The sequence below is a fragment of the Paenibacillus sp. tmac-D7 genome (assembly GCF_006519665.1).
GTDB classification, from domain to species: Bacteria; Bacillota; Bacilli; order Paenibacillales; family NBRC-103111; genus Paenibacillus_G; species Paenibacillus_G validus.
Map to the genome: position 1 here is coordinate 57,672 of NZ_VIDW01000010.1, position 56,664 is coordinate 114,335.

Annotated in this window: 59 protein-coding genes and 1 riboswitch (2 of these 60 running past the window's edge); of the genes, 12 read left to right on the forward strand and 47 right to left on the reverse strand. The window is 53.0% G+C overall.

What is annotated here, in order from left to right:
- From FKP33_RS09485 to FKP33_RS09525, 9 genes are all read right to left on the reverse strand, one after another.
- Positions 1-264: the 5' end (the start) of a molybdopterin-binding protein gene (locus FKP33_RS09485; RefSeq protein ID WP_372812861.1), read on the reverse strand. Its footprint begins 735 nt before the window's first position; 264 of the gene's 999 nt are visible here — the first part of the coding sequence; the start codon lies at positions 262-264; the stop codon falls past the left edge of the window.
- 25 nt (positions 265-289) lie between these two features.
- The gene (locus FKP33_RS09490) at positions 290-904 is read right to left on the reverse strand and encodes a nucleotidyltransferase family protein (RefSeq protein ID WP_164751742.1); all 615 of its coding nucleotides are present in this window, start codon (positions 902-904) and stop codon (positions 290-292) included.
- Positions 897-1,946 (reverse strand): XdhC family protein, encoded by a 1,050-nt coding sequence (locus FKP33_RS09495; RefSeq protein WP_141334711.1) that lies wholly within the window; start codon positions 1,944-1,946, stop codon positions 897-899. The genes FKP33_RS09490 and FKP33_RS09495 overlap by 8 nt, the downstream gene beginning before the upstream one ends.
- 69 nt (positions 1,947-2,015) lie before the next feature.
- Entirely contained in the window at positions 2,016-3,035 is a 1,020-nt protein-coding gene (gene moaA, locus FKP33_RS09500; RefSeq protein WP_258313420.1) for a GTP 3',8-cyclase MoaA, read from the reverse strand.
- 80 nt (positions 3,036-3,115) lie between these two features.
- The gene (locus FKP33_RS09505; protein WP_141334714.1) at positions 3,116-3,616 is read right to left on the reverse strand and encodes a (2Fe-2S)-binding protein; all 501 of its coding nucleotides are present in this window, start codon (positions 3,614-3,616) and stop codon (positions 3,116-3,118) included.
- Positions 3,617-4,555 carry an FAD binding domain-containing protein gene (locus tag FKP33_RS09510; RefSeq protein ID WP_127605950.1) on the reverse strand — a complete coding sequence of 313 codons (939 nt, stop codon included), beginning with the start codon at positions 4,553-4,555 and terminating at the stop codon, positions 3,617-3,619.
- A 68-nt stretch (positions 4,556-4,623) separates the two neighbouring features.
- Positions 4,624-5,427 (reverse strand): N-acyl homoserine lactonase family protein, encoded by an 804-nt coding sequence (locus FKP33_RS09515; protein WP_141334715.1) that lies wholly within the window; start codon positions 5,425-5,427, stop codon positions 4,624-4,626.
- Entirely contained in the window at positions 5,414-7,816 is a 2,403-nt protein-coding gene (locus FKP33_RS09520) for a xanthine dehydrogenase family protein molybdopterin-binding subunit (protein WP_127605948.1), read from the reverse strand. The genes FKP33_RS09515 and FKP33_RS09520 overlap by 14 nt, the downstream gene beginning before the upstream one ends.
- Before the next feature lie 206 nt (positions 7,817-8,022).
- Positions 8,023-8,814, reverse strand: a complete 792-nt coding sequence (locus FKP33_RS09525; protein WP_141334717.1) for an IclR family transcriptional regulator — start codon at positions 8,812-8,814, stop codon at positions 8,023-8,025.
- 514 nt (positions 8,815-9,328) lie between these two features.
- On the opposite strand from FKP33_RS09525, the gene FKP33_RS09530 reads away from it, so the two are divergent.
- Positions 9,329-10,060: a DL-endopeptidase inhibitor IseA family protein gene (locus tag FKP33_RS09530; protein ID WP_141334719.1), complete on the forward strand. Its 732-nt coding sequence runs from the start codon at positions 9,329-9,331 to the stop codon at positions 10,058-10,060.
- Between the two features lie 154 nt (positions 10,061-10,214).
- Here the strand turns inward: FKP33_RS09530 and FKP33_RS09535 are convergent, their stop codons facing one another.
- The 7 genes from FKP33_RS09535 to FKP33_RS09565 all read right to left on the reverse strand — a co-directional run bounded on the left by FKP33_RS09535 (position 10,215) and on the right by FKP33_RS09565 (position 17,346).
- Positions 10,215-11,072, reverse strand: a complete 858-nt coding sequence (locus tag FKP33_RS09535) for an ATP-binding cassette domain-containing protein (protein WP_141334721.1) — start codon at positions 11,070-11,072, stop codon at positions 10,215-10,217.
- 24 nt (positions 11,073-11,096) lie between these two features.
- Complete coding sequence (locus FKP33_RS09540) at positions 11,097-11,927, reverse strand: hypothetical protein (RefSeq protein ID WP_141334723.1); 831 nt, start codon at positions 11,925-11,927, stop codon at positions 11,097-11,099.
- Complete coding sequence (locus tag FKP33_RS09545) at positions 11,914-12,528, reverse strand: RNA polymerase sigma factor (protein WP_258313421.1); 615 nt, start codon at positions 12,526-12,528, stop codon at positions 11,914-11,916. The genes FKP33_RS09540 and FKP33_RS09545 overlap by 14 nt, the downstream gene beginning before the upstream one ends.
- Positions 12,515-13,213: a hypothetical protein gene (locus FKP33_RS09550; protein ID WP_127605938.1), complete on the reverse strand. Its 699-nt coding sequence runs from the start codon at positions 13,211-13,213 to the stop codon at positions 12,515-12,517. Before FKP33_RS09550 ends, FKP33_RS09545 begins: the two co-directional genes overlap by 14 nt.
- The gene (locus FKP33_RS09555; RefSeq protein WP_141334725.1) at positions 13,206-15,374 is read right to left on the reverse strand and encodes a hypothetical protein; all 2,169 of its coding nucleotides are present in this window, start codon (positions 15,372-15,374) and stop codon (positions 13,206-13,208) included. Before FKP33_RS09555 ends, FKP33_RS09550 begins: the two co-directional genes overlap by 8 nt.
- Positions 15,367-16,236, reverse strand: coding sequence for an ABC transporter ATP-binding protein (locus tag FKP33_RS09560; RefSeq protein ID WP_141334727.1), 870 nt, complete (start codon positions 16,234-16,236; stop codon positions 15,367-15,369). Before FKP33_RS09560 ends, FKP33_RS09555 begins: the two co-directional genes overlap by 8 nt.
- Positions 16,237-16,413: 177 nt before the next feature.
- On the reverse strand, positions 16,414-17,346 hold the full coding sequence (locus FKP33_RS09565; protein ID WP_258313422.1) for an LLM class flavin-dependent oxidoreductase: 933 nt from the start codon (positions 17,344-17,346) through the stop codon (positions 16,414-16,416).
- A 242-nt stretch (positions 17,347-17,588) separates the two neighbouring features.
- On the opposite strand from FKP33_RS09565, the gene FKP33_RS09570 reads away from it, so the two are divergent.
- Positions 17,589-17,846, forward strand: coding sequence for a hypothetical protein (locus FKP33_RS09570; RefSeq protein ID WP_127605932.1), 258 nt, complete (start codon positions 17,589-17,591; stop codon positions 17,844-17,846).
- Between the two features lie 283 nt (positions 17,847-18,129).
- On the opposite strand, the gene FKP33_RS09575 is transcribed toward FKP33_RS09570, so the two are convergent.
- The 8 genes from FKP33_RS09575 to FKP33_RS09610 all read right to left on the reverse strand — a co-directional run bounded on the left by FKP33_RS09575 (position 18,130) and on the right by FKP33_RS09610 (position 27,064).
- Positions 18,130-19,278, reverse strand: a complete 1,149-nt coding sequence (locus FKP33_RS09575) for an NAD(P)/FAD-dependent oxidoreductase (protein ID WP_141334731.1) — start codon at positions 19,276-19,278, stop codon at positions 18,130-18,132.
- Between the two features lie 2 nt (positions 19,279-19,280).
- Complete coding sequence (locus tag FKP33_RS09580) at positions 19,281-20,015, reverse strand: methyltransferase domain-containing protein (protein ID WP_127605928.1); 735 nt, start codon at positions 20,013-20,015, stop codon at positions 19,281-19,283.
- Entirely contained in the window at positions 20,008-21,159 is a 1,152-nt protein-coding gene (locus FKP33_RS09585; protein WP_141334733.1) for a type III polyketide synthase, read from the reverse strand. Before FKP33_RS09585 ends, FKP33_RS09580 begins: the two co-directional genes overlap by 8 nt.
- Positions 21,160-21,318: 159 nt before the next feature.
- Complete coding sequence (locus FKP33_RS09590) at positions 21,319-21,528, reverse strand: CLC_0170 family protein (protein WP_054798949.1); 210 nt, start codon at positions 21,526-21,528, stop codon at positions 21,319-21,321.
- A gap of 41 nt (positions 21,529-21,569) precedes the next feature.
- Positions 21,570-22,799, reverse strand: a complete 1,230-nt coding sequence (locus tag FKP33_RS09595; protein WP_141334735.1) for a Ger(x)C family spore germination protein — start codon at positions 22,797-22,799, stop codon at positions 21,570-21,572.
- Positions 22,768-23,889, reverse strand: a complete 1,122-nt coding sequence (locus FKP33_RS09600; RefSeq protein ID WP_127605922.1) for a GerAB/ArcD/ProY family transporter — start codon at positions 23,887-23,889, stop codon at positions 22,768-22,770. The genes FKP33_RS09595 and FKP33_RS09600 overlap by 32 nt, the downstream gene beginning before the upstream one ends.
- Complete coding sequence (locus FKP33_RS09605; protein ID WP_141334737.1) at positions 23,837-25,441, reverse strand: spore germination protein; 1,605 nt, start codon at positions 25,439-25,441, stop codon at positions 23,837-23,839. The genes FKP33_RS09600 and FKP33_RS09605 overlap by 53 nt, the downstream gene beginning before the upstream one ends.
- Before the next feature lie 261 nt (positions 25,442-25,702).
- Positions 25,703-27,064 carry a hypothetical protein gene (locus tag FKP33_RS09610; RefSeq protein WP_141334739.1) on the reverse strand — a complete coding sequence of 454 codons (1,362 nt, stop codon included), beginning with the start codon at positions 27,062-27,064 and terminating at the stop codon, positions 25,703-25,705.
- Positions 27,065-27,345: 281 nt separating this feature from the next.
- On the opposite strand from FKP33_RS09610, the gene dctP reads away from it, so the two are divergent.
- From dctP to FKP33_RS09625, 4 genes are read left to right on the forward strand one after another with little or no spacing between them, the layout of a single operon-like run.
- Entirely contained in the window at positions 27,346-28,371 is a 1,026-nt protein-coding gene (gene dctP / locus FKP33_RS09615; RefSeq protein WP_141334741.1) for a TRAP transporter substrate-binding protein DctP, read from the forward strand.
- Between the two features lie 53 nt (positions 28,372-28,424).
- On the forward strand, positions 28,425-28,913 hold the full coding sequence (locus FKP33_RS09620) for a TRAP transporter small permease (RefSeq protein WP_141334743.1): 489 nt from the start codon (positions 28,425-28,427) through the stop codon (positions 28,911-28,913).
- A 2-nt stretch (positions 28,914-28,915) separates the two neighbouring features.
- Positions 28,916-29,155: a TRAP transporter permease gene (locus FKP33_RS27655; protein ID WP_258313423.1), complete on the forward strand. Its 240-nt coding sequence runs from the start codon at positions 28,916-28,918 to the stop codon at positions 29,153-29,155.
- 37 nt (positions 29,156-29,192) lie between these two features.
- Positions 29,193-30,188 (forward strand): TRAP transporter large permease, encoded by a 996-nt coding sequence (locus FKP33_RS09625; RefSeq protein WP_258313425.1) that lies wholly within the window; start codon positions 29,193-29,195, stop codon positions 30,186-30,188.
- A 113-nt stretch (positions 30,189-30,301) separates the two neighbouring features.
- Here the strand turns inward: FKP33_RS09625 and FKP33_RS09630 are convergent, their stop codons facing one another.
- From FKP33_RS09630 to infC, 3 genes are all read right to left on the reverse strand, one after another.
- Positions 30,302-31,210, reverse strand: a complete 909-nt coding sequence (locus tag FKP33_RS09630; RefSeq protein ID WP_054798946.1) for a DMT family transporter — start codon at positions 31,208-31,210, stop codon at positions 30,302-30,304.
- A 151-nt stretch (positions 31,211-31,361) separates the two neighbouring features.
- Positions 31,362-31,994 (reverse strand): GntR family transcriptional regulator, encoded by a 633-nt coding sequence (locus FKP33_RS09635; RefSeq protein WP_258313426.1) that lies wholly within the window; start codon positions 31,992-31,994, stop codon positions 31,362-31,364.
- A gap of 184 nt (positions 31,995-32,178) precedes the next feature.
- Complete coding sequence (gene infC / locus FKP33_RS09640) at positions 32,179-32,655, reverse strand: translation initiation factor IF-3 (RefSeq protein WP_127605908.1); 477 nt, start codon at positions 32,653-32,655, stop codon at positions 32,179-32,181.
- Positions 32,656-32,717: 62 nt separating this feature from the next.
- Here infC and FKP33_RS09645 point away from each other — a divergent pair, with 62 nt between their 5' ends.
- Positions 32,718-33,026: a hypothetical protein gene (locus FKP33_RS09645; protein WP_141334748.1), complete on the forward strand. Its 309-nt coding sequence runs from the start codon at positions 32,718-32,720 to the stop codon at positions 33,024-33,026.
- A 71-nt stretch (positions 33,027-33,097) separates the two neighbouring features.
- Here the strand turns inward: FKP33_RS09645 and FKP33_RS09650 are convergent, their stop codons facing one another.
- From FKP33_RS09650 to FKP33_RS09665, 4 genes are read right to left on the reverse strand one after another with little or no spacing between them, the layout of a single operon-like run.
- The gene (locus tag FKP33_RS09650) at positions 33,098-33,931 is read right to left on the reverse strand and encodes an energy-coupling factor ABC transporter ATP-binding protein (RefSeq protein WP_141334750.1); all 834 of its coding nucleotides are present in this window, start codon (positions 33,929-33,931) and stop codon (positions 33,098-33,100) included.
- 4 nt (positions 33,932-33,935) lie between these two features.
- Complete coding sequence (cbiQ, locus tag FKP33_RS09655; protein ID WP_141334752.1) at positions 33,936-34,733, reverse strand: cobalt ECF transporter T component CbiQ; 798 nt, start codon at positions 34,731-34,733, stop codon at positions 33,936-33,938.
- Complete coding sequence (locus FKP33_RS09660; protein WP_141334754.1) at positions 34,730-35,014, reverse strand: energy-coupling factor ABC transporter substrate-binding protein; 285 nt, start codon at positions 35,012-35,014, stop codon at positions 34,730-34,732. The genes cbiQ and FKP33_RS09660 overlap by 4 nt, the downstream gene beginning before the upstream one ends.
- A complete protein-coding gene (locus FKP33_RS09665) occupies positions 35,011-35,778 on the reverse strand; it encodes an energy-coupling factor ABC transporter permease (protein WP_054795449.1) in 768 nt (255 codons plus the stop codon). The genes FKP33_RS09660 and FKP33_RS09665 overlap by 4 nt, the downstream gene beginning before the upstream one ends.
- 167 nt (positions 35,779-35,945) lie before the next feature.
- Positions 35,946-36,142, reverse strand: a riboswitch (cobalamin riboswitch).
- 192 nt (positions 36,143-36,334) lie between these two features.
- Here FKP33_RS09665 and xerS point away from each other — a divergent pair.
- A complete protein-coding gene (gene xerS, locus FKP33_RS09670) occupies positions 36,335-37,435 on the forward strand; it encodes a tyrosine recombinase XerS (protein ID WP_141334756.1) in 1,101 nt (366 codons plus the stop codon).
- A 30-nt stretch (positions 37,436-37,465) separates the two neighbouring features.
- Here xerS and FKP33_RS09675 read toward each other — a convergent pair whose 3' ends face one another.
- The gene (locus FKP33_RS09675; RefSeq protein ID WP_141334758.1) at positions 37,466-38,764 is read right to left on the reverse strand and encodes a PASTA domain-containing protein; all 1,299 of its coding nucleotides are present in this window, start codon (positions 38,762-38,764) and stop codon (positions 37,466-37,468) included.
- A 401-nt stretch (positions 38,765-39,165) separates the two neighbouring features.
- Positions 39,166-39,858 carry an SOS response-associated peptidase gene (locus tag FKP33_RS09680; protein ID WP_181410101.1) on the reverse strand — a complete coding sequence of 231 codons (693 nt, stop codon included), beginning with the start codon at positions 39,856-39,858 and terminating at the stop codon, positions 39,166-39,168.
- Positions 39,859-40,035: 177 nt separating this feature from the next.
- Between FKP33_RS09680 and FKP33_RS09685 the strand changes: the two genes are divergently transcribed.
- A complete protein-coding gene (locus FKP33_RS09685) occupies positions 40,036-40,908 on the forward strand; it encodes an aldose epimerase family protein (RefSeq protein WP_127605883.1) in 873 nt (290 codons plus the stop codon).
- 169 nt (positions 40,909-41,077) lie between these two features.
- Here the strand turns inward: FKP33_RS09685 and FKP33_RS09690 are convergent, their stop codons facing one another.
- A complete protein-coding gene (locus FKP33_RS09690) occupies positions 41,078-41,716 on the reverse strand; it encodes an NUDIX hydrolase (RefSeq protein ID WP_141334762.1) in 639 nt (212 codons plus the stop codon).
- 193 nt (positions 41,717-41,909) lie between these two features.
- Here FKP33_RS09690 and FKP33_RS09695 point away from each other — a divergent pair, with 193 nt between their 5' ends.
- Complete coding sequence (locus FKP33_RS09695) at positions 41,910-42,167, forward strand: YpbS family protein (RefSeq protein ID WP_054795524.1); 258 nt, start codon at positions 41,910-41,912, stop codon at positions 42,165-42,167.
- Positions 42,168-42,268: 101 nt separating this feature from the next.
- Here FKP33_RS09695 and FKP33_RS09700 read toward each other — a convergent pair whose 3' ends face one another.
- From FKP33_RS09700 to FKP33_RS09710, 3 genes are all read right to left on the reverse strand, one after another.
- Entirely contained in the window at positions 42,269-42,817 is a 549-nt protein-coding gene (locus FKP33_RS09700) for a hypothetical protein (RefSeq protein WP_174817561.1), read from the reverse strand.
- Between the two features lie 18 nt (positions 42,818-42,835).
- The gene (locus FKP33_RS09705; protein WP_127605879.1) at positions 42,836-43,600 is read right to left on the reverse strand and encodes an SDR family NAD(P)-dependent oxidoreductase; all 765 of its coding nucleotides are present in this window, start codon (positions 43,598-43,600) and stop codon (positions 42,836-42,838) included.
- Between the two features lie 85 nt (positions 43,601-43,685).
- Complete coding sequence (locus tag FKP33_RS09710; RefSeq protein ID WP_127605877.1) at positions 43,686-44,210, reverse strand: ADP-heptose synthase; 525 nt, start codon at positions 44,208-44,210, stop codon at positions 43,686-43,688.
- Between the two features lie 184 nt (positions 44,211-44,394).
- Between FKP33_RS09710 and FKP33_RS09715 the strand changes: the two genes are divergently transcribed.
- Positions 44,395-45,336 carry a DMT family transporter gene (locus tag FKP33_RS09715; RefSeq protein ID WP_141334764.1) on the forward strand — a complete coding sequence of 314 codons (942 nt, stop codon included), beginning with the start codon at positions 44,395-44,397 and terminating at the stop codon, positions 45,334-45,336.
- Here the strand turns inward: FKP33_RS09715 and FKP33_RS09720 are convergent.
- The 10 genes from FKP33_RS09720 to FKP33_RS09765 all read right to left on the reverse strand — a co-directional run bounded on the left by FKP33_RS09720 (position 45,333) and on the right by FKP33_RS09765 (position 56,320).
- Positions 45,333-46,181 carry a DegV family protein gene (locus FKP33_RS09720; protein WP_141334766.1) on the reverse strand — a complete coding sequence of 283 codons (849 nt, stop codon included), beginning with the start codon at positions 46,179-46,181 and terminating at the stop codon, positions 45,333-45,335. The two genes, FKP33_RS09715 and FKP33_RS09720, sit on opposite strands and share 4 nt — an antisense overlap.
- 166 nt (positions 46,182-46,347) lie before the next feature.
- On the reverse strand, positions 46,348-47,715 hold the full coding sequence (locus FKP33_RS09725) for a sensor histidine kinase (RefSeq protein ID WP_127605873.1): 1,368 nt from the start codon (positions 47,713-47,715) through the stop codon (positions 46,348-46,350).
- Positions 47,712-48,401: a response regulator transcription factor gene (locus tag FKP33_RS09730; protein WP_141334768.1), complete on the reverse strand. Its 690-nt coding sequence runs from the start codon at positions 48,399-48,401 to the stop codon at positions 47,712-47,714. Before FKP33_RS09730 ends, FKP33_RS09725 begins: the two co-directional genes overlap by 4 nt.
- 137 nt (positions 48,402-48,538) lie before the next feature.
- Positions 48,539-49,057, reverse strand: coding sequence for a hypothetical protein (locus tag FKP33_RS09735; RefSeq protein WP_141334770.1), 519 nt, complete (start codon positions 49,055-49,057; stop codon positions 48,539-48,541).
- 41 nt (positions 49,058-49,098) lie between these two features.
- Complete coding sequence (locus FKP33_RS09740) at positions 49,099-49,386, reverse strand: hypothetical protein (RefSeq protein WP_141334771.1); 288 nt, start codon at positions 49,384-49,386, stop codon at positions 49,099-49,101.
- An 82-nt stretch (positions 49,387-49,468) separates the two neighbouring features.
- Positions 49,469-51,772, reverse strand: a complete 2,304-nt coding sequence (locus FKP33_RS09745; RefSeq protein ID WP_141334773.1) for a thiamine pyrophosphate-dependent enzyme — start codon at positions 51,770-51,772, stop codon at positions 49,469-49,471.
- Positions 51,773-51,801: 29 nt separating this feature from the next.
- Entirely contained in the window at positions 51,802-52,806 is a 1,005-nt protein-coding gene (locus FKP33_RS09750) for a 2-oxoacid:acceptor oxidoreductase family protein (protein ID WP_127605865.1), read from the reverse strand.
- A 764-nt stretch (positions 52,807-53,570) separates the two neighbouring features.
- Entirely contained in the window at positions 53,571-53,870 is a 300-nt protein-coding gene (locus tag FKP33_RS09755; protein ID WP_230875937.1) for a hypothetical protein, read from the reverse strand.
- Between the two features lie 55 nt (positions 53,871-53,925).
- Positions 53,926-55,134, reverse strand: coding sequence for an MFS transporter (locus FKP33_RS09760; RefSeq protein WP_141334775.1), 1,209 nt, complete (start codon positions 55,132-55,134; stop codon positions 53,926-53,928).
- 16 nt (positions 55,135-55,150) lie between these two features.
- A complete protein-coding gene (locus tag FKP33_RS09765) occupies positions 55,151-56,320 on the reverse strand; it encodes an iron-containing alcohol dehydrogenase (protein WP_141334777.1) in 1,170 nt (389 codons plus the stop codon).
- A gap of 181 nt (positions 56,321-56,501) precedes the next feature.
- On the opposite strand from FKP33_RS09765, the gene uraA reads away from it, so the two are divergent.
- A protein-coding gene (gene uraA / locus FKP33_RS09770; protein WP_141334779.1) for a uracil permease crosses the window boundary here: on the forward strand, positions 56,502-56,664 show its beginning. The gene runs 1,130 nt beyond the window's last position; the window shows 163 of its 1,293 coding nt (coding positions 1-163); the start codon lies at positions 56,502-56,504; its stop codon lies off the right edge, out of view.

A 56,664-nucleotide genomic window follows, 5' to 3' on the forward strand; every position in this document is an offset into this window, starting at 1 on the left:
ATAGACGTTTTCCCCCGCTATCGCATCTGCCATCTGCTGGGCTGCCTCATCCTCATGCGCGTACTCTTCAGGTATATCTAATGTATAAATGTGGCCTTTTCCAATATTCAATAAATGGGGAATGTCGGTCTCCCTGATGACGTGACCTTTCTTAAATAAACGCCCCTTGAATTTTCCTGGTATAATTTGGGTGAGATCATGAGCAAGCACCATTCCAATTGCATCTTCAACTTTAATTTCTCTTACAAAAGCATTCGTGCTCAATTGGAAAAACCTCCTTGAACGGTGCTCAGGTTAAATCCGGGTTCATACTGTATATTTGATTCAGATCTTCCTGAGTATCGATATCAAATCCCCAGACGGATTGTTCAAAGTGAACCGTTTTTAACGATTTTGAATGGGACTTTATGATGGATCTCCCCCCTTCATCGCCTTGCAAATGTTGAAATTGCGGATATAGCTCGGCATCAAATACAATCGGGTGTCCGTCTATGCCCTTGTATTGAGGCCTAACTATACGAACCCCTTCGCTTCGATGTCGCTTGTAAGTTTCAAGCAGCTCTTTCACCACGATATCCGGGACCAGGGGTTGATCCGCCAAAAAAATCATCGACGCCTGAGTCCGATCGGATACAACTTCAATTCCCATTCGCAACGAAGTCGACATGCCTTGGGAATAGAGTTCGTTCGAATAGATTTCTACATTTTTTAAATCATGAATGGATTGTTGAAATGAGCTCGTATGTTCGCCGCTAATGAGTACAATGGGCTCCAATCCAGCGCGAATCGCTTTTTCTACCGTATAACGAAATAAAGGTTTGCCGCTTAAAGACAGCAGCAGCTTCGGTTGACCCATTCGTCTGGACATTCCGGCGGCAAGAATAACGGCACCCAGGTTAAGCATGGATTTTTGCCCTTCCATGCAGCGGTGCGGCATTGCGATTGTTTCGGAGACTCATGAGCTGTGACACAATACTAACGGCCACTTCATCAATGGTTTCGGCGCCCAAGTCCAAACCGATCGGGGAATAGATCGGAGCCTCTGACATAGGCAACCCTATATTGACAAGCATTTGCTCCGTTCGCGATAAAGGCCCCAGAACGCCAACGAACTTCGGGCGACTATGTAAAGCAAGCCGTAAGGATGCTTCGTCTCGGTTTAAATGATGATTCATAATGACCCACCAGCCATCCGGAAACATGGACGGATCGGCAGCATCAGGTTCCATAACGACATGCTGCGCGGAGGGAAAGCGATTGATATTGTTAAAGCTTTCTCGCGGGTCCAATACGGTTACGGCAAATCCGGCTTTACTTGCCAGATCGACTACAGGTACGGCATCGTGTCCGGCGCCGGTTACGATCAGACGTTCGCTAGGACGAACCGTATCAATAACAAAACGGCGTCCTTCCACATGCATCACCTCAGCCCGAGTTCTGCTTCCTGCATGCAGGATAGCTTGCTTGCGTACCGCAGTCGGGAGCGAGGCTGTATCCCCAAATTCCGTGTCTTCACCCACAAAGGCAGCCCGTGTTTCCCCGGTACACTCCAGGATGTACGTAATTCGTGCCTCTTGATGGATCCAATAATCAATCTGCGACCAGAACGAATCAGCAGGATCGACCGGGACGATCAAGATTTCTTGAGCCCCTTTGCAGCCAATGCCTAAACCCCACAGTTCATTTTCCGTCAAGTCATACTTGACCGTTAGCGGAACTTGTTCCTGAATCGCTTTCTCGGCCCAACCGAACAGATCCCCTTCCAGGCATCCACCGCTTAAAGTCCCACACATGGTGCCATCCATGGACATCATCATTTTCGCTCCAGGCCTACGATATGCGGAACCGATAACCGTAATGATCATAAGCATCGCCGCCTGATCACCGCGTTCCCATGTCTGCTTGATCTGCTTAAACACCTTTTTGAACTCTTCGATTTGTGACAATACGGTGCCCTCCCCGCTGCTTCCCGCCTGGATTCAATGTTTACTTGAAATCCGGAATCGTCCGGTAACCTAACCGCCTATGTGAAACATTTCAACTTTTTTCTTGTTCAACTCCAGCGTGTTGCTCAGGCGCACTTCTGAATACCGGTCTACTCTATGTTTCCATACCGTCATAATATGCTCTTTGATCCCGTCATCATCTACCCCTTCCCTCAGCAGCGTACGAAGATCCGTACCGTGAGCACCGAACAAGCACGTATACAAAGACCCTTCGGCGGAAAGTCTTGCCCTTGTACATGTCGAGCAAAATGTCTGCGTAACCGATGAAATAAAACCAATCTCCTGGTTCGATCCGAGGTATCGATACCTGCTCGCCACTTCGCCAACGTAATTCGGCTCCAGAGGTTCAAGCGGCATTTCACGGTGAATCAGCTCTACTATTTTTTTACTCGGCACGACGTGATTCAATCTCCAGCCGTTACTGTTTCCCACATCCATAAACTCGATAAATCGTACAATATGTCCTTTTTCACGGAAATAACGGGCCATAGGCAAAATATCCTGCTCGTTGATACCATTTTGTACAACCATGTTAATTTTGATTTGAAGGCCCGCGCGCGCAGCTTCGTCAATCCCTTGCAGTACAGGCCCTACTCGAAAGCCTTTGCCGTTCATTTGGCCAAACCGTTCGTCATCGAGACTATCGAGACTTACGGTAATTCTTTTTAATCCAGCTTCTTTGAGCTCCCCTGCGTATTTGGCCAGAAGCGAACCGTTAGTCGTCAGAGAGATGTCCCGAATCGATTGAACTTGGTTCATGTGCTGGATTAATTGAGGCAAATTCGGTCTAAGTAACGGTTCACCGCCGGTAATCCGAATTTTCTCTACTCCTAGATCAGCAAATAGATGGACCAATCGGATGATTTCCTGAAAACTAAGAAGTTGATTCCGGTCAAGGAACTTATAATCGGTTCCAAAAAGCTCTTCAGGCATACAGTAGCGGCAACGGAAATTGCACTTGTCGGTAACGGAAATTCTCAAGTCACGCAGCGGCCGGCTTAAACGATCCCATACCTTGGTGTATGCCATATGTAGAATCACCCTTGTCTCCATTCATAGTTTTGAAAAGAGAGGCCTCCAAGGAGGCCCCGACCTTTCCGGTATACAGTTTAGGTTGCCGGTTCGACCGTTTTCATTTTTTGCGCAGCTTCGATGACGGAATCGACGATGTTCTGGTACCCGGTGCAGCGGCATATATTTCCGGATATCGCTTCACGAATCTCGTGTTCTGAAGGGTTAGGATTCTCGGCAAGATAGGCGGAGACGGTGATTACAAATCCGGGCGTACAGAACCCGCACTGTAACCCGTGCTTCTCCCGGAAGGCCTCCTGAATAGGATGAAGCTGTTCGGGCGAGCCCAACCCTTCAATCGTAGTCACCGATCGACCGTTTGCCTGTACGGCCAAAGTCAAGCAAGACCGGACGGCCTCGCCATCCAGCAATATCGTGCAAGCGCCGCAAACCCCTTGTTCGCATCCTACATGGGTGCCTGTCAGCCCCAATTCCTGACGAATAAAATCGGACAGCAAAGTGCGGACATTGACTTCCCGCTCGTATTTGACTCCATTGACCGTCACATCGATTTTTTGTGTAGTAACCGCCTCAACCATTTACTTCGCTCCCTTCAATTGTTCGTAAGCGATCTTTAATGCTCTGACGCTTAAAATGGCCGCCGCTTCTTTCCGGTATTCGGCACTGGCGAGTTCCGATACTCTCCGACCTTGAATACCGGAAAGCTGCTTGATAAACGCCGCCTTTTTATCCGCTTCCAGATCCGGATTGACTTCAGCTTCGATGTCTTTCTGGAGTTGTTCAACCCGTTCAAGATTGAACGTTAAGCCGCGTAATTTCTCCACAGCCCGGACACGGTAAGGCACGCCTTCGCCGCTCACATTCCCCAGAGCTACCCGCACATCGGTAACGGTTTCCTTCTCGTCCAGTTCAAGCGTGGCGGCTGCGGACACGATCGGGATATGGCCGTGACGCCGGGTCACTTCCAGGAAGGAATAGCCGGTATGGCTCGAAAGAAGCGGGAAGCGGATTTCGGTCAACACTTCATCCGGCTTGACAATGGTGGTGAAATGGCTTTGAAAAAAGCCGGATGCCGGGACGATGCGTTCGCCTTGCGGTCCTGCGATGACCATCTGAGCGTCGAGCAAACGGGCAACGACTCCGTATTCGGCACCCGGGGCGTTTTGCACAAGGCTCCCGCCGATCGTCCCGCGACTGCGAATCTGAAAATGGGCGATATGCTCAACGGCTTTCCGTAAAATAGGGCAATGTGATGCCACAAGCTCGGAACGTTCAATCGTGCGATGGCGAGTCAGCGCTCCGATGGCCAAACTATCGGAGGTTAGCCGAACATAGTCCAAATCGGTAATTCCATTAATATCTACAATATATGAGGGTTTGGCTTGACGCATATTCATTTCTTGAAGAAGACTCTGACCTCCGGCAATAATGCAGGAATCTGCTCCGTATTTTTGCAAGGCATGAATGGCGTCGCTTACACTGTTCGCTACTACGTATTCGAATGGAGCGGGTTTCATCTTGGTTCACCTGTCCTTCCCGGATAAGAATTCTAGAAATTGGCTAAAGCCGGCTTCGCCGTTTCTTCTTATTGCTTGTCTCCAACAGGGACTCCTTCCGCGTACTTCAAAAACTCTTCGTAGTCATGGGAAGGAAGAATAAAATCAGCATCCCTCTTGATCTTCTTCATCGCCCGGTATGTGGCTTCCAAATCGTAATACAGGCCCGGCGGAATCGCCTTGTTGACGTTTTGCTCCACTTTTCGGGCGATATCCCCCAAAATAACGGCGTTACCCGCAGAAGTTTGGACGTAGACGGCTTGACTTCCAGGGGTGTGCGTATTGGCGAATAATACGCATTTGACGCCCGGAGCAATTTCTTCATCCCCCTCGATCAAGCGGACTCTGGACCATAACGGATCAATTAATTCTGCAATGTCTTTACGATCGTAGAAGAGGGCGCCGCCGCCGAATTCGAGCTCGGGAGAAACCAGGGGCGCTGCCGCCGCCTGCAATTCCGTCCGCTGAATAATGAATTTGGCGCGGGGCAGCAGCCCGCATCCCCCCGCGTGATCGTAGTGGAGGTGTGTGAGAATGACCGTTTGGATATCCTCCAAACCGAAGCCGTACTTGGATAGCTGCGCCTGCAGCGTCCATTCAGGCTTGGATCGATGCGGCCCCAGTCCTTGTAATTGCACACAACGTTCCGCGTCCCGAAACCCGGTATCGACCAGAATGGGTTCTCCTCCGTGCAGCGGTACTAACAGCCATGCCGCAATCGGAACGCTTATAAGCGATTTTTCGCGGGACAGCGACCAGAACGCGTCCAGAACTTGAGGCACATCGGCTTCTCCGACAAGCAAAGGGTATATTTTCCAATCAGGAGTTGACATAAGCGTATCTCTCACTTTGTTTAATCCATTGCACAATTTTCTCAGGCGAAAGCGGCAAATCTTTCACTCTTACCCCGAATGGTTCCAGCGCGTCCTCCACCGCATTGGCGACGGCGGCAGGCGACGGGATGGCCCCGCCTTCCCCCATCCCCTTCGTGCCTAGCGGAGTAAATGGAGAAGGACATTGAATATGATGGGATTTGATATCCGGCACTTCCATGGCTGTCGGACACAAATAGGTTTGGAAATCAAGATTGAGTAATGAACCGTTTGCATCATATTCCAAATCCTCCATTAAGGCGCCCCCGATTCCGTGAGCGATCCCGCCGGCAATTTGTCCGTCGATGATCATGGGGTTGATAATGGTTCCGCAGTCGTGGGAAACTACAAATTTTTCGATTTGAATTTGCCCCGTCTGAATATCCACTTCAACGACCGCAATGAACACTCCGGTCGGATGGGTCGTATACAGATTGACCCGGCCGTACTCGTCCGGTTCCCATTTGACCACTGGACTCGTCCATGTGTACGTGCATTCCAAATTCACGTCCAAACCTTCGGGAATCGTCCCGTATGGCCCCGGCCACAGATGAATTTTATTTCCAAGCTCTTTGAGGCTGATGGATTCCTCCGGCGAGCTGCTTCCTCTTTTTCTAATAGAACCGTTGTACATTTCAAGCTCGGCCGGATCGATACCGAGCAGATGGCCGGCAATTTTGATTAATTTATCCCGGAGCAGCTTGGCTGCTTCATGTACGGCCGATACGGTGAACGTTGCTCCGCGGGATGAGAACGGTCCCAATCCGTAAGGAGTGACATCGGTATCTCCGTACAAGAACGTAATATCATAAATGCCTACATTCATGATGTCCGCTACGACTTGCGGCAGTGTGGTTTCAACACCCTGTCCAATATTTTGATGACTCGTCAGGATTTGAAAACCTCCCTCCGGCATCATACGGACCGTAGCCGCCTGGAAACCGTTGAAGATCCCGTTAAAAACCGCTGCTCCAGAAGGCTCGAGCATGGCTGAAATTCCGATTCCTATATATCTGCCCTGCTTGCGCAGTTCCTGTTGCCGTTCTTTCAATTGGTCGTAACCGACCTTCTCCAAAGCCAGACTCATTAATTGATGGAAATCGCCGCTGTCATAAATCGGGCCGGCAATATTCTGGTACGGGTATTCATCCTTCGTAATAAAATTGCGGTTGCGTAATTCGATCGGAGAAATCTTTAGACGCTGGGCCACAATATCCATCATGCGCTCCATAGGGTAGCTCGCGATATCCTTGCCGTAGCCGCGATGGGCGCCATAAGGTCCTTTGTTGGACACGACTCCAACAACTTGGCAATCATAAACAGGAATTTTATAGGCTCCCGGAAAATACGACCCGGCTACCAGCAGGGCTGGCGTACCCGGTCCATGGCAAGTTCCGTCAATCCCAATGTTGGCATACAGTTTGGCTTGAAGACCCGTGATCTTATAATCCTTGTCCAGACCAATCTTCAGCGTGCAAGAATAATCGCGCGATTGCATGCCGGACAACAAATTTTCCACCCGGTCTTCGGTCCATTTCACCGGCTTGCCCAGCATTCGCGCCATGATGCAAACGATGATTTCGGCATCGGCCTGTAATTTGGTCCCATATCCCGCCCCCACATCAGGCGCAATCACTCGAATATTGTGCTCAGGCATATTTAGCGTTTGGGCGATCAAGGTACGTACCTGATGCGGAGCTTGTGTCGAACAGGTGACGGTCATTCTCTGGGAACCGGGGTTGTAATCCGCAATACATGCGCGTGATTCGATCGGGGTCCCGGTATAACGGCTGTGAGTGATGGTCTCTTCAAAGACGTATGCCGAATTCTTGAAGGCTTCCTCAATGTCGCCGATGGTGCTTCTCCAATCCTGTTGGAGATTATGGCCCCATTCTTCATAGAGAAGCGCAGTAGGCTTCAAGGCGTCTTCGATCGTCACGACCGCGGGAAGAGGATCGTATTCCACTTGAATTAACTCCACCGCATCTTCCGCAATATACCGGTCAACCGCCGCCACTACAGCGACTGCCTCGCCAACAAAGCGGACCTTCTTGTAGGCAATCGGATACACTTCCGGCACTTTATTGGCGATATCGATCGTCGTCGCCAATTTCCCCGTGTACTTCAGCGATTCTTCACCCGTCAGAACCGCTACGACACCGGGCAATTTTAGGGCTTGGCTGGTATCGATGCTTCGAATATGAGCATGAGCATGGGGACTTCTCAAGATCGCCAAGTGAAGCATGCCTTTCACTTCAATGTCATCCGTGAAACGGCCATAACCGGTTAACAATCTCGGGTCCTCTTTACGTTTATAACTGACTCCCAATCCAGTTTTCGTTTCTGTCATGACAATATCGCCTCCTCAGAACTTATATTTAAATTCCTGATCCTGATGACCTGCCGGCCATGCTCAGATGGGTAGAACAAGGTACAATCTACCTCTCCATGTAAACGGTTGCATTTTGCATTGAAAGACAGTTCCGTTAGTCTTTCAAGATGATTTCCAGAGAATCCATCAGGCAGTCTAACGGATGAAGCTACGATACGCTGCATTTACAATATGGAACTGATACTTGGAACAAATCCCAGCCTCTGGGAAATTCTTAATCCCGCTTCCATTAACTCGCGGGTTAATTCGTTCTTATTTTCTATCATGCGGGAAGCAGGACCACCCAGACTAATCGTCCCCACCGACCGTCCGGTGTAGTTATAGATGGGTACCGCATAACAGGTTAAGCCCACTTCGATTTCTTCACGGTCCATGGCATAACCTGCTATGCGTATGTTTCTTAATTCCTCATGAAATTGTTCAAGATCCACAATTGTATTTGGTGTATATTGGGTCATCCCTTTTTCTTGAATAATCCGATCCACTTCTTCTCTTGAATAAGTGGACAGGATGGCTTTGCCTACGGCCGTGCAATGAACAGGCCTCCTCATGCCTAGCTCAGCCCTTATACTAATAGATCTTGAACCCTCAATTTTATAAAGGTAGACGGTTTCACCGCTGTTATAGGTCGCAAGAAAAGAAGTTTCCCCGGTAATCTCTGATAATTCACGCAAATGTCGGGAGGCGACTTCTACGATTTGCATTTTATGCAGTCCTAATACTCCGATCTCCAGCGTCTTCAAACCAATCGAATATTTTTCAGTATCCGGATCGAATTGAACGTAATTCCGGATTTTTAAAGTTTCCAAGAGTCTGTAGATCGTAGTCTTAGGTAAATCGACCTCCTTCACTAATTCCGCAAGAGCTACTCCTTCCCCCTTCTCGGATACCAATTCCAAGAGGATTAAGGCGCGCTCCACGGTAGAGTTGACCTGTTGATGCTCAGTCCCTTCCAAAATGACAATTCTCTCCCTTCATGATTAAAGGCTCTAAGGTATGTAAGCAGGTTATTAGCGTGTCTACAAATGGAACGTCGTTCCATTTGTAGAATATAACACGCGAACAAAAAAGTCAATACATGCTACCCCTGCCATATACCACCTTCCTAACACATCGGCGAGTGCCGCTACTCGCCCAACCTTCCGCCAGGTGCGATCACGTCTGATTGATTGATGATAAAACGCTTACATAAATGCTTGTTTTTAATCATCAGCCCCTCTTTACATGGTATACGTCGAAATCAAGCGTCGAAATCAAGCCATGACAACTTCATTATTGGAACGACGTTCCAATGGAACGCTGTTCCAACAAAAGAATATAACATGGAATCAGGTATGTCAACACATTTCATTTGTGAATATAGTAGACTTTCGCCTCCTTTAGAAATAATTTCCGCATGTTGTAACTAATCTGGCTCGTGCAGCGTCATAAGGAAGGATAAATGAATATATTAGAGGCGGTGCTTGACAAATGAAAATGAATTGGAAGTCTTTTGTAAGCGGGATGGTTTTAGGTTCCGTCCTATTTTCCGGTATTTCGTATGCCGCTCCCAAAGTGGTAAAGCTGGTCGTTAACGGCAATGACATTCATTCCGAGGTCGCTCCACAGATTATTGACGGCAGTACCATGATCCCGGCAAGAGCCTTGGCGGAAGCCTTGGGAGCCCGCGTATTTTGGGACGAAGACAATCAAACTGTAGTTGTTGAAAATGAGGAATATCGCCGGCTGCAGCGGAAACAAGCCGACATCAGCGAGCGGGATGCCGCAGGCTTAGCGGCAGATGCGCAGCATCACTTCTGGCAAATGATGATCGGCGGAGGCGGCGATCATAAAGATAGTTCCTTTGACGTCAAAGGGAATGATTACCGGTGGATGGGCACTGAATTGGATACAAAGACTAAGTATATCGAATACCTCGAGCTTCTGTATACGCCTGAACAAGCCCAGGCCTACTGGAAACAGCAAACGGAGAACGGGTCCATTGTGGAAATCGAAGGCAAACTGGCTCAGCCTAACGCTGACGGCGGAAGCCGGATGGAATGGGAGAACGCCCAGGCAACATTCATTCAAGAAGGCAACGGAGTAAAGACCTTCCGGTTTTCTGTGCCGATCGAAGATTCGTCCGAGGTTAAAGAAATAAAATTACGCTTTGTTGAAGGAAAGGGCTGGCGCATTGATGAGCCGGTGGACACGATCCGGTAAACCAACGGACCATCCATCCGCTTCTGCCGGGGTCACCCGGTCCAGCCCCTTTCCGATTGAAAATAGGAATGATGGGAACAGACATAGTTTACATATTATATATTATGTAAACTATGTCTTATTTCAAACTTCAAGGTACCGGAAAACCTGTCAATCAGTGACTGACGAAGGGCTGCGACAACCGCCGAATAAAATACGCATCCTCAAGGCTCGGTCTTTCCTGCTTAAATCCGGGCGGCGGGAGCTCCCCGATCATCCGAATATGCGCCTTTCCTTCCCGGATGGAGCAGCGGACAAGATTTCGTTCCTCAATCCCGGCCAGCTGCTCCGCAGCTATAATGCCGGAGTAGACGTTCAGCGGCAAGCCTGCGGTCCACTCCTTCTGCGTTCCGTGAAAACAAACGCGTCCTGAATCGAGCCAAAGAATCCGATCCGCCCTTTGATCCCACTCCCCCAGCTCATGCGTCACGACGACAACAAGCCGATCCGCCGCATATTGGGTTAGTAATGCCATTAAATATTTACGCTCTAAACTATCCAGGTGGCTTGAAGGCTCATCGAGCAGCAGCGCGAGGGGACGGCCAAGACAAGCCTGCGCTACAGCAACGGACTGCTTCTGCCCCTGGGACAGTCTCCCGATAGGCTTACGGGAGATGTCTTCGATGTGAAGCTTCTTTAACCATTCCCCCGTCTCGCTCGTATCTCCCAAGCCCTTCAAGCCGGCCATATATTGCAGAAAGCCCCGCGGCGTCATGTCCTCGTACAGCTCCATCTCGGATGGAGCAAAACCGATATTCCGCCTGATGAGGGGAAGATGCTCTTTCACGGTCATCCCCCCATACCTGATTTCACCCGAATCCGGTTCAATGCCGGTGGAGAGAAGCTCCAGGAAGGTCGTTTTTCCCGAGCCGTTGCGGCCGACCACGACCGTCATGCCGCTCTCCAGCGTAAGGTCATCGATCGCAAGGTCAAAGTCCGGGTAGCGTATGCGAACGTTTGTCATATGAATCATCCGTTATTCCTCCTCTCCGTCAGGTTATATCTCATACCGGTACAATTTAGCGCTAATCCGGTAGCTGTACATGAGCAGCAGGCAGCCTGCGGCCAATCCGAGCAGCTCCAGGATGGAGGTAAGCGTTGTGGGAACGAATTCGTTAAAGCGGAGCCATTGTTCCCCCGCCAGAAGCATCGTCCAAGCGCCTACGCCAGCGGCAAAGCCGTGCTTTATCCCCCGCCGAAAGGCAACGTAAGCCAGAAGCCCACCGATCAACAGCAGTTCGCTTAACCAGCGGAGCATGAACGACAGTAAAGACAAGGGAGCATCCGTGCTCAAGACCAGGTACACCGAACCGATCAAGCCGAGCAGTGTCGTCATTCCGATCATAAGCAGAAGCCGGATTAGCATCAATAGGGCCGGTGGAAAAGGCGTGACACTCTCCACCATACGCATCTTCGGATTCCACGTCCGGTAGCCATACAGCAGCGAAGCGAAGAAAAATAACGGCAGGGTCTTTCCGTACAAATTGGAGTCCAGACCCGGCGTACGGTTCCATAGACTGCTGCTCAATGTAAGCAGGACGAAAGCGATAAGGCTGATGATCCAAAACGCTTTACCGAATGTTTGCACTTGCAGCAGGCATTGACGCCAAAACGTCGGCTTGTGCCACACCGCCGGGTTTTCCCATTGCGAGGCATCCTGTTTCTTCCTTAACAGCTCAAACTCAGGCTGCAGCTTGGCCAAGAGCCTCGCCGTATCCTCCATCCGCGGAGCTCGCGCCACATAACCGGCCAGCGGTTCCCTCAGCTCCCGTTCCAATGTATCTAATTCCAGATCGTCGATCGGATGCGTTTTTTTAGGTCGCGCCATTTCCGGTCCCCTCGCTTTCCGTAATAAATGCTGGGCTGTTGACCAGCTTTTTTCTCAGCTTTCGAAGCGCATAGTACAATTGTGATTTAACGATACCGAGCGGCTGATCCACGACCTCGGCGATCTCTTGAAGCTTGAGATCTTGAAAAAAACGCAGCAATACAATATCTTTCTGGATATCCGTAAGCTGATCCAACGACTGAAGCAGTTCCTTGCGGGTTTCCTGACGCTCGTAAATTTCAACAATCGACGGACGGACGTCCACAGGGTCCGGAAGATCCGGCTGCAGCTCTTTTGTTGAGCGATAACTCGGGCTGCGCCAATAGTCCACACACAAATTTTTGGCGACCCTGTACATCCAGGATCGGACCCGTTCGGGCACGCTTCCTTGCCGAAGCTGCCGCAGCAGACGGATGAACGTCTCTTGGACCAGATCCTCCGCCTTATCCGTATTTCGCAGAGTCCGTTCCAGATAAGACAACAACGGCCCATGGTATCGGTGAACGAATGCTTCGAAGGCAGCTTGGTCGCCGTCTGCCATCCTTCGAACGAGCTGCTCGTCTGTAACCAAGCCGTGCCCCTCCTCTCTATTCCAGCTCATCGTGCACGATCCACCGCTCTCTCCGGTTAGCGAGTATGATCGTGAAGCCAACGATCGCAATGGCCGCGGCGGCATGCATCCACCGATTGGCAGTAAAGGTTGCCTCCGGGGGAATATGATGCGTAAACAAAGCGCCGTGCCCCAGAAGCCTGCCTTCCGAAAGAACCTCGGCCAGCCATAGGGCGAACCCTGCCGCGGCGCCGCTGTACAACTTTTTGAACGCCAGTATGAACAGCAAAGACAGCGCCGTCATGGACATATAAGCAGGCCAGGCTTGAAGCAGCAGTTGCAACCATCCGGCCTCCCCGCGCGTGCTTCCGCCGCCTGCATAGGAGAAGATTTCAGTACGAATTTGCCCATACCTGCAAACATACGACCCGACCATCCCTCCATGCAAGGCAAGCAGTGTCGCCGAAATGAGCAGCAGCTTGCGCCATATCATACGAGGGAAGGAAACGGGGAACGTAGCGTAAATTTCGAGCGTACCCCCGAGCTCCCGTTGAAAATAAAGGGTGCAAACCATCGGGACGAGCGGCAAAAACGCCATCTCGTTGTAGGTTGTCATATTTTTGGGAATCTCGGGATCGCCTAACCAAATCGAAATATGGAGGAGCAGCAGGTACAGGGCGGGAACCGCCGCCATCGGGGAGTACAAGCCTTTAAGATCAGAGATCATTTTACTCATGCTTAGCGCCCCCGCTCCAGGCTTGCTCCCAATCGCTCGCTTGTATGATCGGATAGCGGTAGGCCCATTCCCCTTCAATCGAAAGTCCTTTGCTGTAGTAATTGTCCAGCACCCGCTTCACATGATCGAGCCGTCCCTCGCGAATAGCTTTCTGCACCGCACGATCGACCGGATCGCCGGCTGCCTCTCTCCCGGCTCCGACCGGAAATCTCGGATACAGCAGCCCGGCGCCAAGCGGCGTTTCCTCTTGTCTCTTCGGATGTTCCGCCTGGTATACTTGATAAAATGCTCGGCGAATCGATCCGACCAGCGAGCTGCCAGGGCCTTCCCCGGGAAAGCCTATCCCTGCATTGCGGTCGCCGAACAACGAAACATGAACCATCTGAGCCAATTGAAAGGCGTCTAAATTCGTATGCAGCGATTCACTGAATACAAACCGGTTTCCCGCAGCCTTATGAATGGAGCGTTCTTGCTGCGCAGCGACCATATGAAGCGGCATATACAGCATCGCTTCCGGCTTCGGAAGCGGCTTGCTCAGCCAGGAATCGTAATAAGCCATAATATCCGAGTAGGCTTTCAGAAATTTCTCCGCCTCGTGTTTATTAGCGGGAGAAGTTAGGATCGCCATCGTCTCGCCGGGTATTCGGATCTCCGTTAAATGACCCGCAAACAGCGTCACCCCGTTCGTTTTGTCTTGTTTGAACGATTGCGTGAAGTCTCCCTGTTCCGGCTGCTTGCGGATCGTACCGAACAACTCCCCGGTAAATCCTGTCAGTTTCACGTCAAAGTCGGCCAGCAGCTCGTGCCCAGCTTCATAACGGTCGCGAAACGTTCCCGGCGTATCCTGTACGTAGAGCACCTGCTTGCCCGGTATCGGGTACCACGCAAGATGTGAAGGCAAATAAACAAGATCCCCCCGCACAAATCCATTCACCACCTCGCGGTAGCTGGATGCCGGGTACCAGTTAAAGAGCTTGCCCTCATATTCGAATAAAAGGGTTTGACGAGCGGGTCCGTCTTCGAGCGCGGCCCGGTCGAATGATACGAGATCCCCTGTTTGCTTCGCAGGAACCGGTTTGCCGTTGACCGAAAGCTTCTTCAATACAAAGTCCCGGTTCAGTGTAAACGTCATGGACGTTCCGTCCGTTTGTGGCGGAGCGTCGAGCTGAACCGCCGCCGTTACGTCAAGACGATCGTCAGGGTGCCGATGAACCGTCAACTCGTAGCTGCTCACGGAAAAACTGGATTCTCCGTACGAAGTGCGGTCCGCATAATCGGGAGGCGCATCCTGCAGCTTCTTCTCATAAGCGGAGAAGCGTTCCTGCCACATGGCTTCATAAGGAACGAAAGCCAAGACGGAAGCGAGCAGCGCGAGCAGCATCGCGGTGACGGATGAACGGTAAGCGCCGCTCGGCCGCTTTTTATGAATGAGCATGACAACCGTCGCCAGCATCCATAATGTAAAACAGAGCACAAATCTCCGGGACAGCCACAATTCCTCACTGAGCAGGTACGGGCCCCAGACGTCGTTCTCCCATAAGGAATTCGTAAAGAATTGGCTGAGATGAAACGTTTTTAAGTCATACAGCCGGAGCCGGGAAATCAGAAACACATCCAGGAAAAACGTGCCGAATATCCAGGCGCAAAAGCCGATCATATAGCAAACCCGATTCGGTATAAGAACGGCCAGCAGCATGGCCAGCGCCAGCGTCACCATGTAGGAAACCGTATACTGCACCGCGAAGAAGCTTAAGTGGCTTCGAAGCTCCGAAACCGGCAGCTCGGCCAAGATCCCGAACCCCGCATATACCGCGGCCATGGCGAAGGTGAACAAGCTTAAATAAAGCAGCCCCGCCGTATATTTAGCGGCAATGAATGCAGAACTCGATACCGGCAGCCCGGCGCTCCATTCGTAGGAAGGCCTGACCATATCCTTCCGGATCAGCAGCATGCCGATCAACATGGCTATGCCCAAACTAAGCGTGTGCTGCAGCTTGTGAAAATCATAGGCATAGAGATATATATTTTGGGAGACGTCCGGCTCAATCGCGGTCAGCGTATAGGCGAACCAAAGCCCGAACAGCGGAGGCAGCGGCCACAACAACCGGTTCGTGAACAGCAGCCGGCATTCCAGTTGAAGCTGGCGGCTCCATTTACGCATGGCGCACACCTCCGAGCAGCGCCAGGTATCCGTCTTCAAGCGTGGGCTTGACCGCCGCGGCATAAAGGCCCGGACATGACGCAGATACCACCCGGCATACGATCCCATGCTCCGTACGGCTTGTCGAGACGATCTGCGACGGAGAGAAGGCGGCGAATTCCTGCTCAGATACTTCCAACTCCCAGACCGAGCCTTCGGCATAGGCCCCCAATTCGTGAACGGAGCCGGTTAACGCGACCTCCCCGCGATTCAATACGGCAAGCTTCCGGCAGCTCGTTTCGATATCGGCCACAATATGCGTAGATAAGAGGACGGTGCGGTCTATGCTGAATTGGGTGAGCAGGTTGCGAAAGCGGACGCGTTCCTCCGGGTCGAGCCCTGCAGTCGGTTCATCCACAATAAGCACTCTGGGGCTGCCGAGCAGCGCCTGAGCAATGCCAAGACGCTGCTTCATACCGCCGGAGAACGTTTTGACCTTGGACATCCCCTTGTTGGCCAAGTTTACCTTCTCCAGCAAATGCTCAATTTCTTCTTTCCGTTTGCGCTTGTCGTCCAGCCCCTTCATGACGCCGACGTAATCGAGAAATTCGAAGGCTGTCAACTGCGGATACACTTGAAAGTACTGCGGCAAATAGCCGAGCATGCCGCGGACCCGATGCGGTTCTGTCAACGGAACTCCATGCAGAAGCACGTCCCCTTCCGTCGGATGAAGCAGCGTTGCCAGGATGCGCATGAGCGTCGTCTTGCCTGCGCCGTTCGGCCCGAGAAGCCCGAACATGCCGTTTTCGATAGACAGGTTAATGTGCTGAAGGGCCCATTCGCCATTCTTGTATTGTTTGGAAAGATTGCGAATCGTAATCATCGGTAATCAACCTCATAGCTTTCATTTTTTTGATGACGGCCGGTTCATCATTTTATATAACGAGATGACTGGGCAAAAGGATGAAAGCTATTTTAATTTCGCGGGCGCAAGCCAAACAAACGTAGTCGGACCGTACCGCAGCAGTCCGACTACGTTTGTTGGTGCTGACGCACTTGTTTATGCGTTCCAGAAGGCTTCGGCCAGCAGCTCATAAGAGCGAAGCCGCTTCCGGTAATCCGGAATCATCGTGACGATGATGATTTCATCCACACCGTACAACAGCGATAACTGCTCCAGCCGGGCCTTCACCTCGTTCGGCGTCCCGACCAGCAGCTTACGGTCTGCGAGCGGAGACGGCTCCAGCGTGTCGCCCTCGTTGGGGAACAAGGCGTCGCCCGCCCCCGCGAGCTGCTTCGCCTCGTCCTCCGTGTCGGCACAAACGACACCTAAGGCAACGATGGCGCGGGGTTCGGGACATAGGCGGGAAGGAACGAAAGCTTCCCGGTAAGCGGGCAAAACATCCTCCCCGGCCAAATCGCTCATGAATTGGCCGAACACGTAGCCCGTTCCAAATTCGGCGGCGTATGCCGCGCTCTTACGGTTCGTTCCCAGCATCCAGGGCTCGGGCGTTACGGGCGGAGTCGGCCGGGCGGTGACCGGCTCTCCTTCCCATTCGTAGTTCCCTTGCAGCAGCTCGGTGATTCCGCGCAGCGATTCCGGCAGCTTCCGGACATTCTCAAGAAAGTTGCCGCTCAGCGCCATGCTCACGTGAGCCGAACCGCCTGGCGCCCGGCCTAGGCCAAGATCCACGCGCCCCGGGTATAGGCTGGCGAGCATGTGAAACGACTCGACGACTTTCAACGGTTTATAATGCGGCAGCAGCAGCGCCCCTGAACCGAGACGAATGCGTTCCGTCCGCGCTCCGATATGCGCCAGCAGCACTTCCGGGGATGTGCACGCAAGCCCCGGCATGTCATGATGCTCGGCGACCCAGTAACGGGTATAGCCGAGCCGTTCTGCGGCTTGAGCAAGCTCAAGCGCTTGTCCCAGGGCATACGAGGCATCCGCCCCGCCGAACACGGGCACCAGATCCAATACGCTAAGCTTCAAAGGTTGTAGGTTCAAAGGCTGTATGATGGATGACCCCTCCTGTTTATTTAAACCGTAGTCTTAACCGGTATTCGTACAAACGATTAGCTGTATTGTAACTGTTCTAACACGATTTGATCAAATAGGCAAGTTTAGAGACCGAGACAAAATCCGCACATACTGGACAAACGAACAAGCGCGCGGAGTAGGTCCCACATATACAGGTAATGTATTGAAAACTTATCCGACGAGGTGAATGTACTATGCATTGCCCGAAATGTCCGGCTAGTCAGATTTTTGACCCGCCTAGAGTGATTTTCCAAGATTTTTTCCACCCGCAGGTTGTGGAAATCGTCCACCCCATCGAGATCGTCAACCGGCATCATTGCGTCCCCGTTCCTCACCATGTATTTACGTTTACGGTTAAAGATGAATTTTGCCCAAGCCCGGGTATTGGCCCAGGTCCACTGGGCGTAGCCGCAGCTCAAGTCAAAACCCGCAAGAAAAAAGCCCCGAAATGATCATGGAGCTGCCGAAGGTCAAGCTTTAATCAACATGACTAAGCAGGAACTTTGTGCGCTTAGCCGCAGCACAAATGTTCCTGCTTTAAAGAGAAAGAAGCCTGTGTACCCCGATTGACGCCCTATGCCCTTCCCTTTCCGATGCCTGAGTCCACAACGAAGCCAGAAGTACCCTTCGAGGGGTCTTCGCATTACATAGCGTGACACAGTTGTTCTCAAATTGTGCTGATGGCTCGGTTTACGTCCGACTGGACGGCGGATTTCCCGATAACTGATGCGATGCCTAGGTATCGGTTTCTCTTAATCGGGTCGCTCGGACCAACCCGGACGCGAGCTCAGGCAGAAGCTGCGCCAAGCCAGGCAGCAGCCGGGGCAGAACGGGTGCGTCGAACAGCCATTGAAGCCGACGTCCCCACCGTAGGGGACGCTTGAATTCCCGATGAATGGACTGCGTGTATTCCCGCTCCCAACGGGAAAGTGAAATTTCCCCGCGCAGATAGCGGTCGGCAAGCGGCGTACACAATCGGGCCGAACGCAACGCCATCGACATGCCGTCTCCACAGAGCGGCGGGAGCATGACTGCCGCGTCGCCTACATGGGGAATCAAATCCCAGGCAACCGGCTTGCGGTTTAGATTCACCGGGGCAACCGCCGCCTGCGTACCGGGGACTGGAACGGCTTGCTTCAGCTTTAAGTAAAGCTTCGGGTTGGCGCGGGCCGCGGCGTCAATCATTCCCACAATCGTTGGGTCGACGCTGCGAGAAGCTTGCCGTTTCAGCAGGGCCGCAACGTTGACGAGTCCGCCTTCAATGGGCGATATGCCCAGGTAACCTCCGGGGAAAAAATAGAGCTCGACCACCTGCTCCATGTCGATCCCCCGATAATGGGATTTCACGCCAATATATGAATGCTTGGTTGAACCGGCCGAGCGGTAACCCGGAAGTCCCGCCTGCCGATTGGCACCCCATGCAGCGATAACCGCGCGAGCCTGGTAGGTGATACTTCCCTCCGCCTGTATCGTCTCCAACGAATATCCCCTGTCATGGGGATACACGGATTTAACCGCTGCGGCGGTCTGCACCTGTACGCCTGCGCCTAGCGCAGCGTGATGGAGAGCCGGGTCCAGCGAATGGCGGCTCACCCCGAGAGCCGTGCCGGGCAGAGGAATGTCTATGGCATCCCCCTGGTTGAAGATTAAGCGTGTCCGGTTAATCAAGCTGGGGTCAAGCGCTTCAACGTGGCTGCGCAACCCAAACGCGTTCAACATCTGTCGGGATTCAGGGGAAAGAAACTCGCCGCAAACCTTATGCCGGGGAAACCGCTGCCGGTCGATTAATACCGTATCCCACCCTCTGTCCGCTAAAGCTTTGGCCAAACTGCTGCCGGCGATCCCCGCGCCAACAACCGCTACATCCCGGATGCGATCCTTCATCCCTATTCAACTCCGTCGATGGAATGAGCTCTTCTTGTTCCGATGACGACTACATACCGAAATAACGGCCTCCAGGCATAGAACATGTCCGATACGCCCAGCGCATGCTTAAGTTCCTTCCAATCCGCCGCACGAAACCCTTTGGCTACGGACAACGGTCCGTCTTTTCGAATATACCGGTTATTGGAAATCAATCGCGCCGTAAGCCATACCGCGGCCCACGGGAGCCAGTGCCGATGAATGTCATTGATCACAACGCCCAGCCGGGATGCCTTACACATGCTTGCTACAACCTTGGGCAGCTCGCTTGCCGCAAAATGATGGACAAACTGCGTCCCCGTCGTCACATCCGCACTTGCCTCCGGCAGCTCAAACAAATCACGTCTGATGACCCGTACCCGCGGTTCGTCATGAAAGAAGAGCCTTGCCTCTTCGCAAGCCTCTTCGGTGATATCCACCAACGTGACGCTGAGATCGATCCGGTTCGCATCCGCCCATCTCAGCAGATGCTTATTGACATCCCCCGACCCTGCCCCGATATCCAGGATGGATAAGCGGTCCGGTTGGCCCGCTTCCATCCATAATCGCCGCACGCCGTACAGCGTAGGCGCGGCGGCGGCGAAGATCCGGTTCAGCACGCGAAGATGCTGCAAGGCTTCGCGAAGCTCGGGCCCCCCCATAGACAAGTCATCCATCAATTCGGGCTCTTCGGTCCGCTGACGAAGCGCTTTACACATAGGCACCGCCTGCAAGCTGTTTCTGGATACTGGCGGACGGGACATAAGCGAACTTGATCATCTCCGCGGTCAGGCCGGGACCGAAGGCGAGGGCTATCCCGTTCGCTGGTCCGGAGCCGAGGACTTGCAGCTCCCGTCTCATCTCGTTAAGCACGAACAAGATGGTCGCCGAAGACACATTCCCATACTCGCGAAGTACGGTTCGGCTTGAGCGGGTTTGCTCATGGGTAAGCCCCAACTTGTCTTGCAGCGTATCGACAATCCCCCGGCCGCCGGGATGAATTGCCCATAAATCCGGCTTGATCTCTCCGTTCAAAAAACGCTCTACTTCTGCCGGTATCATACGGCCTATCAGCTTGGGAATGTTGCTGGAAAGATAAAGATCAAAGCCATAATCGCCTACTTCCCACACCATTTCTTCGGAGGAGTCCGGCAGCAGGACGGAATGAGGTTCATGTAACCGAAAGATCGATCTATGGTGAGGTCCGGCGGTACCGACAATACAAGCCGATGCTCCGTCGCCAAAGAACGAAGCGGCGTATAGGTGCTCCCGCTCGCTGGAAGGCTGAATATGCAGCGTGCATAACTCCACACACACAATTAATACGTTGGCGGACGGCTGGCCGGCCACAATTTGCCTGGATAGGCAAACGGCCTTCAAGCCCGCCGCACAGCCTAAAAAATGAAGCGCAATCCGGTTCACGGTGGGAGCGAGTCCCAGCTGGCGGACTAATGCGGTATCCATTCCCGGCAGGAATTGCCCGGTGCAGCTGACCGTGATCAGATGGGTAATATCCGAAGCGTCCATGTCTCCCTCCGAGAGGGCCAGTCTCGCAGCTTGGAGTCCCAATGGAACGGACTGTCGCTTATAGGTTTCCATACGCGCTTCGGTCGTCGGCACATCTTTGTTGGATGTTCGCGGCAAATAACGGCAATCGGAGGCGGACTCCAGCAGGTTAGGTTCACAAGTGTAACGGGTTTCCACTCCGCATTGCTTGAATATTCGCTTTGCCCAGCGCGCAGAGTCGGGCCTATCCTTCAATGCTTCAGCTAATCTTTGAGCAGCTTCGGCTTGTTCGATGCGATAATCCGGCACAGCAGTACCTATTCCCAAGATCGCAATGATTGGATCTGCGTATTCCATTTCCGGCCTCCATCCCCTCGTGCCATGTTCAATAACATCGTGATAATGACGGATAAGCTGCATGCTTTCCTATGTGTATTCATGCCATTTGCACATTATGACGGTTCTGGTTCCATCTTACGAAAAAAGGCAGCCCCTGTAGTCGGAGCTGCTGATCCATCATTTTACTCGCTCATATATCCAATGCCCTGCCAGAATGGCCACGCCTAGAATAAGGTTGAACCATCCGAGTATTTGCGCGACTTTATGTTCCTTCCACATCTTCGCTTGCGCATATCCTTTCACATCAAATTGCAGAATAAACCAACCCGACAGCAGGAGCAAAAAAATCGTAAAATTTTCATAGCCGATCGCAAGGCCCGTAGCCATTGTACCTCCCCCTTATTTTGATGTACGAAAGTCCCTCGCAGCTAGGTAGCCTTCATCCCGATTCGGCGAACATGGATGTTGACCTTGACCTCGACTTGAAGTTCTTTGTATACGTTTTGCCAGGCTTGCTTCGTCTTCACATGCTGGTTCCAATAGGCCGGTTTTTTGGCCCTCACGTATTCGCCGAATCCGAAGATATCGGAGCCTTTCTTCTGGGTATCCGCGATGAATCGCTGATAGCCAGTCAGCAGCTGCGATTCTAGCTGCTGTTCAATTTCATGGATGACGTCATTGCTGAGCTGAACCGATTCGTTCGATTTACTCAGCAGGTTGCCTTCCAGGGAAATCGTGACGTTCATGACGGGCTTCCCGTTTAAGATCCGTACTTTCTTCGTTGATTTCCGGCTTCTGACTTGATACATGAAGTAGTCCCTGGTGCCCGGCACTCTCACGAACGATTGCCCGCCGGCCAGACTGAGGCCCGTGATTCCCATGTATAGCGGAACCTCGATAGGTTTGGAGATGCCTACTAATTTTTCCCCTCTGAAATAGGCCATGCCGCTAATCTGTATATTTTGTTCCTTCTTCAGTTCCACATACGGCAAAAATCCCTCTCTCCCCTTGGAAGAAGAAGCATTCCAGAAAACACCTAGAAAATCGTTAGGGAACCGTCCCATCTTGACCGCTTGATCCATCGTCGTCATGAGATAAAGGGAAGGCACACGTTCAAGCTGCGGCGAGGCAAACATAATATCCGAAGCTTCTTGCTTGCAAATGAACATCCAATTCAATCTGCGCACTTCCGGATTACGCCGAAAGTAATCGTTCAAGTTCTGCATGCCGAGTCTGGCCACGGCTTCGGATACGACGATGATGCGAAGATGGCCGAAAAATAACGGCGGCGAGACCCGCTGCTGTAAAGCGTTGACGGCATCATCGATGGTAAACCCGACGGCATCCACGACCCAAACCGTCCTTTTTCCTCCGCCCCCGCCCCCGCTTTCTCCAGGTCCAAGCGGTATTCGACCGGGGACGGCGATCTGGACGGTAACCTTCACCATACCGGTATCCGAAGCATGAATCTGTCCTTTCAGGTGAGATATTTCCTCGTCCGCCTTTTTCTCCTCCGGATCGGCAGTATCAATGCCAATGCCAAGCACGACGGCCCGCTCCTCAATCTCCTGACGATCCCAGCAGCCCGTGAGCATCGGAATCGTCAGCAGGAAGACGAGCAGCAGGCTAGCCGTTTTGCTCAGTCGGCATACGGTCATGCATCTCCCCCCTCTTCCTTCGGATTACCGCGACCAGCAGCAGGAACATCGGATAGACGATCGTGATCAACAATCCGAATTGTCCGACCCTTACAATAATCTCGTACATATGCAAGATGTTCTGTGGTATCATGGCCAGCACAAACAGGAAGGGCAATATAAATAAGGAGAGCATCTTCTGGTCGCGCAGCCGGAACAGCCTGCTAATCGCGCGGATGGTTAAATAGTAGCTGGAGAACAGCGTTGTAAAAACCGCGGTTACCCAAACTGCAAGAAAGGCCGCGTCCAAGCGTTCAAGAATATTTCCGGGCAGCGCTGTGGTTTTGGCCAGCTCCAGCGTCGGCCATAACAACAGCTTCGTTTCTTCCGGACCGAACACCCCGACCGCTGCGGTTACGATACTGAAATACAGCCCCCCCGCAATGATCATGCCCCAGACGCTCGCCTGCATCGCTTTCTCCGGACGGCGCATGACTGGAATAACGATCGTATGAATGAAGGAGCCTTGAAACAACCCCGCAATCGTCAACATGCCCGACAGCATGCCGTGGGGCTCGTTGCCCCAAAGAGGCTGTAGATTGGTAAGCTGCGCGTTCTTGAGCGATAACGCCACGATCAGGATACAAGGGAACACGATCAGCGGCAAATAAAAATGATGAATATAGGTAAAGGTCGTCTGGTTGTTTCGTGACGACAGCGTCGCGAGCAGCAGCATGACAATAACCGTAACCTCAAGCGGTGTTTTCCTTAATACGGAAGTGATCACCACCTCCCCGAATTCGCGTGCGGCCAGAGACGTAAGCAGCGAGAAAAAACCGATGATCAGGATGCTGCCAAGCCATGCCGGCCATCTGCCCAAGACGACTTCACTGTATTGAATAATCGATTGATTCGGAAAGCGCATACCGAGCTTCGTCACGGTCCACAAGCCTGTGAAGGCTAGCAAAATACCGAGCAGCGTGACGAGCGGCGCTCCGGTGTCGGCGGCACGAGCCGCAAATAGTGGAAGCGGCAGTACGCCAACACCGATGATGGTGCTAATCAATACCGCGGTCGCTTGAATGACGGTCACTTGGCGTGGATACTCCATCTGCTTCCCCCCATTTCTCGTTCCCGACTTTTAGCGGATCCAGCGTATTGTGATAAGATTGATCCAGCTTTTCTTTGACATCATCCCCGAGCCGATTCTGATTGGGCGGATGCAGGAGCGCAGGACGTTTTTTCATTGACCACAGCGGAGCCCTCATCGCCGTGTCCTTCATCCCTTCAAAATTGCCAGGCACGATCGGGCTCAAGTAAGGCACGCCGAACGAGCGGAGGGAAAGCATATGATTGGCAATGAGTATTAATCCGACCATAACGCCGTATAGACCGAACATCCCGGCCAAAACCACAAGCGGAAACCGCAGCAGGCGAAGCGCCAAAGCCGCATTGTAAGCGGGCGTCGCGAAGGAGCCGATAGTCGTGAGCGCAATCGTAACGACCGTGATGGGGCTGACAAAACCGGCCGCGACAGCCGCTTGTCCGATGACAAGAACGCCGACAATCGACAAGGCCCCCCCGATTTGCTGAGGCAGTCGTAAAGTCGCCTCCCTCAACACCTCCATCGACGCCTCCATAACGAGCACCTCGACCACCGAAGGGAAAGGCACGCCCGCACGCCCGCCTGACACGGCAACGGCGAACTCCGTTGGGATCAGCTCCGGGTTGTAGGAAATAATCGCGACATACAAAGAAGGTGTAATCAAAGAGAAAGCAAGCGCGAGCAACCGGGCCAATCGAATGAAGCTGACCATGACAAACCGCTCCGAGTAGTCCTCGGTCGTCTGGTAAAACTGGCTGAATACCGTCGGTGCTATTAAGGCAAAAGGCGAGCCGTCCACCATGATGATGACGCGGCCCTCCAGCATATTGGCCACCGCTTTATCGGGCCGCTCCGTATTTTGCACCTGAGGAAACGGGGAATAATGATTATCCTCGATGAATTGCTCCAAATAGCCCACATCCAGCACGCCGTCAATGTCAATGACGGCCAGCCGGTTCTGAACTTCCTGGATGAGAGCGTCGTTCGCGATTCCTTTAAGGTAGCAAATCGCCACCCGTGACTTCGTAATCCGGCCGATTTTTGTCATTTTTATACGAAAGTCCGGCGTCGGCAAGCGGTAACGCAGAAGCGCGATGTTCGTTTCAAGCTGCTCAATGAACCCTTCGCGCGGTCCGCGGATGACCTGCTCCGTCTCGGGTTGATTGACCGTCCGCTTCGTCACGCTAGCCGTATCCAGCAAGATGGCCTCATCGAATCCCTGTACGGCTACAACGGTCTGTCCGCGCAGCACACCGTCAACAATGACGGACACCTTGCTCTCCAAGGTTCCTTTGCTGTGGTGGAGCGAATCGTAAAGCAGCACATGCTTCAAGCGTTCCGGTTGAATTTCCTTACCCTCCAGATGCGATGGCACATACATGAGAGACTTCATAATCTCGCTGTTGATTGCCGCTTGATCCGCCATATTGGAGAAATACATCAGGATGGCCGGGTGATCGCCGAAAATATGAAAACGCCGCATGATGAGATCCTCGTTCTCTCCAAGCAGCGATTCCAGCAAGCGAATCGTATCCTCCAGTTCCGTCTGAATCTTCATTTGGAGCTCCGGCTTATCAGAAACTGCGGACGGGGAACTTGTACCGCGGCTTCCCCTATTGTTTTTTGTCGGTTTTCTATGTTTAAATCTTTGCCAGAAGAACAATGCCCTGCCTCCTCCAGATAAAGATAAGCCTGAACCGATCGACTTTCCATAGTATGACCTGGCTTGAATGGAAATATGTAGAACTTGGAAAAACACAAACAGCCCGCATAGTATGCAGGCTGCCGGAGAACGGATACGGCCCTCGCCGTGATCATTTTAAGGAGTGCTTGGAAGAGCCAGCTTCGTCACTTCTCCCGTAACGGCATTGCAAATCCAATCGCAATCCAGCGTGTAGACCAAGATCGCGCGTTTTGTTTCGTTTGCCGGAACGCCCTCCTCCAATCTGTAATGCAGGTTCAATTCGACTTTTCCTTTCAGTTTACTCCATGCTTCTTCCATTGCAATTCGGGGTTCTTTATATGCAAGGACGTTAGATTTGGCGGCCATCTTCCAAAATTCCAGGCCGTCCATGACATGGTTCAGCTCCCAACTATCGCGATCTATAAACAAACGGACGGCTCCCCCAATGACAGGTATTCCGTTGTACAGGCGTTGGATCTCAACCTGAAGCCGATTTCCCTGCATGCTCCTTGCCACTTCATGTCCTTCCTTGCGAATAAAGGCGTACTGACACGTTTCTTCGCTCATGTGCTGCTGCAAATAGGAGACGGCGATGTCTTTGGCTTTGATCACCTCTTCATCCGACAGTACGGGAAAAAAAGGATGCGGCGCACAAGGATCTACCTCGGTCACATGATCGCTTACCCTTAAAGCCTCATACTGATCCGCGGAAAATATCGGTTTACGCACAAACTTGACCGGTTGACGGCGCTGCGGCTTTGTTGGCTGCAAATCTATCATTTCGGTCAACTCCCCTCGATCCGCGCTGACCAGACGTCCCGAGACGGCCTCGAACGTATCCTCTTTCCACATATAGTAAGGATGTTCCGATGAAAGCATCCTCATATAGTACAGCATCAATTGCTTCGAATCAAACTGCAGCTTGAAGGCATCCGGCGCTATCGGTATTACGCGATCGTCGAAGATGCAAGCATCCCATCTGCAAAATAAATGAACGAGACCGAACGCTTGATCCAGCTTGATGTTGAACGTCCCAAAATTACGCACAGGAATGCCCGCGTACTGCCTGCCGTAATCCAACTCATACAGATCGCCGTCGATGACCTGCTTCCTCTTTAACTCCAGCTCCGATTCCGAAATGGGCAAGCCTAACTTGCCGATCCATTGAAGAACGTACGGAAAGACGACGGCATATAAGGCATTGTCCATTTCTGCCTTCTGGTCTTTGCCGTTCTTCCTGAACTCATGGCGGTAAAATGCGATCATATGGCCTGAGACGGCATCCAATTCGGCTCGTATCGTCTGCTTGTTCACCAAGCCGTCGTCGTCCAGCGCAGGCTCGCCTTGTTTATTCCACTCCAGCTCAACCTGATAATAGGGCGTCTGGTTAGGCTCCGAATTGCGGTAAATACCGCTATGGATCACGTCATGTGTGACTGGAATATGGAACCAGGCGTTGACTTTAGCTATTGCGTCTTGAACCGTTAGAAGCTTCATGCAGCCACCCTTTCCCCATTCCTGAATCGAACTTGTTCTATTGTACTAGCATTTATTTCCTTGAATCAAGCCAGCGTCGAAAAATATAGTTTACTTAATATTAGTTATGTTGTCTTTTTTGAGTGCATGGCATTTATCATAATCATAAATGTAAGCGAATACATTTTGGGGTATAGGTGCTTTGTCCAGTCTCAGATTTTTTAACCCCTAAGATTCTAGAGTATTACGAAGACGGGCACGGCAGTTCTCAATCCAAAGTCATTTCTAAGGGGGAAGTCCACATGAACATGTGGTTTCGGTCAATGAGCGTTTTGGGCATACTCGGTTTAATCCTCTCCGGCTGCAGCGGCAAAAGTTCCCAAATACCGCAAACCGGCGGGACGAAGCAAGAAGCCAAAGTATTGAACCTTGCAACATCAGTGAATTCACAGCATTCCTTGTATGAAGGCTTGGTCAAGTTCAAGGAAATGGTGGAACAGGAAAGCAATCATAGTCTTCAGGTCAAAATTTTTCACAGCGGTCAAATGGGCGGCGACCGTGAGCTCGCTGAAGCGCTTCAGATCGGAACGGTTCAGGCCGCCATCATCTCTCCATCGGCATTAGGCAATTTTGTCCCGGCCTTTACGGCGTACGATTTGCCGTTTTTATTTGCCGACGAACAACAAGTCGACCGCTTTCTCCATGGCCCGGTCGGCATGGAAATTCTGAACAGCGGCGAGGCCAGGGGCTATGCCGGTTTAAGTTATATGGAGCTCGGATTCCGCAATTTGACAAACAACAAGCACGAAATTAAATCGGTTAAAGATTTGCTGGATATTAAGGTCCGGGTAGCGGAGAATCCGTTGACCGTCGACACGTGGAAAGCATTGGGGGCGAAACCGACACCGATGGCCTTCACAGAGCTCTTTACCGCTCTTCAGCAAGGAACGGTCGATGCCCAGGAGAACCCGTATGGACAGATTGCGGCCACCAAATTTTATGAGGTGCAAAAATATTTAACGAAGACCAATCACACCTATAGTCCCGCACCGCTGATGGCCAGCAAGAAGTTTATGGATTCGCTCAGTAAAGCGGACCAACAAATAATCCGTAAAGCGGCCGAGACCGCAGCCGAACAACAGGTCAAGATCAATCGTGAAAGGGAAACCGCTGCCTTGCAGCTGTTGAAGGACAATGGAATGAAGATCACCGAGCTGTCGCCGCAAGAGTTGGATGGGTTCCGTAAAGCGGTCCAGTCCATTAATGAAAAGTATGCAGACAAAATCGGTAAAGATTTGCTGCCGAAAATTATGGATGCAGTGAAATGAAGCTTCGATCCGCCAAGCCATTCAGATAAATTCAAGTTTCGAGGGGTGTCCATATGAAATGGCTAAGTAAGCTTGACCGTTATTTTGAGGAGATTTGGGCCGCCTCCCTCCTATCCGTCATTTCAGTCCTGTTGTTTCTACAAGTCATATTCCGATACTTCCTTAATCTTCCGCTCGATTGGACCGAAGAGCTAGCCAGATATTTGTTCGTCGCGTTAGTCTATCTTTCGGCCAGTTTAGGGGTCAAGTACAACCGGCATTTTCGAGTCGAACTGCTGACGACACTGCTTCCCCAATCGGCGAATCGTATAGTCGATCTGTTGCGGAATGTGATCTGGCTCCTGTTTGCCATCGTTATGATAAAAATCGGCTGCGAAGTTGCCATAGAGAACATGATTGTCGATCAGCATTCGCCTTCCCTTCAGATCAAGATGGGGTATGTTTATTTCCTCGTGCCATTCGGTTATGCACTCCTATCGCTTCGGATTATGCAAAGGATTTATCGAACGGCTGCCCGTAAAGAACAAACCGGAGGAGAATAGTTATGGAGGCTGTCTGGGTACTGGCTATTTCGCTGTTCATTACATTGCTCCTGGGGATTCCAATTGCCTTCGCCCTGGGGATTTCCGTTCTTCTTTCCTTATGGGCGGGAGGCGTGCCGTTAACCTTTTTGGGACAATTGTCTTTTACGTCTCTGGATTCCTTTCCTATCTTGGCCATTCCCTTGTTTATATTATCAGGCGCCTTGATGGAAACGGGAGGAATATCGCGAAAGGCTCATTGATTTTGTACAAAGCTTTACGGGTCACCTTAGAAGCGGGCTGGGCGTTGCTACCGTGCTGGCGTGCTCCATATTTGCCGCGATCTCCGGATCCAGCCCGGCTACTGTAGCCGCGATCGGAGCGATTATGATACCCGCCATGACTAGCGCCGGATATAAGAAAGAGACAGCCGCCTCCATTTCTGCAACCGGCGGAGGGTTAGGCATCATCATCCCCCCCTCCATTCCGATGATCTTATATGCCATTTCTACAGACACATCCGTTAAGGATATGTTCCTGGCGGGCTTCGGACCTGCCCTCGTCATTATTGTGTTTTTAATCGCGCTTGTCGGCTGGATTTCCAAGAAAGAAGGTGTACGTACCCTTAATCAAGGATTTTCGTTCCGGAACGTGCTCCGTACAGGTTGGTCGGCGAAGTGGAGTTTATTGGGGCCCGTCCTCATATTGGGGGGGATTTACACCGGAATTTTTACCCCGACAGAATCTGCCGCCATCGCAGTGGTATACAGCTTTATCGTGGGCATGTGGATCTACCGGGAACTGACGTGGAAGAAGCTTCCGCAAGTCCTGATCCATAGTTCAATTACGGCGGGTACCGTGTTGATTATTATATGTACGGCCACGGCCTTTGCACAGCTCATCACGCTTTATCAAATTTCGAATGTTTTTGGCGAGTGGATCATTGGCTTATCGAATAACCCCACCGTTTTATTGCTCATCATTGCCCTGTTTTTATTGATCGTCGGCACATTTATGGAAACCGTCACCATCATTATTATTCTCGCTCCTATTTTATTGCCGGTTTTGCAGCCTCTTGGCGTCGATCCTGTTCATTTTGGCATGATCATGGTCATAGGCGCGGAGATCGGCATGCTGACGCCTCCGGTTGGCGTCAACTTATTCGTCGCTTCCAGTATATCCGGCTTGCCGATAGCCAAACTGGATAGAGCCATTATTCCATTCGTTCTATGCATGATCGCCGCTTACTTGGTTATTGTGCTATTGCCGCAAATTTCCTTGCTATTCGTTAAGTAAAACGGCCAATCCCCCTGCTGGCCTTGATAGCTCGTCCGGAATATGAAAATGAACCGTGGAATTAACGCTCCCACGGTTCATTTTTATTCGAGCAGGCTTTCTAACGGACCCTTTTACAGCTCACGCATGTTGCCGCTGATCTCACTGCTCGCAGCGGCTTGACGATTGACTAGATAAATACCCAAACCGATCAAAACGGAACCGATAAATAAAGATAATGTAACCTTTTCATTCAGCAGAATCGTGCCTAGCAAAATGGAAATCAAAGGAACCGCAAAGGTATAGGAGGAAACGCTGCTGGCCTGGCCCTCGTGAATGAGGACAAACCATAACACCCACGCGAACGCAACCCCGATGATGGCGGTAAATAGAAGGCTGAACCAGAAAGGAAGCGTCCACGCGATGGCGAACCAGGACTCCGCCCACAGGCCTACCAACAGCAGAACCAGTCCGCCAACAATAAATTGGCCCGCTACAAGCCAAAGGATGGAAACCTTCTCTTGCACCGATTTGACATAAACCGTGCCCACCGCCCACACGAATGCGGCTGTGATACCGAGAACAATTCCGGTTAGAGAGGAAGCTTCGCTTACTTCTTTAAAGACGCTGATCATGACAACACCTATAAAGCCTAGCAGCAAGCCTGTAATTTTCTTCGGCGACAGCGCTTCGCCCAGCCATATCCTTGCAATAATTCCGACCAGAATAGGCTGCATATAAATAAGCACCGCGGCTAGACCGGAAGGCAGATAGTCGATGGAGAACGTCATTAGGCCTGTAAATAAAACGACATTAAACATAGCCGATATCCCGATAATGTGCCAAGTCCGGGAGAACGAGATGGCTCCGCCCCAGAGGGCCGCAACCACAGCCATCAGGAGACCGCCGAGAAACATGCGCAATCCGGAAAATAAGATGGGCGGGCAATACTCCAACCCGATTTTAATGATGGGAATGCCGGATCCCCAAATGACAATCAACAAAACAAACATGACCATCGTATAGCGGCGGAACATGAGCATTATACGACACTTCTTTCGTTTCGATATCCGGTTCCTTACGATATTTATCATACATCCCCAGCACAAGATTGTCACCTGCTGTAAGAATCGAGAATAATTGTATCCCTTCCGGGACAAGGCTGATGCCTCTGCGGGCGGCCTCGCACTTCCTTCATCGGTCATTAAACAATCCGGCAAACTCGATAATATGTTCTTCCATCGCAAATCGCGCTCCCTTCTCGTCTTTGTTTTTGATTTTGGCAATAATGACATCGTGCTCCGAGATACTTTGAGCAAGATGGGTTTTGAATTGGAAGGAATTGACCAAATAAAAATCGTTCAAATCCCACATGCTCTTCGTGAACTGCAGCAGTTCCTCCGAGCCGGCCATTCTCAAAATCGCTTCATGCAATTTCCTATTTTCAGCAAAATAATGTTCATACGAAAACGGCGTTGTCGTTATGATGCTCTTCAATGATTCGTTAATCGCGATCAGCTCTTGAACCTCTGTATCTTCTCTTCTTCGTGCGGCCAGTCCGGCTGCAAGTCCTTCCAGACACATTCCGATTTGAAAATGGTTAACCATCTGCTCTTTGGTACAATTGACGACGCGGCAGCCCGTTTGCGGGATGATTTCTACAAAACGCTCCATCTCCAGTTTCTTCAAGGCATCAATGACCGGTCTTCGTGAAAAATTCATTTCTTTCGAAATATCCATGACCAATAATTCATCGCCAAACAACCACTTCCCCGTTTTCAAGCCGCTCTTCACGTACTCATACGCCTGTATCGTTTTAGGTATCATTTTGTCCAAGACCAGAACCTCCACCAAATACTAAGATCTTATTGCGTGCTTGGTATCATTCTATGTATCCTTGATCCTATTCATTTCCGTGTTCCGAACTTAACTTAATGGAAACAAACCGATAACTCGCAAGTTAGATTACGTAATATATATTATGTAAACTATATTTCAAAAAGAATCGCCCCTACAGTATCGGGTCGATCTGTACCGCAGCTTGCTTGCCGCTCAGCTGAATCCCGGTTTTGGGGCGTCCGTACGGCTTCAATTCCTGCAGCAGCGACTGCAGCAGCTCCTTCGCTTTCGGACCTTCCTTTCCTTGAAGACGAACGACCGCCAGCACGGCATCGCCGGATTTCAGGATGCGTTCCGCCTGCTGCTTCTTCGTGTCGAAGTCATGCTCTTCGATGTGCGCAGTTAGACGGATTTCCTTGATTTTCGGCTCCCGTTCGCGTTTGCGGGCTTGTTGCTCTTCCTGTTTGGCCGCTCCCTTGCCGATTAGCTTGCAGGGCGGCGGGCTGCTCATCAGCGAAGTGCATACTAAATCGACCTTCAGCTTGCGGGCTAAAGCGAGCGCTTCCGAGGTGGGGACGATCCCCAGCTCCTCGCCGTTGATACCGGTCAATTGAACTTCGGACGCTTTTATCTTTTCATTCATGATCATTGTGAACTCACCCGAACTTTCGTTATAATGATCCATATTACCCGCCAGAAGGAGATTTTTCAATGAGCCGCAAAGAAATGGAAGAGCAAATCATCCGCAATTATCAGCGCGACGAACAAATGATGATCCTCGTATTCGCGCAGTGGTGCGTCAATCACAGTCTGGACCCTATCGATATTTACTTGCGCGCGTATCCGCAGCAAGAAGGCAATGAAGCGCTCCGGCAAGCGGTCGAATTAACGGTGCCCAAGGAAGAATCGGAGGAGATTGGGGATGAGACGCTGCTCGGCGTACTCTCGTTGTTTGGCAACGACGAGCTCGCTTATATCGTCACGGAAGAAATCGCACAGCGCAAGAAGAGCAAACGTTAATCTCCTCATCTCATAACGACAAAGGGCCGCCGCCCCTTACGGTTCGACGACCCTCTAGCGCAAGACCAGGCTCAGCGCCACGTCTCCTGCATCGCCTTCCATGCGGCGATGTCCCTCGGAGGCTTGGCGCCGAGTCTTCTGTCAGCGGGCAGCGCCTTCCACAGCTCAACGAGCGCCGGCAGCTCCAATCCGTAAGCGGCCAGCACGTCGGCCTCCATGAACACGTGCTCCGGCGTACCTTCCATGACGCACGCTCCTTCGTACATGACGAGGATCCAATCGGCCCACGCATAGGCCATGTTCAAATCATGGGTGGCCATCGCCACGGTGATCCCTTGTCCATGAATCCGGTTTAACTCCTCCACCAGCCGATGCTCCGAACGACGATCCAGATAGGCTGTCGGCTCGTCCAGCAGCAGCAGCTCAGGCTCAAGCACGAGCACGCCGGCTAAGGCGACGCGTTTTTTTAGACCCAGACTCAATTGATGAAGCGGAGTCTCCGCCCATGGCGTAAGTCCCATCACATCCAGCATGCGTTCGGTGCGCCGGCGTATTTCCTGCTCCTCCAGGCGGGCGTTGCGCAGCCCGTACGATACGTCCTCGTAAGTCGTATGTAAGATCAACTGCTGCTCCGGGTCTTGAAACACAAGACCGACTTGCCGGCGAAGCCGCTGCAGGTCTTCGTTCTTATAAACGTAAGGCGCATCCTTCCAAAGCATCGTTCCGGACTTCGGCCGGTGAATACCGACGGCATGCAGGAAGAACGTAGATTTGCCCGAGCCGTTAGGTCCGCAAATTGCCGTACGTTTTCCTTCAGGTATACGTATATTCAGCTGACGCAGAGAGGGCGTTTGAGTGCCCGGGTACGTGAACGTGACATCTGAAGCTTCCAATATCGGCTTCATCCTCTCACACTCCCCCCACTCGAAGCCAAATACTGAGCAGCGCGAGCGTCGCAGCACCGAGAATGCCTTCGGCTCCGTAACGTCCTGGAATCGGCTTAGGTTCGTAAGGCATAAAGTGAAGCTCTCCGGTAAATCCCCGCGACATAAGACCCTGTGACAACCCCCGATAACGGTGCATCGTCTTGGCAAACAGCTGTACGAGCAAGGCCGCGACGTCCCGCAGCGTGCGCCAGAAGCCTGCGTGTCCGCCCCGTGCCCGCTGCGCGGCGATCATTCCTTGTGCGGCATCCGAAAGGTGGAACAAGAACCGGTAGGTAATCACCATCAGCTCAAGCACGGCTTGAGGCATGCGAAGCCGCTTCATCACCTGCATCAATTCCGGGAACGGAATCGTGAAGACGATGAACAGCAAACACGCTTCACAGGCGGCTATCCGCACGAACACTTCCACCGCCTGAACCAAGGCCGCCGGTGAAATATACAACCACCCGCGAAATACCGGAACAGCCAGCAGCGCATCCGGCCGGACGCTTGCGGCGGACGAAGCCGCCTCGATTACCCACGCCGGCAAGCTGGTCACATAAAAGAAGCACGATGCGCCGAACAACCAGCTGTACGTCTTTAACGGGATACCCGCGTAACCGACCGTCCAGACCAGCATCCAACAGAAGATCACAGCCTGAACCGCAGGCTGCGCCGCATACGCAAGCGTCAGCAGCACGGCCGTAAATCCGCATTTCCACATCGGGGAAACGTGCCGCAGCTTATTGGTATACGACAAGCTATCGATCGTATGGATCATCGGTTTTTAGATTTCGCGGCGTTTCCTTTATAAAGCCCGACCGTATACCCGATCACGGCAGCGCCGACGGCGGCCTGCAAAGCGAACAGCATGCTCTCGGTTTCCGCAGGCGGCTCCAGCAGCGGAGCAAACCAAGGCTCGTAGGCCGGCGACAGCTGGCGGATCATATCCTCGGCCGCCCCGTCGGCTCCCCCGAATTCTCCGTCGACAAGAAGCAGCGGAAGCGTGCTCAGCAGCACGACGCCGGCGATAAGCAGCCCGTTTTTCATCCTTTTGGTCATGAATGATCGACTCCTTTCGTTGTATGCCGCACAACCGACAAAGCTTCGGCATGGTGCAACCGCAGCCAGTTCCAGACAAGCACAGTCAACAGTCCTTCGCTAATCGCAAGCGGTACTTGCGTGATGGCGAAAATACCCGAAAATTTCATGAACGAGGCGGCAACGCCCCCTTCTGCAGCAGGGAACGCCAGAGCCAGCTGCACGGAAGTTACCAAATACGTCGACAAATCGGCTAGAGCGGCTGCCGTGAAGACGGCCCACACTTCTTTACCCGTCGTCTTCACCATGAATTTGTAGGCGAAGAACCCGACGATCGGGCCGGCAACCGCCATCGCAAACGCATTGGCTCCCAGCGTCGTCAATCCCCCGTGTGCGAGCAGCAAAGCCTGGAACAGCAGAACGATCGAACCGAGCACGCTCATCGGCAGCGGCCCGAACATCACGGTGCCGAGACCGGTTCCGGTCGGATGAGAGCTGCTGCCTGTAACCGAAGGAAGCTTCAAGGCGGACAGTACGAACGTGAACGCAGCCGCCAGACCGAGCAGCAGCTTCAATTCCGGCGACGTCTTCGTGATCCGGGCAATGGCGCGGACGCCGAGCACGAAGAACGGGATAAACACCGCCCACCAGAAGATCGCCCATCCTGGCGGCAAGAATCCCTCCATGATGTGCATCGCATTAGCAGATTGCGGCTCGTTCACGACAAAATAAACGATAAATCCGATGATAACCGCGATCATTGACAAGACTTTGGATGATTTCATTTAATCTCCTCCCATGAATTTGTGCAACAAAAAAAGCATTCCCAACCGTAGACGGTTAGAAATGCTTCTTATCCTGATAAACTTTCGGAACGAAAGGGGCCATTCACCCTCCGTACGAAAACCGATCGCAGCAGCTTCCTAACACCTCCCTATCGTCCGTAGGTATATCAGTGTCGTCAGAACAGGCAGGTCTCCTGGCTACCAGCATCGACGCCCGCAAGCTGCCTTCCCGATCTGGTTGCGAATCAGTGGCTTCGTGGCTGCGAACTACGCTGTTACAGTGGCGGGACCGCATCGGATTTGCACCGAACTTCCCTATTAAGCTTCAACCTGAAGTTGAAGCACCTGTTCCCACAATATGCACTTGTGTAAGACTAGCCTTAATGTACACGAACCTGCCTGTGAATTCAACCCCCATATCTAACCGATTTCCTGCAATTGTGATAAAATAACGGGTACAGCGATCGGTTCAAGCAGCTGTCAACCAACAAAACAATACATAATTATAATTATGTTAACTAATTGCTGAATACAGGCAGTTAAGGAGCGTGGCCCGATGAACGTAATCAAAGTCAAAGACCGTTTGGAGCTGGAGAAAAAAATCCCGCTGATGCCCTGGTACGTGGAGAAATTCATTAATTATAAACTGCCCGACTTGTCTCCCTCTTCCCTGCTCGAATATGTGAGGGATTACGAGACATTCTTCGGCTGGCTGCTCGCCGAAGGGTTGAGTACGGCCGGACAAATGAAAGATGTGCCGCTCCTCGATCTCGAGCGGCTGCATATGGAGAGCATCGATCATTACAAGATGTTCCTCGCCATGCGCAAAACGAACGCCAATTCGAAAACGACCATTTCCCGCAAGCTGTCCTCGCTGCGCTCGTTGTTTCATTATTTGAGTCAAATCGCCGAGGACGAGAATTTCTACCCGCTGCTCAAGCGCAATGTCATGGCGAAGGTGGAAATTAAACGGACGCATAAACCGAAAGACTCGGCGGCCAAGCTCGAAGGCAAGCTGCTGCAGGAGGCGGAGATCGCCGAGTTTATCGACTATGTGAAGACGGGCTACGGCCAAGACGTGGCATCGAACAAGCAGGCGACCTATGCTTACGAGATCAATAAAACACGCGATGCCTGTCTCGTGAGCCTCATCCTCAACTCCGGACTGCGCGTGTCGGAGGTCGTTAACCTGAACGTCGAGGACGTCGATTTGAAGAAGAAGCTTATTTATGCGTTCCGCAAAGGCAAGAACGACGAGACGTTCAAAACGCCCGTCTATTTCCGGCAGGACGCGGTAGATGATCTGGCCTGTTATTTGGAGCTTCGCAGCTCTGTCTACAAAGCGCCGAAACGCGAGAAGGCGCTCTTCCTTGCTTTGGCTAACGGCAAACAGGAAGGCGAGCGTATGACCAAACGGGCGATTCAGGAAATGGTGATCAAATATGCCAAAAGATTCGGCAAACCTTACTTATCGGTTCATAAACTGCGCCATTCGTTCGCGACGGACTATTACTTGCGCAACGATCTGTACAAAACGCAGGAGCAGCTCGGTCACGCCTCGCCCGAAACGACACAAATTTACGCCCATCTAACCGATAAAACAATGTCTGAAGCGATCGACAAAGAGAAGAAGGACGGGATATCCGGTGCGTCTTGACGCCCGGAATTCCCGTCCTTCTTCGTCTGCTTAAGGCCCTTTGCTTACCCAGAACGATACATTGTCGCCTTTCTGGAGCGGAGTGCCCGGCGCAGGACTTTGACGAAACACCGTATTTGCCGAATGCGGGTTTTTCTCCATATAAAACTGGTACCGAAGACCGGCGGCCAGCGCCTGTTTCTCCGCTTCTTCTTTGCTTAGACCGACCAGCTGCGGCGCTGTGACGGCTTGACCTTCTCCGGGTTGCGCCTCCGACGATGACTGAGGCTCAGCCGGTGTCGCGGGTACCGGGTTCGCTGCGGACGGCGTCTCCGGCAAAGCGGAGCTCTGGCCCGATTTCGCGGCGGTTTGCTGCGAGTCCGGAGACTTCCGGCCGATCCCGAGCTCCATAAACAATAGAAACACGCCGACCGCGGTCACGGCCGCCACCGTAAACAAGGCCATGCCGATCAGCGATTTTTTCCAAAAACCGCCGCTCTTAGCTTCTTCCACTTCTTCCACTTCTTCCTCTTCTTCGACGATCTCATCCTTTACGGTTGAACGAACGAGCTCATCCTTGGCCGGTACCGCTGCATGCTCCCGTTTGATCGCGAAGCGCACCTCTTCTTCCTTGTCCGGCATCCCGGCTGCCCCATCCGGCGCCGCCTGTCCGGACAGCTGGCCTAACTGCATGATGAACGACGATAAGGTATGCTGGCCCCTCCATGCACGTCCGAGAAGAACGAGCAATGCGTCCTTACGCTCATCCGTCGTGGCAACGAGAGCCGTACGCAAACGCTGCTCCCTCTGTTCCAGCGACGAAGGAATAGATTCCGTCCCCATAAACAGCTGATAGATCAAGCTGGCAAGTCCTCGAGCGCCCTGCTCGTCGCTCTTCACTTTTTCCCAGCAGTTAATAATTTTAAGGTGACCGTCGTTTCCGATCCAGACGTTGTCCGCCATGACGGAGAAGCCGGCGATGCCTTTTTCCAAGGCGTCTAGCATGCCTTTACTCAGCTCGAACGACATGGCAACGACGTCGGCCAAGGTGAATGCTCGGCGTTGTAGCCTGGCCAACAGCGGTTCCCCGTCGAACGATTTCAGAACGGCGTAAATCGATAAATCTTCGAAGCCGACGTCGAGCACATGCAAGAAGCGGGTATCATTTAAATGAGCTACCTCTTGAATCAAACGCATGTACGCTTGTTGTTCGTCGCGGTTCGGCTGCTCGGATACGAAAATAACGATATCCCGCCGCAGCGACAAATCCGTCCCCTCGAATAAAATACCGTTTTTGGCTGGAATAACCGGTTTTTTGAGTACATAACGGGCACGGAGCGTTTTCTCCATCGTGACCCCCTCCAAGCATTTACTTCTAAGCGATACTCGTTACTAACAGCATTAACCCGATTCGCAGGTTTTTAAACAGAACGGAAGACGGGCGCAAGACGGTTCTTATACGATTCGTACATCATCGTAAATTTGGAGGCGTAATCTGGAAAATCGCTTGCGGGATGCGGATAGGACACCGTTCGATAATCATTAATATTATTAATTATTAGTAATATTAAATATAAGATGACCTTCACATCTGCTTTAAGGTGTATTCGTTGGTAACCGCTTCTATACCTGACAAGTTCCATTCCCGTCTCATAGCCGCTTCATGCACGGATGATCTGACCTGCACGGGAAAACGGCCGAAAAAGACGTTCCCAAGCGACCGTCCTTTTCGCCGCGGCACATGAACAAGCCTACCGTTTAAGCGATGCCTGAAGCAGCGCTTTTACCTTCATCGGCATCTCCCCCTCGCTGTCTTCGTCAGGGCTTGAGCCGGACCATTCGTCCGCACCTACCGGCTCCACGCGCATGCGCTCCGGCGGAAACGGCGATAACAGGCTTTGCAAAAAATCAGGCTCGCCGTTGCGCTTCGAGTCGAGCCACTCCTTCAGCTCCCGTTCCTGTAAAATCGCCGGCATCCGCTCCGTATAATCGTAGAGCAGCCGGTTGGCGGCAGTCGTCATCATGGTGCAAGTCCGAAACTCGCCGTTCTGCTTGTCTTTCCAAATTTCATAAAATCCCGCAACCCCGAAAGTCTTCCGGTCCGTCAACGAAACACGGACATAACGGCGGCGCTTGCCTTCCGCCGCAGATACATAAAACCCGTCGCAAGGAAACACACAGCGGTGTTTGGCAAACAGCTTGCGATACTCGCGTTTTTCCAGAATATCTGCGCCGCTGGTCAATACGGCGTCCTTCGCCCAAAAGGGAATCAGCCCCCAGCGGTACCCTTCCAGCTTGCGCTGTCCCTGCTCGTTCACGATAACCGGCACCGTACGGGTCGGAGCATAATCCGAACGCGGACGGAGCGACATGCGGATGTCGTTCAACTCGAACCGATCGAATAACTCCGTAACCCCGCTCATGAGCGAGAACCGTTCGCACATGTCCATCCCCCCATCTTTATTCATCGATACATTACCAGTATCTTCTTGGGGTAAAATATTATGCACGCCGTCATCGTGAAGCCTTCTTGAAGCGGCGGCGATGAGCAGGGAATGAATGGCACAGTTTGTCCGGTTTATGATACCATAACGAAGTGTAATGAACGAGGAGGCGAACAAATGAGCGGTTATTCAATTCGAACCTACGAAGATACGTATACAGTTTATGAGTTAAAGGAAGCGGACGGCGACGCCTGGTTTCGCATCGTCCCGGAACGGGGAGGCATCGTGACGAGCTACGGAACGGCCGGAGTCGAGCGGCTTTACCTGGATCGGGCTACGCTGCTTGATCCATCCGCCAACATTCGAGGCGGCATTCCGGTACTGTTCCCGGTTAGCGGCTACATAACCGATAACCGTTACGAATGGAAGGGAACTCCATATTCGATGAAAAATCACGGCGTCGCACGGAACCACCCTTGGCGCGTCGAGAAGACCGGCGACGACAACGGCGTCTATATTACGCTGTCGCTCCGGGCTAACGAAGAGACGCTGGCGTCGTTTCCATTCGATTTCGAGCTGAGCTTCACCTACCGTCTGCTGAACGGGACCTTAACGATCGAGCAGCAGTACAGCAATCATTCCGCAGAACCGATGCCGATGTACCCCGGCTTTCACCCGTATTTCCTGGCGGATCGCAAGGCCGTCCGCTATGACATCGATGCGGATCGCTACTATGATTTCAACGATCATCGGGAGAAGCCGTACGAAGGTGAGGTCGATTTGGATCAGCTGCCTGAATCGGTCGTGTTCCTGGATGCGAAGGAACCGCGGATCGGTTTCACGTTCGAAGGCCGGCAAGTTGTCGAAATGACCTACAGCGAGGCGTTCCGATACGTCGTATTATGGTCGATTCAAGACAAGCCTTTCATCTGCGTCGAGCCTTGGATGGCGATGCCCGATGAGCTGAACCGCAAGCAAGAGCTTACGTATGTGCCGGCCGGCGGTGTCGTGCAGGCCGTTCTTGCCATAACGAGCAAATCCGGCGAATAGCAAACACGTGTTCGAAGACGGGCAAGCCGGCCGGGCGCCTTCATGAAACCCTGATGAAAGCCTGCGACATTGCCCGTTTCTCAAATTTCATGAACAGAAGGTAATTTGTCGAAAATGTCTGAAAAATCGAAAAACAAATCATTTCTTGCGCTTACCCGGGAAATGATCATCATTTCTCATCGTTTATTACCCGAACGGCATCGATCACCATCCGGTAATACGCTTCCGGACGCGGTACGAAATCCGCCGTGGATACGACTCGGTGCGCGGCCGTCAGCTCCCCTGCATCATCCGGCCGGACACCGTGGATCCGCAAGTGATTCAGCTTGCCTGCCGCTAGAGCCTGGACATCCGCGAAGCGAACGGCGTACAAGCCGGTCACTTCGTCCGGTTGAAGCTTATAGGCCGTAAGCGGACGGCCGCTCTTCAACACAAATACGTGGCAAAACTCGCGGTCGATGCAGTCCGGCGCAAGGAGGGCTTCATCGGTATACATACCGCACTTATGCAGCTGCTCGAACGATGCTTCGACGCCCAGTTCTTCTTCCAGCTCCCGCAGGCCGTCCTCTACGCGTTCCCCCGCCAGCAAATGACCGGCGCACGATATATCGAGCAGTCCGGGATACGTATCTTTACCGGGATGCCGCTCTTGAAAGAGCAGCCACCCCTCCCCTTCCGTCTCGTACCACAGCCAGCATTGAAACGTCTGATGCCATAAGCCTTGCGCATGCACTTCGCCCCTGGATGCCGTTCCAACCAGGTTCATCCGTTCGTCGAATATGTCGAATCGCTCTTCTGATTTACTCATCTTTACCGGCCTCTCTCCGTGTATCGTTTCACTCTATCCGCGATCCGGAGCGACCCTGCTCCTGCTCCGTTCGCGCGGGCAATGTCCGTTGATACTCATAAGGTTTCGCTTTTCCGCCTGTTGTCATCGTCATAAGGGATAGTGTATCATGGATTTTATTGAAATGCATGATAACGAAGGAGTTGCAGTCTTCATGAGCGTACATGAAGCCATTACGGCCCATACGTCTAAGCAGCACGCCCATCTGGAGCGATTTCTACAGCTGGAAGAAGCGCGCGAGCGGGCCATCGATCAAGCGGCAGCCGACTGTGCGGCCGGGAAACCGTTCAGCGTCGAGGCGATCAATGCGATTACCGCACGCATCAACAGCCACGCGCAGCAGGGGATATCCCCCACCCGTGTTTATGTGACGGAAGCGATGATTCGCGAATTCGTCACGCGTAACAAGTAAATGCGCAGACGCGTCCGGCGTCGCGATCCGTTTGGCGGATTCGCGGCGTCGGACGCGTTTTTTTGTCAACCGATAGCAGGCAGTGCCCAAGACGATCCGCCCTAACCCTGCACGAAATTTCTGCCCTCATCTGCGTACACAAGGCACATGACCGCGATATCGAGCCATTGCTCCAGCTCTTCGATGTGGCTTTCGTCGATGCGCTGACGGAATTTCAATTGAATCCGATACGTTTCCGGCGCTTCCGAAGGGCCTTCGTTCGCCTCCGGCTGCAGCAGCACGGTTAATTCGTGGCGAATGTCCGCTTCCTCGCCCCACAGCCGGGTTAAATAATCGTGCAGCTCCGCACAGTGCGCCCGGCGTTCCCGGGGCAGATCGAGCGTCAGCAGCAGGTCCGCTCCCGGCCGCCTGTCGGCAAGCCGGGCAATGCGCCGTTCCGCCGCGAAGTCGGTCAGGCCGCTCGCCAGCGTCACCGCAGCCTGACACGTGCCGCCGTTACGTGCAAAGCGCATACAGAATTTGCGCGACATGGCGGCGAGATCGACGATATCCTCGCGTCCGCTGATGCGGATACGGTTTTCCGCATCCACATCGTACAGGCGCCCTTCCAACACTACTTTCAAATTATCGAAAATCGTAGGATCGAACATCCGTTCCGTTCTCCTTCACTAAAGGTCTCTCAAATCCAAAATATCGCCTTGCTTCCAATCGCCGTTGCGGACAACGCGAATCAGCTTATCCGCCGCCTCTTGCGGGGAGAACAGCTTGCCGGTACGCTTCAGCTCGACAAAGCGAGGCTTCGACGGGAATCGGGCTTCATCCGTTCCGCGAATTTGCTCCTGCATCGCCGTATCGACGACCCCGGGTGCAATCGATACGATTCGGGCCGCATGGGCTCCCTCCCCTTGCTCCGCCGCAACGCATCGGGTCAGCATGTCCATGCCGGCTTTAGCCGCGCAATAGGCGCTCCAACCGATATACGGCTTTTTGGCTGCGCCTGACGAGATGTTCACGATCGTTCTTACCGTTCGCTCCCGCAGCTCCTCCGTCAACCGCAGGAAAGCCGAAGTCATCAGCAGCGGCGCCGTTAAATTGACCTGCACATTGCGGGCCAGTTCGGCTTCGTCTGCAAGGCTAAGCTGCGCGATCGGTCCTAGCACGCCGGCATTGTGGATCAGCGTTAATCGGCCTCCGGCGTTCGTTTCCATCCGGACCGAATCGATAATACCCGCCATGCACTCGTAATGGCCATCCGCTCGTCCGAGGTCGAACGGCACGAAATCGAAACGCCCCGGAACCGAACCGGCGAGCTCGGCCAGGCGTTCATTGCTCGTCCGGGATACCCCGACGACGCGGTTATTTTCAAGCAGCAGCCGCTCGGCAAGCGCTTCGCCGAGGCCGCGTGACGAACCGGTAATGATATAGACGTCCAATTACCGTGTACCTCCTTCAAAAAAATATCCCCGAGACCGGGGATTCATCCGTTGTTGCCTTATTCGGTTCAGTTACGGTCCCAGCCTAGGGCTGCATCCAATCATCAGCGGTAATCCCCTGCTCAACGGCGAAATCAAAATCGTAAACATCGTATACTTGAACCGGAATTTCCGCTTGTATGATTTTATCCATAAGTTCAACCTGATCGGTCACGATGGGCGCTTGCTCACGCAGCGAAGTCAGAATAATTTCGGTTTCAATCGGATCGACGGCTTCGCCGTATTGGGCGTTCTCCATGGCATTGACGACGGTAAACGTCACATTGTCATTGATCGGCAGCGGCGGGCTTAAACGCCAAGGCGCCAGCAGCGCACGCTCCAGCTTCTTCTTATTGAACGAATCGTCAAAAAAGGCGATCAATTCACCGATTTTCTGCTTTACGTGAGCGTCGTCGTCGGCTTCCGGCATGACCGGCTCGGGGCTGTCTTTCATCTCGTAGAGCTCCATGATCGTGTTGTACGGGATCAAATACTCGACGGGCTGACTCGGTGCCAGCAATTCTCCATAAATCGCGACCAACACCGCTTCGATTACAAATCGCCGGGACATGCTCGATTCCTCCTTCAAATGATGCGTCCGTCCTTCTTGTCCGGCCTTAACTCTTTCTTAACATAAATGAACGGAAAAGTCCATCCGCAGCCGCACAAAGGTGCGTGATCTTTGACAAATATAGTGATATAATGGACTCTTGCTCACTATCCGACAACAAGATGCATACGAGGAGCGAATGCATATGAAGCCGTCCAAATCTTTTCCATTTCCGATCTCGCTGCTGCTTATCATCGGCATTGTGGCGATTTCATTCTCGTCTATATTTATCCGTTGGTCAAATTCACCTGTCTCGGTCTCGGCGATGTACCGGTTAACGATAACGGCGCTCCTGATGCTCCCGCTGCTGTTCCCATACCGGGCGTCCGTGCGTCGGATGCGCCTGCGCGAATGGTTGGAGCTGTTTGCTTCAGGACTTGCGCTGGGCCTTCATTTCCTGCTGTGGATGGGCTCGCTCCGGCTGACGTCGGTGGCCAGCTCCACCGCTATCACCTCGCTGGAGCCGGTGTTCGTGCTGCTTGGCGCCTGGTTGTTATATCGCCAAAAGACGAGCTGGCCCGCTATCCTGAGCATGGGCCTTGCCATGCTCGGCGCCTTGATGATCGGCTGGGGCGATTGGGGGCTTACAGGCTCGGCGCTGCTTGGCGATGCGTTATCACTGCTCGGAACCGCCGCGGTGGCGGCTCACATGCTGCTCGGCAAGCGGCTCCTTGCCCACATGCCGCCTTTCGTATACAGCTTCTTCGTCTTCGTGTTTGCCGCCGTTTGTATAGCCGGTTACAACCTCGCGCTTGGCATTCCCTTAACCGGTTATCCGGCGCGGGAATGGGGGCTGTTCCTGCTGCTCGCGCTCGTACCGACGGTATTCGGCCATTATGTGTTCAATTGGCTGTTAACGTACATGCGGCCGGAGACGGTATCCTTGAGCGTGCTGGGAGAACCGGTCGGCGCTACGCTGCTGGCATATTTCCTGCTCGGCGAAGCGATCGGCCCGCGTCAGGCGGCGGCGGGACTGCTGCTGCTGCTCGGCGTATGGTTGTTCATCCGTACCCATGAAAAAGAGCAGCCGTCCATCCAGCCGCCCCTTTCCGTATCAAACGCGAACACGGATCGATCCATGAATTAATGATAGCAAACGAGCAGTCCGCCTTCGCCGGCATACGTGCCGATCACCGGGCCCATCTCCGTCACATACGCTTGCCGGAACGGATACCGCTTGAGAATCCGGTCCTTCAGTGCGATCGCTTCCTCCAGACAGTTGCTGTGTGCGATTCCGAGAACGCGCTCCTCCAGACCGTGACCGATATCTTCGAACTTTTCAATAAGACGGTTGAGCGCGTTTTTGCGCCCGCGCACTTTATCGGTCACCTCGATGGTGCCTTCCGGACTGGCATGCATCACGAGCTTGATGTTGAGGACGGAAGCGATGGCCCCTTTAGCCCGGTCCAGCCTCCCTCCCTTGATGACGTTCTCCAGCGTGTCGAGATAAAAGAACGTTTTCGTTTCCGGCACACGCTGCTGCGCTCTATCTACGATCTCATTGAAGGTACGGCCTGCCTGTACGTCAAGAATAAGCCGGTATAACATCAAGCCTGTGCCCATGGAAGCCGTCTTGGAATCAAGTACGGCGATTTTCCGCTTGGCGGCTCCGCCGCCGGATTCTTCCAGGATCGATTTCGCCAAAGAAGCATGCTGATACGTGCTGCTGATATTGGATGATATGGTAATGAGGATGATATCGTCATCCGGATATTGTTCGAAAGCGCGTATAAAATCCTGCGGCGATGGACTAGCGGTTTTGGGTAAATTTGTATTCATTTTAATTTCCTGGTAAAACACGTTTAAACCCAAGGAGTGATCGAACTCTTTACCGTCGAACGTCACATAAAGAGGAACGGTGCGAATCGGGTCGGTTCCCCCCCACTCCGCGGGAAAATCGACGCCGCCATCGGTTAATAATCGAATTGCCATGCGCTTCACTTCACTCTCTTCTTGGATGCTTTATTTCCTACAGTACGAGGAAAGTAAGATGCAGGTTTCATTATGACACACCCGGGAGGAAGCGACAATAAAAAAATAGGAGCCGTACCCGGATCGATACCGGATACGGCTATGCTTGCTGCAAGATCTTCCAGCGTCATGACGATTCTTCCGCGAGCGGCAGCCTGATTTCGACTTCCGTCCCTCGCGTTTCCCTGCTTCGGATGCGAATGCTGCCGTTATGCCGCTCGACAATTTGCTTCGCGATCGAAAGTCCCAGTCCCGTCCCTCCGCTGGAGCGGTGACGCATTTTGTCCACCCGGTAAAACCGCTCGAACAAATGCGGAATGTCGGCTTCGGGTATGCCGATCCCCTCGTCCTTCACGACAATGACAGCCTCGCTGCGCTCCCGGCTCAACCTGATTCGTACCGGGCGCCGGCTGTACTTGACTGCATTGTCGAGTACGATGACGAACAGCTGCTTCAGCGGTTCCGGTTCTCCCCAGCAAACAATCCGCTCATCCGCCGCATCCACGACCAAATCCCGTTCGAAAGCCACGCTCAACCTCCCGGCGGTCTCACGCATTAAGGCAACCGCCTCGACCGGCTGGAAAGAGATTTCTGCTTCCATACGCTCCAGCTCGGCCAGCCGCAGCAAAGCCTGAATGAGCCCTTTCAGACGGGAGGTCTCGGCTTGTATCGCCTGCAGCGCTTCTTCGCGAAGAGCCGGATCATTCGCTCCCCAGCGGCGCAGCAGCGAGGTATAGCTCTCAATGACGGTTAGCGGCGTACGCAGCTCGTGGGAAGCGTCGGCGACGAATTGCTTCTGCTTCTCGTCGTGCTCGCGAAGCGCTTCAATCATTTCGTTGAAGGTTTGACCGAGCTTGCCGAGCTCGTCCTTCTGCGAGGTGATCTTGGGGCTGAGCGTCACGAAGGTGCGGTTGCGCCGAACCGCCTTCATCGATTCGAGCAATTCCCGGATCGGACGGATAATAATTTGGGTGTAGACGAGCCCGCTGATCAGCGCAAAGGCGAGCACGCCGCCGGTCGCGATTACTAACCCGGTTCCGAGCTGCTTCATCCATTCGCTGACGACGTTCAGCGCCTTGCCCAGCTCCAACTGGCCGATTTGACGGTCATCGTCATAAATCGGCACCTGCAGGAACAGCATCCGAAATCCGAAATCGTTGACCATGTCGGTATAATAATTCGAACGAAACACGACCGGATACCCGGACAACTGCACATGGGTCGATATGCCGGCCACGACATCCCGGTTGGGCGCAATGATTCGAACCATCATATCGGGTTCTTTGAAATCTTCGAGCAGCTCCGGCTTCGTCCAATTGGAGCTATCGTGGATTTCCGGATTGCGCAGGATGATCTGCGCTTTCTTCCAGAGCAGCTTCGTTTCGTTAAGCGTCGTTGAAGCCGAGATATAAAAATATAACGATACGTTAAACACGACGACGATCAGTAAAATCCAGAGCGACGACAGCAGGATGAGCCTGGTGCGCAAGCTCATACGTCGGGAACCGATAACGCGTAACCGATGCCCCGCGCCGTCCGGATCAGTTTCGGGCGGTGCCCTTTATCGATTTTCAGCCGCAGATACCGCACGTACACATCTACGATATTCGTATCTCCCGTATGCTCATACCCCCACACATCGGTTATGATTTGCTCGCGGCTCAATACTTGCCCGGCGTGCTTCATCATATAGTGCAGCAGCTCGAATTCGGTGGGGGTCAGTTCAATCGGCCGGCCCCCGCGCATGACCTTCCGGGAGGCCGGCTCCAATACTAAATCGCCGACCTTCAGCGTCTGCTGGTCATCTGTTGCCGGCTCCGTCATTCGGATCAGATTGCGAATCCGTGCCAGCAACTCTTCGATGACGAACGGCTTGGTCACATAATCGTTAGCTCCCTGCTCAAAGCCGCCTACGATGTCAGGCGTCGAATCGCGCGCCGTCAGCAGGATGACGGGTACAAGCCGTCCATCCTGACGCAGGCGGCGCAGCACTTCGAGTCCGCTGCTGCCGGGAAGCATCACGTCCAGCACAATCAAGCTCCACGTCTGACCCAGCGCCAGCTCCAAACCGGATAAGCCGTCACCGGCCACCTTCACCTCGTAGCCTTCGTGCCGCAGTTCCAGCTCAAGCACGCGGGCAATTTGTTGTTCGTCTTCGATCACAAGAATGGAACGCTTCATCCGGGTATATTTCTCCGCTCGTATGCGTTTTCACCTAGGTTCCCCTTGATGAAGTTCCTTTATTCGAGTGACCGTCAAGCATGGATAAACCGCCCGGTTGATGGTCCGGACGGTTCGGGTAGTTCGGGTGGTTCGGTTTACGCTTTCTTTTTCGACGGTTCGGAACGTTCGCTGCCGAACGCCATGATCACGTTTTGAATTTTTTGCAGCCGAATAAATTCGTTCTGCTTCAAGTCGGAGCGGAAATACGCGTACAAGTAGGCGCCCTCCAGAAACGTTAAGGACGGGTAGCAAGCCAAATCTGTATTCGTATACGGATTGTCAATGAGAATCTGCCATTCCCCGGCCCGATCGTCGCCTACTATCGATTCCAGCACGGTTTGCTTAAACTGTGCGATCTGCTCGAACTCGTTCCAGATGTCCACCCAAGAAGGGCTGAACCGTCCCGGCTCGGGAAACAACTGCCTGGCTGCGGCAAGCAGCCGGTTTACGCGCTCGATTTCACCATCCTCAAACCGTTTCAGCAGGTCGCGGAATCCTTCCAGAAACAGCCGGAACGCTGTAAATCCGCCTTCAACGACCGTTTGCCGGAACTGCTGCAGCTCCTGATCGGTAGAGGCTTGTTCGAATATGCTAAAAGGGGTCGTTTGGTTCAATAGGTTACCCTCCCCGTTCCCGTCCTGACCCGCCTGCGTGTTTAACGCTGCCGGGTCGTCATCACGCCTTCCAAGCTTAACAGCAGTATTCGTGACGGATCGTTTTTCAATTTAACGTTACAAAGCTTCACGCGGTTCTCGTCGATGGACAGTACGAGCCAATACGGTGCGTCATCACGGCCGATTGCATGCAGAAACGATTCCTTCTGCGCTTCGGCCTCTTCTTCCGTTTCCCATTGCTTGACGCCGTAATAGTCCAAATCATAGTTGTTCTTCTGCAGACAGGCGGCGATTTCACCCGTGTTCGATTGTCTAAGCACAATGGGCATCTGATGAATCCCTCCCTTACCTGCGTCTTTGCGCCGGAAAAAAAGGGCGCAAGCCCATATCGAGTTTGCTCCCGGATTGATCTTACAAATACGGATTTTCGTGTCTGGCCTTCAGCCGGCTCCAGCGGCGCTCGACTTCGTTCTCGAACGATTGCAGCGCTTCGGCATATTCGGGCTTCGTCAAGTGTTTCGTCTTGCCCATGTTCTTCAACCAATCGCCAACCGGAATCCGCTTGTTTTTATCTTCCGGATTGTACGTGATCGTGGTCACGCCGTTCTCGATCTCATACATCGGGAAGAAGCAGGAGTTGACGGCTTCATCGATCAGCGTCTGGCCGATTTGCTCCTCGGACAACCAGTTAAGCGGGCACGTGATTAAGATTTTACCGTACACGAGGCCTTCGTTCTGGGCGTAATATTGAGCTTTTGCCGCTTTCTTCAGCAAATCCTGCGGCAGCGACTCGGAACCGGTGAACACGTAAGGGATGTTCGTGGCCGCCATGATTTGCGGCGTATCCTTATGGTGGAACAGCTTCCCGCCTTGATGCTTGCCGACGTTGGACGTGGACGTCCGGTGGCCGAGCGGCGTCGAGTAGGACAGCTGCGCGCCCGTATTCATATATCCTTCGTTGTCGTATTCCAAAATAATCATTTTATGATTGCGGAGCGCCGCGCCGATCGCAGGACCCATACCGATATCCATCCCGCCGTCGCCGGTAATCATGACGAAGGTGAAGTCGGCCGGCAGGTTATATTGATCGAGTTCGCCTCTTCGTTTGCGTTCCCAGAACATTTCGACCACGCCGGAGAGGGTAGCCGCACCGCTTTGGAACAAGTTATGAATGTATGTCGCTTTGTGTGAAGAGTACGGATAACCGGTCGTCACGACCATCGCGCAGCCGGTATGGAACAGCGCTACGATATCGCCCTCGATGCCTTTGAAGAACAGCTCGAGACCGGAGAAAATTCCGCAGCCCGGACAGGCCCCGTGACCTGGAGCGAGACGTTTCGGCTTCTTGGTCAATTGACGGATCGGCGGCACTTTCACTTTCAGCTGGCCGGTCTCTTCGTCTTTATTGACCGTGATCAGGCCGGTGTTCAAATCTTCGTACTTCATCGGCTCGATCACGCGCTGCGGCTTCATGGCCGGATCGCCGGCCGTATGGCCATAGTAATCGAACGGCACGGCCACTTTGCCTGCCTCAACCGCCTCAAGTGCCAGTTGGAACAACGCGTGTCCGTCTTCGGCATAGAAATCTTTACCGCCGAGGCCGTAAACGCGGCTGATTACGAGCGTATCAGTGTAACCGGCCGTGTACAGCGCCGCTCTGATCTCGAGCGACATGTTGCCTCCGTGCGCGCCGTACGAATCCGCCCGGTCGCCGATCGTGACCGCCTTCACATTCTTCAACGCTTCGGCGATTTGCTTGGCCGGGAACGGACGAATCATGTTCGGTGCGATCGAACCGGCCTTAATGCCCTTCTCGCGAAGCTGGTCGACAACGTCTTTGATGATCTCGGACGACGAGTTCATCAGGAATACGGCCACTTCCGCGTCTTCCATCCGGTACAGGTCGAGGATCGGGTAGTCGCGGCCCGTCAACACTTTGTACTCCTGCCTGATGCGGTCAAATACTTCGCCCGCGCGATACATCGCTTCGGACTGCTGGTAACAGTTGTTGATGTAGTCCGGTTCGTTCATGTAAGGACCGACGGTGATCGGGTTGTTGCGGTCCAGCACGTGAGGGAAGTTTTGCGGCTGCTCGCCGATGAACGCATGCACGTCAGCTTTGTGAGCGAAGGTTTGCACCCGGCGCTTCTGGTGGGACGTGAAATAACCGTCGGAAGCGACGATGACCGGCAAGCGCACTTCAGGGTCTTCGGCCAGCTTGATGGCCATGATATTCATATCGTATACGGCTTGCGGATCACGGCTCATCAGAATCGGCCAGCCCGTATTCAGCGCATAGTACAAGTCGGAGTGATCCCCGTGAATGTTAAGCGGTCCGGAGACGGAGCGGCACACCAGGTTCATGACCATCGGGAAGCGCGTACCGGATTGCACCGGCATTTGCTCCAGCATGTACAAGTAACCGTTGGCGCTCGTCGCGTTGAATACGCGGCCCCCCGCGGTCGATGCGCCGTAACAAATGCCTGCGGAACCATGCTCCCCGTCGGCCGGGATCAGTTTAATGTCGTGTTGGCCGTTGGCCTTCATCAGATCGAGGAATTGCGCGACTTCCGTCGACGGCGAAATCGGAAAATAACCCATGACATGATAATTGATCTGGTGCGCGGCATACGCAGCCATCTCGTTCCCGGACTCGTACACCATCCGCTGTTCGACCGTGCCCGTACTCACTTCTTTATTGATCTCAATAGCCATTTGTTTCGTTCACCTCTCCCGAATTTGTATTATTTCACCAAATCAAAGCGATGCGGCACGCGGTTCGCTTCGGCGTAGCCTTCCATTTCGCGGTTGGATGACAGCGCTTCCGTCGGACAGGCGACGACGCACTTGAGACAGCCCTTGCAGTATTGATAGTCAATGCCCTGCAGGAACATCTGCGGTCTGCCCTTCTTGTCCGGCTGCTCATCCCACACGAAACAAAAGTCGGGACAGGCGGTGTCGCACGCGGCGCAATGAATGCATTTCTCATCGTCAAAATGCGGCATCATCCCGTTCCGGGAAATGCTCAAGTCTTTCAAAATGCTGTTCCCCGGGTTGGAAACCATCCCGCCGATCGGCTGGGTCAAGTACCCGTATACCGGAATGTCCCAACGCTTCGGCTCCGGCATCGATTCGCCCTCGGGCAGCGTGAACGTCTGGAACCTGACTTCGTCGTAACCGCGTTGGAACGTGCGCAAAGCCGGCTCCACGGCGCCCGGGTATTTTTTCTCCAGACTCTTGCGGATAATGCTCTTCATATGTTCGAAATCCAGAAATTCGCACAGACGGAACAATCCGCCAAGCATCGCCATGTTGACGCGGTTTTTCTCCTCAAGCGCGATCCCTGTAGCATCGACGACGGCCACGGTTCCGCCGATGAGGTTCATCTTCTCTTTCAAATCTTCAGGAGATTTGCCGGAGTTCACGAGCACGACGCTGTCCTCGTAAATGCCGCTGACGACGTTAATCGTCTTGGATAAATTTTCATGAAATACGCCGACCACGTGCGGTCGTTCCACCGGTGTCGTATCGCGGATATTCGTTTGCAAGTCGCAGAATCGAATATGCGCTTTAACCGGAGAGCCTTTTTTCTCGGAACCGTAGGAAGAAAAGCTGACACCATTGAAACCGCTTCCGACAACGCCCGCTTCAGCAAGCATCTTGCCTGCCAGGTTAGCCCCAAGCCCGCCGATGGATTCTAGCCGAATCTCAAAGAAACCGAGCTCATTCGTTTTCGGGAGAACTCCCATGCTAGTAACGCCCCCTCGTACAATTGGATGGAAGGAATAGGATCCCTTTGCATCAGTATAACAGCTTCTAAGTTTCACGAATAGTGTTTTTATTATCATTTTTTCTGATAAGTGGCTTTCAGAAAGGATATTTTTCAACTTTACGCAGATATTTTTCACGTTGTTTAGTAGTATATGATAATACCACTAATACAGAATGAAAAGGAGTCTGACGGTGTAATCCTGCGTCCTGTCAGCTTATCCGGACTGGAAATAAATTGCTTCCATAGCAGCAAGAGAACTTATACTTTCGAGCGTTCAAGATGGATTTGTCCGAAAATGGGGGTACGACCGGCAGCCTTTGCGCTATACATTTAGCCATGAGGGGACGTCAGGGAGCCTTGCGGCGGGTCGGCAGCCTGACATGTTCGGAAGCCCATTTTCCGCGGAGATGTAAGAAAAGCTCCTGACCGGAGCCTTTTCGAGGAAGATACATTCGTGTTTTTAAGGCAGCTTTTCTTGCGATACAGCAAGTGTTCAGCTCCGCTGAAAACTAATACTTCCGGTATCTTAAGAAAAGCTTCTGACCGGAGCCTTTTCGGGGAAGATACATTCGTGTTTTAAAGGCAGCTTTTCTTGCGATACAGCAAGTGTTCAGCTCCGCTGAAAACTAATACTTCCGGTATCTTAAGAAAAGCTCCTGACCGGAGCCCGGATCTTGTCTGCTGCGCTACGGTTTCCGAGCTAAAAAAACTCCGTCCCGCACGGCAGGACAGAGGCATTCTTCAAACTTCGGTACGATAGCGGCGGAACAGCGTCCACCAGCCGATATACAGCGCGTACACGCCTAAATAGGCCCCGCTGCCCAAAAAAACAGGATCATAGAACACTTTATGCACTTCGGTCATCATCACGGTATCTTTCACGACAATATCGAACACCGCACGGGCCGTACACAATCCGAACCCGTACATCGCTGCAACCCCGACCGCGTCGAAAGCGATGGACGCCCGCGGCGCGAGAAAACGGATGACAAACATGAAGGCCGGAGCAGCGACGGAGCTTGCGGCCAGCAGCAAGAACAACGCGCATCACCTCAACCCTAGCTTGCGCCGGAGGCTGGGCGGCTATGCGCTGCTGTTACATGCTTTCCTCCCGAACATGCCGGACGGCCGAGCGTTTGCTCTTCGCCATAAACCATACGCGGGTTAATACGGCGGCGGTCAGCCCAAGAGCCCCGGCCAAATAAAATCCGCTCTTCAAGCCTCCCCATTCGTTCAAGCCTCCTGCCAGAAAAGGGCCTGCGAACATGCCGATCGCATAGACCGCCTGATAGAAGCCCATGGCAGTCGCTCGTTTCTCATCCGGGATATGCTCGATCGACAGACCAAGCAGCAGCGGCAGATGCAGCCCCTGCACGCAGCCGTTGATCGCTTGCGTGGCGACGAGCAGTCCGAAACCCGGTACGAGCGTGGTTCCGGCCGAGCATATCGCGCTGACAACGAAGCCGGTCATCACAACCGGCCATGCGCCGAACCGGGGCGCGAGCAGCCGGCCCGAGTAGTAGGCCGTCAAGGCGTGCGGGATCATGAAGGCCAACACGAGCAGGGTCAAGTCGAATTGATCGGCACCCATACTAAGTGCGTACGAAGGCGTAAACCCGAACATCGTAATAAAGAGGACGCCGTGCGCCAAGATCGAAAGCGTCGACACTTTCAGCAGCAGCCGGTCTTTCATGACCGCGAACAAATCCTCATACCGCATCGGCGCCCGATGCATCTCGCCCTTCGGCTCCTTCAAGGCAAACGCCAGCGCAAATCCGACCAGCCCAATGATGGTCCCGGCCCAGAACGTGGCAGCCCAACCGCCGGTTTCCACCAGCAAACCGCTGACGCTCATGCCGATCAACTGTCCGGCGGCGGTGAGCAGGCTGATCATGCCCATCGCACGCGTCGCCTCCTCTTTCCGGTACAGGCTGGCGTACATGACCGTAAAGGCAACCCATGTCGATGCGGATATACCGGCCATGATCCGCCCGGCAAGCGCCCAACCGAGCTGTTCGCCCATCGCAAAGCAGAGGCAGCTTAACGTGACGGTCAGCATGCCGAGAACCACATACGGCTTGCGGCGTTTCAACCGATCCGACGCGATGCCAAGCGGAAGCCGCAGAATGATTTGCATCAGCCCGTAACTGCCAAGCACGACCCCCATCATCGTATAAGAAGCGCCCAAATGCTCCAAGTACGGCGACAAAATCGGGACGTACACGTAAAGCGAACACCAATATAAAATCGTTACGAGAATGAATATCGCATGGTTAAGACGATGCGAACGCTGGTTATTGTTCATGGCCGGTACCTGTCATTTACAAGCTCATGCGCAATATCGCCAGCACATCATCCGCGTCCAGCTTCCGGAAATAGCCGATCGGACCGAAGCGTACAGCCTCCTCCGCCATGCGCGGCAAGCTTTCCTCTCCGATGTTCAAGTCGCTCAACCGGGACGGCGCGCCGATGCGCGTAAAATATTCGCGGGTCGCCTGAATGCCGGCAAGCGCGATTTCCTCGTCCGATTTGCCTTCGGGTTCAATGCCCCATACACGGACGGCAAACTGGACGAAGCGATCGATCCGATCTCGGTATACGTATTTCATCCAGTTCGGGAAAATAATCGATAGCCCTTCCGCGTGGGCGATATCGTAGATCGCGCTAACTTCATGCTCCATGGCGTGCGTCGCCCAATCGCCCTGCATGCCGACGCTGATCATCCCGCCGTTCAGCGCGTAGGTGCCGCACAGCATCAGGTTCGCGCGCGCTTCCGGATGCGCCGGCTCCTGAAGCGCCTTCTCTCCGTTCTCAATGACGGTCTGCAGAATCGATTCGCACAGCCGTTCCTGCAGCGGCGTATCCGTCGTCTGGCTGAAGTATTGCTCCATCACGTGCGACATCATGTCCACAATGCCGTTCACCGTCTGATTCGCGGGCACCGTGTACGTCAACGTCGGATCCAGAATGGAGAACTTCGGAAAAGCGTACGGGCTGCTGAACGATTTCTTCAAATTTTGCTCCCAATCGGTAATGACGGCGCCGCCGTTCATTTCCGAGCCCGTGGCCGATAACGTCAGCACGGTTGCGATGGGAAGCGCCGCTTCAATCTTTGCTTTGCGAAGCAGAAAGTCCCACACGTCCCCTTCGTAAGGAACACCGACCGCTACAGCCTTGGCTGCGTCGATCACACTGCCGCCGCCGACCGCGAGTACCAAATCGACCGCTTCGTCGCGGCACAGCTTGATGCCGCGGCGCACGGTCGATACCCGCGGGTTCGGTTCAACGCCGGGCAGCTCGACGATTCGCGCGCCGATCTGGTGAAGCTGCTTAATCACCCGGTCATACAGCCCGGTTCGTTTAATGCTGCCGCCGCCGTAAACCAGCAGCACGGTTTGGCTGCCCAGTTCGGCTACTTGCTGGCCCAGCTGGTCGGCCATGCCTGCCCCGAACAAGATTTTTGTCGGGTTATGAAAAGTAAACGAGTTCATCGTGAAATGCCTCCTTCGTAGATAGAGCGATATCGAATTGCCAATTTTCATTATACGCTTCGAATTGTAAAGATGAAAATTTAGAAAAAACAATGGTATTTTCAAGGGAATTTGATTATGATATTAGCCGACGATACATACAGGCCTAAATTAATTCTACTCGTCAAAGGGGTGCGTCATTTTGTCTCGTATTCGCGAAGTGAAGGTGGGCGAGCGCCCGCCGCTGCTTCAAAGTTTGCCGCTTAGCCTGCAGCATCTGTTCGCTATGTTCGGCGCCACCGTACTCGTGCCGGTGTTGTTCAAGATCGATCCGGCAACTATTCTATTGATGAACGGTATCGGCA

Excerpts from the sequence above, each read along its gene's own strand:
- FKP33_RS09725 (WP_127605873.1), bottom strand. The coding sequence starts at position 47,715 with ATGAGCTTGCGCACCAGGCTCATCCTGCTGTCGTCGCTCTGGATTTTA.
- FKP33_RS09685 (WP_127605883.1), top strand. The coding sequence starts at position 40,036 with ATGAGCGGTTATTCAATTCGAACCTACGAAGATACGTATACAGTTTAT.
- FKP33_RS09540 (WP_141334723.1), bottom strand. The coding sequence starts at position 11,927 with ATGGCGCGACCTAAAAAAACGCATCCGATCGACGATCTGGAATTAGAT.
- FKP33_RS09630 (WP_054798946.1), bottom strand. The coding sequence starts at position 31,210 with ATGCTCATGTTCCGCCGCTATACGATGGTCATGTTTGTTTTGTTGATT.
- FKP33_RS09645 (WP_141334748.1), top strand. The coding sequence starts at position 32,718 with ATGAGCCGCAAAGAAATGGAAGAGCAAATCATCCGCAATTATCAGCGC.
- FKP33_RS09740 (WP_141334771.1), bottom strand. The coding sequence starts at position 49,386 with ATGCCCATTGTGCTTAGACAATCGAACACGGGTGAAATCGCCGCCTGT.
- FKP33_RS09545 (WP_258313421.1), bottom strand. The coding sequence starts at position 12,528 with ATGAGCTGGAATAGAGAGGAGGGGCACGGCTTGGTTACAGACGAGCAG.
- FKP33_RS09535 (WP_141334721.1), bottom strand. The coding sequence starts at position 11,072 with ATGATTCATATGACAAACGTTCGCATACGCTACCCGGACTTTGACCTT.
- FKP33_RS09745 (WP_141334773.1), bottom strand. The coding sequence starts at position 51,772 with ATGGCTATTGAGATCAATAAAGAAGTGAGTACGGGCACGGTCGAACAG.
- FKP33_RS09660 (WP_141334754.1), bottom strand. The coding sequence starts at position 35,014 with ATGACCAAAAGGATGAAAAACGGGCTGCTTATCGCCGGCGTCGTGCTG.
- FKP33_RS09590 (WP_054798949.1), bottom strand. The coding sequence starts at position 21,528 with ATGGCTACGGGCCTTGCGATCGGCTATGAAAATTTTACGATTTTTTTG.
- FKP33_RS09675 (WP_141334758.1), bottom strand. The coding sequence starts at position 38,764 with ATGGAGAAAACGCTCCGTGCCCGTTATGTACTCAAAAAACCGGTTATT.
- FKP33_RS09510 (WP_127605950.1), bottom strand. The coding sequence starts at position 4,555 with ATGAAACCCGCTCCATTCGAATACGTAGTAGCGAACAGTGTAAGCGAC.
- FKP33_RS09695 (WP_054795524.1), top strand. The coding sequence starts at position 41,910 with ATGAGCGTACATGAAGCCATTACGGCCCATACGTCTAAGCAGCACGCC.
- FKP33_RS09635 (WP_258313426.1), bottom strand. The coding sequence starts at position 31,994 with ATGATACCTAAAACGATACAGGCGTATGAGTACGTGAAGAGCGGCTTG.
- cbiQ (WP_141334752.1), bottom strand. The coding sequence starts at position 34,733 with ATGATCCATACGATCGATAGCTTGTCGTATACCAATAAGCTGCGGCAC.
- FKP33_RS09720 (WP_141334766.1), bottom strand. The coding sequence starts at position 46,181 with ATGGCAATTCGATTATTAACCGATGGCGGCGTCGATTTTCCCGCGGAG.
- FKP33_RS09585 (WP_141334733.1), bottom strand. The coding sequence starts at position 21,159 with ATGGAATACGCAGATCCAATCATTGCGATCTTGGGAATAGGTACTGCT.
- FKP33_RS09550 (WP_127605938.1), bottom strand. The coding sequence starts at position 13,213 with ATGAGTAAAATGATCTCTGATCTTAAAGGCTTGTACTCCCCGATGGCG.
- dctP (WP_141334741.1), top strand. The coding sequence starts at position 27,346 with ATGAACATGTGGTTTCGGTCAATGAGCGTTTTGGGCATACTCGGTTTA.
- FKP33_RS09710 (WP_127605877.1), bottom strand. The coding sequence starts at position 44,210 with ATGTCCCGGCGATTTGTAATCGAAGCGGTGTTGGTCGCGATTTATGGA.
- infC (WP_127605908.1), bottom strand. The coding sequence starts at position 32,655 with ATGATCATGAATGAAAAGATAAAAGCGTCCGAAGTTCAATTGACCGGT.
- FKP33_RS09595 (WP_141334735.1), bottom strand. The coding sequence starts at position 22,799 with ATGACCGTATGCCGACTGAGCAAAACGGCTAGCCTGCTGCTCGTCTTC.
- FKP33_RS09530 (WP_141334719.1), top strand. The coding sequence starts at position 9,329 with ATGAAAATGAATTGGAAGTCTTTTGTAAGCGGGATGGTTTTAGGTTCC.
- FKP33_RS09575 (WP_141334731.1), bottom strand. The coding sequence starts at position 19,278 with ATGAAGGATCGCATCCGGGATGTAGCGGTTGTTGGCGCGGGGATCGCC.
- FKP33_RS09580 (WP_127605928.1), bottom strand. The coding sequence starts at position 20,015 with ATGTGTAAAGCGCTTCGTCAGCGGACCGAAGAGCCCGAATTGATGGAT.
- FKP33_RS09760 (WP_141334775.1), bottom strand. The coding sequence starts at position 55,134 with ATGAACAATAACCAGCGTTCGCATCGTCTTAACCATGCGATATTCATT.
- xerS (WP_141334756.1), top strand. The coding sequence starts at position 36,335 with ATGAACGTAATCAAAGTCAAAGACCGTTTGGAGCTGGAGAAAAAAATC.
- FKP33_RS09555 (WP_141334725.1), bottom strand. The coding sequence starts at position 15,374 with ATGCGTAAATGGAGCCGCCAGCTTCAACTGGAATGCCGGCTGCTGTTC.
- FKP33_RS09610 (WP_141334739.1), bottom strand. The coding sequence starts at position 27,064 with ATGAAGCTTCTAACGGTTCAAGACGCAATAGCTAAAGTCAACGCCTGG.
- FKP33_RS09620 (WP_141334743.1), top strand. The coding sequence starts at position 28,425 with ATGAAATGGCTAAGTAAGCTTGACCGTTATTTTGAGGAGATTTGGGCC.
- FKP33_RS09715 (WP_141334764.1), top strand. The coding sequence starts at position 44,395 with ATGAAGCCGTCCAAATCTTTTCCATTTCCGATCTCGCTGCTGCTTATC.
- FKP33_RS09650 (WP_141334750.1), bottom strand. The coding sequence starts at position 33,931 with ATGAAGCCGATATTGGAAGCTTCAGATGTCACGTTCACGTACCCGGGC.
- FKP33_RS09520 (WP_127605948.1), bottom strand. The coding sequence starts at position 7,816 with ATGACAGAAACGAAAACTGGATTGGGAGTCAGTTATAAACGTAAAGAG.
- FKP33_RS09690 (WP_141334762.1), bottom strand. The coding sequence starts at position 41,716 with ATGAGTAAATCAGAAGAGCGATTCGACATATTCGACGAACGGATGAAC.
- FKP33_RS09700 (WP_174817561.1), bottom strand. The coding sequence starts at position 42,817 with ATGTTCGATCCTACGATTTTCGATAATTTGAAAGTAGTGTTGGAAGGG.
- FKP33_RS09515 (WP_141334715.1), bottom strand. The coding sequence starts at position 5,427 with ATGTCAACTCCTGATTGGAAAATATACCCTTTGCTTGTCGGAGAAGCC.
- FKP33_RS27655 (WP_258313423.1), top strand. The coding sequence starts at position 28,916 with ATGGAGGCTGTCTGGGTACTGGCTATTTCGCTGTTCATTACATTGCTC.
- FKP33_RS09680 (WP_181410101.1), bottom strand. The coding sequence starts at position 39,858 with ATGTGCGAACGGTTCTCGCTCATGAGCGGGGTTACGGAGTTATTCGAT.
- FKP33_RS09600 (WP_127605922.1), bottom strand. The coding sequence starts at position 23,889 with ATGGAGTATCCACGCCAAGTGACCGTCATTCAAGCGACCGCGGTATTG.
- FKP33_RS09665 (WP_054795449.1), bottom strand. The coding sequence starts at position 35,778 with ATGAAATCATCCAAAGTCTTGTCAATGATCGCGGTTATCATCGGATTT.
- FKP33_RS09490 (WP_164751742.1), bottom strand. The coding sequence starts at position 904 with ATGCTTAACCTGGGTGCCGTTATTCTTGCCGCCGGAATGTCCAGACGA.
- FKP33_RS09505 (WP_141334714.1), bottom strand. The coding sequence starts at position 3,616 with ATGGTTGAGGCGGTTACTACACAAAAAATCGATGTGACGGTCAATGGA.
- moaA (WP_258313420.1), bottom strand. The coding sequence starts at position 3,035 with ATGGCATACACCAAGGTATGGGATCGTTTAAGCCGGCCGCTGCGTGAC.
- FKP33_RS09605 (WP_141334737.1), bottom strand. The coding sequence starts at position 25,441 with ATGAAGATTCAGACGGAACTGGAGGATACGATTCGCTTGCTGGAATCG.
- FKP33_RS09570 (WP_127605932.1), top strand. The coding sequence starts at position 17,589 with ATGCATTGCCCGAAATGTCCGGCTAGTCAGATTTTTGACCCGCCTAGA.
- FKP33_RS09750 (WP_127605865.1), bottom strand. The coding sequence starts at position 52,806 with ATGGGAGTTCTCCCGAAAACGAATGAGCTCGGTTTCTTTGAGATTCGG.
- FKP33_RS09765 (WP_141334777.1), bottom strand. The coding sequence starts at position 56,320 with ATGAACTCGTTTACTTTTCATAACCCGACAAAAATCTTGTTCGGGGCA.
- FKP33_RS09560 (WP_141334727.1), bottom strand. The coding sequence starts at position 16,236 with ATGATTACGATTCGCAATCTTTCCAAACAATACAAGAATGGCGAATGG.
- FKP33_RS09730 (WP_141334768.1), bottom strand. The coding sequence starts at position 48,401 with ATGAAGCGTTCCATTCTTGTGATCGAAGACGAACAACAAATTGCCCGC.